This window comes from Pseudomonas sp. NMI542_15, from assembly GCF_021283425.1.
Taxonomy (GTDB): domain Bacteria; phylum Pseudomonadota; class Gammaproteobacteria; order Pseudomonadales; family Pseudomonadaceae; genus Aquipseudomonas; species Aquipseudomonas fortuita.
On record NZ_JAJSRO010000018.1, the window covers coordinates 1 to 57552 of the forward strand.

Here is a 57552-nt window from a genome sequence, read left to right on the forward strand (position 1 = left end):
CCGCCGTATGACCTGCCCAAGCACAAGACGCGGATGACCATCAAGAGCCAGACCCATAAGGGCGATGGTTTTAACGAACTGCGTTTCGAGGATGAACTGGGCAAGGAGGAAGTGTTCATCCATGCCCAGCGAGACCAGAACAACATCGTCAAGCACGACGAAACCACGCGGGTGGGCAACGACCGCACGGAACGCGTGGAACGGGACGAGACAATCTCTATTGGGCAGGACCGTCGCGAAGAAGTAGCCCGTGACGAGTCCGTCGGCATTGGCCAGAACCGGGTACATGAAATCGCCAACGACGACAGCCTGAGCATTGGTCGCACCCACACGATCACCACAGGCAAGGATCGAATCGAACAGGTAGGCAACCACCGCCAGGACATCACCAAGGCCAACCACACGGTAGAAATCGGCGGCCATCTGGAACAGGTCGTGGCCGGTCACCACAACCTGAAAACGGGTGAAGCTATCCGGCACACCACCAAGGTCTATGACATTCAGGTCAGCGAAAGCCTGACGATCAGGAGCCCGGCGGGCCTGCTTCGAATCGATGGCGCCGGTATCACGCTGGACGGCCTTGCGCTGTCCTTCAAAGGGCCGGTCAACCAGCAAGCTACGGGTAGCAATCGCATCACTTCAACTTCTGGTGTACCTGAGCCCGGCGAACCTATTTGCCTCAGCTGCCTGCTGAAAGCGATCGCCGACGGCCACAACATGATTCGCATGGAAGGAGCAAGCTGATGCCCAGCCCATTTGTCAGAGCGATGGTCGAGGTGCTGCGAGTATCCGACCGTTACCGCCTGAGCGCCATCGTGGAAATGGCCAATCTGGCTCCCGAGGTGCAGGAAAGACTGACCGGGTACTACGCCGACCGCTGCTGGCCACTGCTGCAGCAAGCCCAGTTCACCAACCTGCGCACAGCAGGCCCCTGGTTGTTTGGTTCGCGCCCGGGCTCGGATGTCTCGGCCCAGTATGATTTTCAATGGCAACTCGAGCAGGGTGCAGCGGGCGCAGTATGCGGCTGGATAGTCAGCGCCCTACCCCCCGACCGGCTTGCGCGGCATTTAAGCCGCGCCAACATCGTCACGGGTGCTGACGGCCATGCGTACCTCCTGCGCTTTCACACCGCTGCAGCCTTGCAAGTGCTGGATACGCACCGTGAACTGCCCGGTGTAAGCGAATGGCTGGCGCCCATCCACCACTGGTGGTCGCCCGTCGCGCACCCGAACAAGCGGGTGTGGCTGCAGATATCCGGTGGTGATCAGCCCCAATCCACGCACTTCCCGCCCATCACGCTGAACGAAGCGTGTTGGGCCGAATTGGCAGGTGACCCACTGAGCTATCAGCTTGCCGAGTTGCTCAAAGGCGAGCCGTCCTGCACTGCCCTGGCTGCCGCTTGCCACGGCACGCGGGTTGGCTTGATCCAGCACTACCTGGATCAGGCACGCGAGCAAGGCCTGGACCGTGAGGACGATCTGATCAGCTATGTGCTCATGTTGGCTCGCGGTGGGGAACAACTCAGTAACTCACCGGCCTGGCAGGAGGCGATTGCCGCCACCCGCGAGCAACAGACATCCCTGATGGACAATGTGCAGCGATGCCTGCGCACCAAGGACTGAGGCAAATAACCATGGACTCTCTGAGCGAAACCCTCGAGCTGTGCAGGCGTATCACCACCGGCTACCGCCCCGCCCTGCGCAACAGCCCGGTCGCCAACTGCACCCGCCGCTTCGAACTGTTACCCCTGCGCTACCCCGCCATCGGCGGCAACCCGGCACAACGTGCCCGCCTGCCGAAACTACCGGGCTATCTCAGCCCCTTTCAGGACGTCGGCGAGTTGACCCACTCCAGCTACGCCATCCGCCCCCTGCGCGAGGGCTTTCTCTACCTGCTGATCAAACGCCACAGCGCCCCTGCCTACGAGTGGCACAGCCAGTACCGCGTCGCGCCCAATGGCTCACTGCTGTACATCAGCGCCGACTCACCGTGGGAGCCCGCCCCCCTCACTGGCAATCTGGATGACATCATCCGCAGCTTCGGCTGGACCATCACCCTGTACGACCTCGACGACATCCAGGAGCTGCGCCCATTGTTCAGCCCCTCCCCGCTGACCCCGCGCATGCTCGACAATTACCGCCTGCTTGACGACGAATACCGCAGCAGCCTGCCTGCGATCGATATCGCCCGTTTCATCCAGCCCTCCGACGCCCCACCCCAGCCCCACGTGCTCAAGCATGACCAGCTGAATTGGGTGGCTGACTTCAAGGCACAGCACGATACAGACCTGCAGGCGCTGCTGGACCTGCAGCCGTTCAACAATGACCAGATCGTCTCGCCGCACGCCTCACGGCAAGCGCTGGCGCCGCTAATGAACCAGAGCAAACCCCGGGGCGCCGCCATCGTCATCGAAGACGCCCTCGGCATTACCCAGGAGCTCAACGCCTGGCGCAACGCCGCTGTCGAGGATGTGAAGACCAAGTGGCTGGAACGCACCGTGGAACCCGGCGTGGACAACGAGCGCAAGCTGCTGGTCGCGCAGTCGTTCCTGGAGATCGAAAAGCTCTACCCGCAGATGATGGCCGAGCAGATCGTCAAGCGCGAAGTCATGGCTGAAAACATACGCAACCAACCCTACGTGCACGCGGAGATCTACGCGTTTTCCGAACGGGCCAGGCAGCAGGCCGATGCCCATGATGAACGCATGAAGCCTCACCTGGCGCAGTTCGAGCGCGACGTCCGTGCCAAGGTCCAGGCCCGTCAGGAGGCTGGCGAGTTCAGCAAGAAGTTCGACCAGAAATACGGCCACCTGGTCGACCGTCAGGCCATGCACGATCAGCTCGAAGCCTTTGAGCAGGCCATGCAACAAGCCCAGCAAGCGGCAGAAGACCGCGCCAAGGACCATGCCCGCTGGGTAGTCAGCGAACGTTTGCTGCAAGCGCTGGACCGTTACGATAACGCCGACCTGATCAACGGCCTGGCCTTTGCCGAGCAGACCGGCCAGTGCGTGATCGGCATGGAGTTGAGTGAATGGGGCACCAAGGTGCTGGACCACTGGTGGCGCAGCGACGTGGCCGACCGGGGCAACCTGGCGATACGCGGCATCAGCTATAACCAGGACGACCTCCGAGAGGTGCTTGCGGCGCTGCTGGAAACAGCCAAGGCCGAACCACCCGCAGAATCCAACTTCACGCTGGCCGAAGGCCTTGCCAAACGCGCCCATGCCGCAGCGAATGCCTTTGCACGCATCAACACGCTGTATGAAGAACTGCAGAAGCGGAACAGCAGCGTCAGCATCGGCCTGTATGGATGGTACGTCGCGCTGGGGCGACAGGTACTGAGAACCGGGGCACCGAGCAGCCCAGACCGAGCGATGCACCATGGCCTGCGCCTGGCGTTGTTTGCTTCGGTACATGAAACGGCTGTCGAAATACGCGTGAGTGAAGCTGCACGAAGTGGGCAGCCAATCAATCCGCAACGCACCGGTGGCCAGATTGCACGGTACTTGGATCAAGCCTGGGCCGAAGGGCTAATGCAGGCTGATAACAAGCAAAGTGATTTCTATAAAGTTCGTGCTGCGGGCCTGATATGCCTCATCGAAGGCATGCTGATGGCCTTCAAAGCCCGCGAGCTGCCTGACAGTGATGCGCGGGTGAAGACCGAACTCTTGGCGGCCGCGATGACCACGGCTGCTGCGGGTTTTGAAATTGGGGCCAGCTATGTAGACCAAGTGGTCACCCGATACGGCGCTAACAGTGTGACTGGGAAAGGGGCGGCCGCAACATTGGGAAGGTTGAAGCTATGGGGGGCGGGATTGGCTGGTATCGGAGGTTCACTACTGGCGTGGTGGGATTTCACAGATTCGGTTGAGCACTTCAAAAGCAGCCAGAGTGGCGCTACCAAGCAGGCTCAAAAAAACTCGAGACTCTTGGCTGCTACGTATTTTGTAAGAGGAATGGCGACAATAACCCTTTCGCTAGCAGAGTTAGGAACAGCAGTCGCGATTGCAAAGCCTCTCTTCGAATACCTTTCTCATAATGCCAAAACCAAGCTGGCTAGGATGGTATCCACGTCCTTGAGAGAGCTTGCAAAAAAGCTCGGAACGCAAGCCGCTCGGCTATTACTTGCCCGCCTCATTCTTGGCGCTTTCTGGATCGGCCTGGTCCTGACAGTGATAATTTACATATTTGAAGACGACGCTTTGGAAAAGTGGTGCAAACGCAGCAGTTTCCGCCTTGCAAAGAACTTAAAACCGTTTGAAGAACAGGAAGAACTAAAGACCCTGCACACCGCATTCAGCGAGGTATTGTGATGTATCTGATCGAATGGGGTTTTTGGCAAATGGCTACTGAATCCGAAGCTGCGCGAAAAGCATATGAAGCAGAACTGACACCGAATGAGAAGCGTCAAGATTTGTATGAGGGCGAGCTGGATGAAGAAATGCACTTTCAGCCCGTTAGTGAAAACCCACGCGCAAGAGGCCCTGTATTCGCTTTTAACGACATCTTCTTAGACATTCGCTGTGGTGGCTCAGAAGAAAAGCGCGGCCTTATTACGCTCGCAACGCTCGGAGCCATCGCCCCGGCCGTTGCTGTGGGACTTTACATCACCACCGGGTTTATTTGGATGGACATCACAGACCCTGAGGGTCGCTCTGTAATCACTATTCTTACAACGCTTATAATGCTCTCAGTCACCTCGACCTTAGTGTATCTTTATTCAAAGTATGGAATTCACTTAACCCGACTAGAAATGCTGACTAGCCGTCACCTACTCATTCGCTTCAATCGAGCAACCCAACAAGTTCACCTACATCGACCGAAATACTGCGGCGGCATCGTCACTTTCCCCTGGAAAACAACCGGAAGCACAGCCATCGACCCAGAAGATGACTCACTCAGCTTGGGCATGCGACTAGGGCTAGTCTGGCACCCCAGCCGCACCGGCCTTCCCCACATGGAAATGGCCCTACTCGGCAAGCAAGGCCAAGGCGGCAGCGAACTGCGTGACGAGTGGGAATTCATCCGCCGCTACATGGAAGAAGGCCCACACGCCGTCCCCCGCCCCCGCCTGAGCACACAACTCCCCTCACCCATCCAGGCATTCAGCGCCCAGTTCGAGGGGCTCGGGCGTTTCTTCCGCAAAAGCAGCTGGTTGTTCAAAGTTATCCTGCTGTTCGTGTGGCCCGCTTTCGTCATCGTTGGCACCGGCCACTGGCTCAGCCTGCTGCTGTGCTGGCGACCGCGCTGGCCGAAAGTAATCCGCGAGGCCGGCATGCCCGGCAAGCCCGTACCACCCGTGACCACCCTGAGCGACTACCCACCCGCAATCCAGGAGCGCCTGCTCGCCAATGCCTACCGCTGGCAGCTCAAACCCGGCAAACGGCCTGAGAAAAAGCCACGTAAACCACGCAAGTCCAAAGCGGGAGAGAAACCGGCCAACCCCACAGAGTGATTGCGTCAGAACTCGAACGTGTACCCCACAATCACCCGGTTCTCATCCGCTGCATCGGCAAAATTCGAGCGCATGCTCGCATTGCGCCAACGCAGCGACACATTCCGGAGCGCCCCCGATTGCACCACGTAGGTGACGTCCGTGGTCCGCTCCCACTCCCGCCCTTCTCCGTCGCCAGCCGCCAGCGCCCTGCCCTTGACGCTGGCAATGCGCTGCGGGTCGACCTGGTCGCCCTTCACATAACGCACGTTGAACGTGAGCCCAGGGATGCCCACTGCAGCAAAGTTGTAGTCATAGCGCAGCATCCACGCCCGTTCGTTGGCCAGGGCAAAGGTGCTGACCTGCTGTTCGCTGAACAGGTAAGTATCGGTGCCACCCACGTAGGCGTATGCCGTATCGCCACGCACTTTCTGATACCCCCCGCTGAATGTATGGCCCTGCACGCTGTACCCGAAGTTGGTACTGAGGGTCTGGTTGTCGACTTCGCCCAGCAACGCCCGGCCCTGCTCCTGTGCATTGAACCAGCGCCACTCGGTGAACACATCCCCCGACCCGAGACGGGTCTTGAACTTGAACCCGGCAAAATCCCGCCGGAACAGGTCTTCGAGCGCGCTGGTGTGAACGCTCAGGGTCAGGTTGTCCAGCGGCTGGTAATCGACACCGGCGTAGCGCAGACGATCACTGGTGACCGTCGACGAATAGGCCCCTTGCTGCGCCATGGCGGTCAGGTCCTCGTAGTCGGTGGAGTCACGCAGTTTGGTGGCATCCACCTGCAGCAAGGTGAGCGTAAACCGGTTCAAGTCCTTGCTCACCAGTTGCGCACCGTTGAACCACTGGGGGAACAAGCGGCTGTTGTTGGACGCCAGTAACGGCAGTTGTGGGCTCAGGCCACCCACTTTCAACTCACTCTGCGCCAGCCTTGCCTTGAAGGTAGCCACAGCCTTTGTGTAGTCGTCCGCGGCGCGTTTGTCGCTACCCCGCGGCAACAGGCCGGAACCACTACGGTCGGGGGTAGAGTCCAGCTTGAGGCCCAGCATGCCGGCTGCGTCCAGACCAAAGCCGACCTGGCCGTCGGTGTAGCCAGACTGCAAGCGCAGCATGAACCCCTGGGCCCATTCACCGCGTCGCGATTGCGCGGCGCTGTCACCGTGAAAGTCGCGGTCGAAATAAAAATTACGCAGTTCCAGGCTACCGCTGGCGCCATCGATGAAGCCGGCCTGCGCGTTTTGACAGGCGCAGCAAAGCGCCCCGAGCATCAGCGATACTCGCCGGGAAGTAATGATCATGGGTGTGCCTTGTTCTTGTTGTTGTTCGAAGACTCAGCGCCAATCAGGTTCGGGGGTTGCGCACGTAGCGCATCACCACCAGGCAAGCGATCAGGATCAGCGGGGCGATGGACAACATGCCCATGGAGTTGCTACCGGTGAGATCATTGATCTTGCCCACCATCACCGGTGCGACGATGCCACTTAGCTGCCCGACCGAGTTGATTGCAGCAGTGCCGGTGGCAATTGCCAAGCCCGAGAAGGTCGATTGGGGGATGGTCCAGAAGATCGGGATGGCAATGAAGGTACCCGCGGTGGCCAGCACCAGCGCGGCCATCATCGCCAGCGACGAGTCGGCGTACAGGCACGCCAGCAAGTAGCCGATAGCTGCCGCCAGCAGGCAGTACACCAGGTAGCGCTTGCGCTCACCGGTACGGTCAGAGCGACGGGTCAGCAACACCATGCCCATGCAGGCCACCGCGTAAGGCAATGCCGACAGCACACCGACCCACAGCATGTCCTGCACACCTGACGACTTGATCAGGTGCGGCATCCAGAAGTTAAGGCCATAGGACGCAGTTTTGATCACGTAATAGATGAACGCCATGATCGCCACTTCGCGGGTCAGCAATACTCGCCAGATCGAGCCGAGGATGGGTTTTGCGGCACGTTTGTCCTGGGCCAGGTTCTCCGCCAGCAGGTCCTTCTCCTCGCGGCTCAGCCATTTCGCTGCCTCGATGTCACGGTCCAGCTTCCACAGCACCAGCAGGCCCAGCAGCACACACGGCAGCCCGGACATCAGGAACAACCAGTGCCATCCCGCGAGCCCCAGCACGCCGTCCATGGTCCCCAGCAAAAAGCCCGCCGCCGGGCCGCCCACCGCACCGGCCAGCGGCACCGCCAAAAACCACAGGCCATTCATCTTCGCCAGGTGCTTGCGGGGGAACCAGCATGCCAGGTAGAACAGGATCGCCGGGCCGAAACCGGCCTCCATCACGCCGATCAGAAAGCGCAGGAAATACAAAGTGTACTGGGTATAGGCAAACACCAGCGCCGCCGTTGCAAGGCCCCACGACACCATGATCCGGCAGATCCACGCCGGTGCCCCGTAGCGCTTGAGGCCAAGACTGCTGGGCACTTCGAACAGCACATAGCCGACGAAGAACATGCTAGCGGCCAGGCCATAGGCGGCATCGCTGAGGCCCAGCTCTTGCTGCATCTGGGCCTTGGCGAAACTGATGTTGATGCGGTCGAAGTACGAGAACAGGAAGCAGATGATGGCCAGCGGCATGATGCGCCAGGCCACACGGCGGTACAGCAGCAGTTCATTGATGTGACTGTCGTTGCGCTCGCGCGCCAGTTCGCCGGTCATGGCAACCATGGTGGATCTCCATTCTTGTAATTATTGGAGAGCAGCGACGCATCGAGGGGCGCCGCCAGCAGGTTTTTCAGCGGATGCGGATCAGTTTCTCCTTGAAGCTCTGGCCTTTTTCGACGTACTCGGCGGCGTTGCGCTGCATGCTGGCGATGGCCTCGGCCGACAGCTCGCGCACCACCTTGGCAGGTGCACCCAGGATCAGCGAGTTATCGGGGAATACCTTGCCCTCGGTGACAATGGCACCGGCACCGACCAGGCAGTTGTTGCCGATGACCGCGCCATTGAGCACCACCGCCTGGATGCCGATCAGGGCACCATCGCCAATGGTGCAGCCATGCAACATCGCCTGATGGCCGATGGTCACGCCCTGCCCCACCGTCAACGCAAAGCCGGGGTCGGCATGCAGCACCGCACCTTCCTGCACGTTGCTGCGCTGGCCGATACGGATCGGTTCGTTGTCGCCCCGCAGTACGGCCTGCGGCCATACGCTGACCCCTTGCTCGAGGGTTACGTCGCCGATCACGGTGGCGTCCTCGGCAACAAAAGTTTCCGGGTGCAGGTTGGGCGCCAGGGTGTCGTATTGGTAAATCGCCATCTCAAACCCTCCTCAAGCTGCGTCGTCGATTTTTAGCACGCCGGCCGCGCACAGCTCGGCAATGTGCTCATCGCTGTAACCCAGTTCGCGCATCACCTGGCGGGTGTGCTCGCCAATCCGCGCTATCGCCCGGCGTGGCTGCAGGCGCTGGCCGTCCAGCGACAGCGGTAGCAACGGCATCGGTGTGTGGCTGCCGTCTTCAAGTTGCAGCTCTGCCATACCGCCGCTCTGTTGCAGGTGCGGGTCGTCGAATAATTCTTCCGGGCGGCGGATGGGCGCAAAGGGTATGCCGTTGGCCTCCAGTTGCAGGGCCAATTGCCCGGCGTCGAGTGACGCGAACACCTCGGCCAGGTGCGCCAGCAGCCGTGGCCGTTGCAACACACGGTCGTTGTTACTGGCCAGTGTCGGGTCATCAAGCAAGGTGGTCTGCCCCAGCACCTGGCACAGCGCGTGCCATTGCCCTTCACCGGTGGCGGCAACGAACATCTGCTCGCCACCGGCGAAGGTGAACACGTCATAGATGGCCCAGGCACTGATGCGATTGGGCATCGGCGCTGCTGCCTCGCCGGTGACCACGTACTGCTGCATGTGCTGGGCTGCCAGCAGCACGCAGTTCTCGTAGAGGGCACTTTGCACCTCTCGGCCGCTGCCGGTGGTGTGGCGCTCGTTGAGGGCCGCCAGCACGCCAATGGCGCCGAACATGCCGCCCATGATGTCGTTCACCGAGCTGCCCGCGCGCAATGGGCGGCCCACTGGCCCTGTCATGTAGGCCAGGCCGGCCATCATCTGCACCACCTCGTCCAGCGCCAGGCGGTTGTCATAGGGCCCGCTGAGAAAGCCTTTGTGCGAGGCGTAGATCAGCCGTGGGTTGCGCTGGCGCAGCGCGGGGTAGTCCAGGCCCAGCGTGTGCATGCGACCGGGTTTGAAGTTTTCGATGAACACGTCGGCCGTATCGATCAGTTGCAGGACGGCCTCGCGGCCCTCGGGGGTTTCGACATTCACGGCGATGCATTGCTTGTTGCGGTTGAAGGTGCGAAAGAAACCCGCCCCCGCGCCCAGCAGACGGCGCGTGCCGTCGCCGCGCACGGGTTCGATCTTGATCACTTCGGCGCCAAGGTCACCGAGGATCATGCCGCAGGTCGGGCCCATGACCATATGCGAAATTTCGACGACGCGGATGCCGTCCAAGGGAAGTCTGGACATCGTGGTATTCCTCGTTCAGGCGGGTCAGGCGGGGTCGGTGGCGTCAGCAAAGTTCAGCGGTAGCCCGGCGCGGGCGATGCAGCCGTAAAGGGGCTCGCCCGGCAGCGCCTCGCTCAGCACATGGCGCGACTCGATCAGTGCAGGCAAATTGATCCCGGTGTCGTAGCCCATGCTCTGCAGCATGAACACCAGGTCTTCGGTGACGGTATTGCCGGAAGCACCAGGGGCGAACGGGCAGCCCCCCAAACCTGCCAGGGAGGCGTCAAGCTCGCGGATGCCCTGCTGCACCGCGACGAGGCTGTTGGCCAGGGCCAGGCCACGGGTGTCATGAAAATGCGCGGCCTTGAGGCGCTCACCGGCAATCGCCCGCACGGCCTGAAGCACCACCGCCACCTGGCCCGGGTTGGCGTAGCCAGTGGTGTCACCCAGCGAGACAAGGTCGCAACCGGCTTCGATCACATGGTGAGTCAGTGCACACAGGTCGGCCAGCGGGACATCGCCCTGACGCGTGCAGCCAAAGGCAACCGACATGCCGGCAATGATCTGCACATCATGCAGGGCCATTTCAGTACGCAGCTGGCACATGCGCCCCAGTTCTTCGACCATTTGCATGGGCGTGCGGCGCACGTTGGCCAGGCTGTGCGCCATGCTGACCGATACCGGCGCGACGATGCGATGGGCGCCAGACTCAAGTGCGTCCCTGGCGCCGCGCAGGTTCGGGGCCAACACCGTCACCTGCAGGTCGGGGTATGTGAGGGCGTGGGCCACCACTTCGCGGGCATCGGCCATTTGCGGCAGCAAGCGTGCCGGTACGAAGGAAGCGACCTCCATGTGGCGCACGCCGGCGGCGTACGCGGCGTCGACCCAGCGGCGTTTGGCGGCCGTTGGCATGGTCGTCTGCAGGCTCTGCAGGCCATCGCGCAGGCCGACTTCGTTGATTGTTATTGTTGTCATCTCGGTCTCTCTGGCTGAAGCGTTGCGCCAGACTAAGAGCTGGATGACGAGCAGAAAAGACGTGTTTCACGGGCTGATCCATCGTCAGCCACGATGGATCAGCCCGCCACCTGCCAGGGCGGTGCCCGCAGCAGCAGGTGGTCAAGCAGGCGCCGTGCCGACAGCGAGAGCGTGTGACGGGCGCGCATGCAAATGACGAATTCGCCAAGCGCCCAGTCGTCAGTCAGCGGAATGACCCGCAGGTCGAACAACGCAGCATAGCGGGCCACGGCTTCTTGCGGGAACACCGCCAGGCCAAGGCCGAACTGCACCAGCCGGTAGGCCGCGTCGAACGACGATACATACGAACGAAAGCACAACTCTTTGCCCGCCTGTGCGGCGCTTTTACGCATGAAGGCGTTCAAGGTAGCGAAGGCCGAAAGACCCAGGTGGTCGTAACTCAGGGTTTCCTCGAAGGCAATCTGGCTGCGGCCGGCCAACGGGTGGTCAGCAGCAACGATCACGGCCAGGTGATCCTGCCGGTACGGTACGAACTCCAGGTCACCCGCCGCCATGGATTTGCGGCAGATGCCGAGGTCTGCATTGCCCTCGGCCACGCCACGAACGACATCGGTGCTGAAGCGCTCTTCGATATCGGCCTGGATCAGTGGGTTTTGCAGCATGAACGCCGACAGTTCCTCGGGCAGGAACTCCATGATCGACGATACATTGGCCAGCACCCGCACATGGCCGCGCGCGCCGTCGGCGTACTCGCTCAGCTCGCTGTCCAGGCGCTCCATGGCGCGGGTCATTTCCCGCGCATGGCGCAGCAGCGCCAGCCCCGCCGGGGTAGGCTCAACGCCGCGCTTGCTGCGTTTGAGCAAGGTAGTGCCAAAGCGTACCTCGATGTCAGAAATACGTTTGCTGACGGCGGAGGGCGCCATGAATGCACGCTCGCCAGCGCGGGCGATGGTGCCTTCTTCGCAGACGACGATGAACAGGCTCAGGGAAAGGTGGTCGAGGGGTTGCATCGCTTGACTCGGCTGGGGAAAGGGACCGCCGGTGCAATGTAGCAAAAACCATATTTGCTGCGAAAACTGGGTTTGAATCACTTGCCCCAATCCCCAACCTTGGGGCAACGCAGCCCATTGCCAGCCGCCTCCAGAATACGTCACGAAAAGGCTCGCCCCCTTGCTCCACAAGGCCCGCACCGCAAAATTCAAGTATTGGCACAGCTCTTGCCGATCTCCTCCCAGACGCCCCAAGTCCATGGGCCCGTTTGCAGGAGGAATTGACTCATGCACCGACCGATACCCCACCCGCTGGCAGTGGCGATTTTCGCCGGCATGCTCCAGCTCCCGGCGCAGGCTGCCTTGAATGCTGTCGATCCAGGCGCATACGTTCCCGCCAACGGCGGCTTCCCCGCCTGGTATCAGGACAGCCACGGTCGTACCCTCGACCTGTGCCTGACCAAGGCGGTCAGCTCCAGGGTTGCCGGCGCGCCCGGCGCACCGTCGTACATGTGCACGCTGCTGCCCACACCCGGCGTGTTCGACGATACCCAACCCATCGCCTTCCCCACCAACTTCCCTGACGAAGCATTCTGGTTCACCGCCGACGCTGCCATCGTCGACGCCGCCCGTGGCATCGACCTCAGCTACGGCACGGCGATCGAAGCGGCATTTGCCGCCGAAGAACCGGTTGAGGGTGACCAGGTCAGCTTCGCCCGGGTGCGAATCCGGGTCGATGTACCCACCGCCGGCACCTACGTGGTCACCCACCCCTACGGCGTGGAAGTGTTCGATGTGCCTGCCGCCGGCCGCCGGGCGATCAACATGACCCGCGACATCGGCATCGCCGGCGCAGGCGACTTCACCGGCGCGCTGAAGGGCGACGTCGGGCCTTTCCTGCGCAGTGTCAACGGCCCCTACACCGAAGGAAATGAACGCTTCATCGGTGACCCGAACCTTGAGGAACGGGTAACCGGCAGCCCGTTCAACACCAACTTCGTGCGCATCGAAGGCCCTGGCGGCATCGACCTGCGCACTGAACTGTTCGCCATTTCGGGCAAGCTTTCAGAAGTGGCCCTGCCAACCCCACTGATGCCACAGCGCAGCACCTACTCCCGGCACACCGAAAACGGCGACTTGCGCGCCCAGCAAGACATCTTCGTGATGGCCCCGCCGCCGCCAGCCAGCGTCACCCTGACCAGCCAAACGCCCAACCTGAACCTCACCGAGGCCAACGGCACTGGCGCCTGGTACGCCCAGTCGGCCCTGAACCCGGCGGCCGGCACCCTCGTGACACTGACCGCCGACAACAGCGTGTCGATCCCCACCAGCAGCCTGACCACCACCAACATGCCGCTGACCGACCTGCTCACCATCACTCAGGCCCAGTACCGCCTGTCCACCGGCGAGCTGACCCTGGTGGCCAGCACCAGCGACGAAACCACCCCGCCCGTGCTCACCGCACAAACCGGCAACGGCACGTTGATCGGCAACCTGGGCGGCACCGGCGCCGTGAAGACGTTGAGCATGACCCTGTCGCCCATCCCACCGGCCAAGGTGCAAGTCACCAGTGCCAATGGGGGTAGCGACACCGAAGACGTGGTGCTGGTGCCATGAACAGACAAAGGCTCAGCCTTCAAGGAGGCCGCATGAACACTTGGTCGCGCCGTGCGCTGTTCGCCGCCGGTTTTTCCCTCACCGTTACCAGCGCCGCCTTTGCCGCGTTGTCTGATGTCGACCCGGGGCCCTACACCTTCGCCACTGGCGGCTACCCGATGTGGTACAAGGACAGCCTCAACCAGTCCCTGGAACTGTGCCAGTCACGCGCGACCAGTACCCGGGTGCCCGGCACACCGGCCGCACCGTCCTACATGTGCACCCTGCTACCAGAGCCCGGCATCTACGACGATGCATTGCCGCTGGTGTTCCCCGACAACTGGCCGCCAGAAATGTTCTGGTTCCTGGCCGAAGCCACCATCCCTGCCGTTGGTAACAGCGGCTACGAACTGGATGCCTACGTTGCCGGCCTGGAAGCAGCCTTTGCTGCCGAGAACCCGGTAGACGGCGACCAGCAGAGCTTCGCCCGTATCCGTATCCGTGTGTCTGTACCCCGTGCCGGTGTATACACCATCACACACCCCTACGGTGTCGAGACCGTGAACGTCACCACGCCCGGTCGTCGAGCGATCAACATCACCCGCGACATCGGCATTGGGGCACCGGGCAACTTCACAGGGGCGCTCAATGGCGCTCTCGGGCCATGGCTGCGCGGGGTGGGCGGGCCTTACACCGAAGTCAATCCGGACACCGGCGCCACCGAAACCTTCATCGGCGACCCTAACCGGCCGGAAGCCGTGGCCGGCAGCCCGTTCAACACCAACTTCATCCGCATCGACGGCCCCCCCGGTCGCATCGAGACCGCGCTGTTCACGGTCTCGGGCAAGGTGCTGGACCCACGCGCGCAAACCCCGGTCACCCTGGAGCGCGCCACCTACTCACGCAATGGCAGCGGTACCCGTGTGGAAGTGTTCGCCAAAGCGCCGAAAGAGGCCAGCCTGTGCATGCGCAATGGCCTGGCACTGGTCGGCACGCCGCCATCGCCCTGCCAGTTCACCCTGACGGCAGACAACAACGGCCTGTTCTTCCACCAACAGCTTGGCCAGACTGCACCGCCTGCGGTGGTAGTGGTCACGGCCAGCAACAGTGCCGGCGGCACCCAGCCGACCGCGTTGTCGAGCAAGCTGACCGACGTGGTCAAGGTCAGTACCGCGCGATATGACTGGGCCAACAAGCGCCTGCTGATCGAGGCCAGGTCCAGTGATGAGGTAGCGATCCCCGACATGCTCGCCCAGGGTTACGGCCGCCTGTCGAAATCGGGCACGCTGCAAAGCATCACGATCAACGACGTGGCGCAACCGCCAGCCACCGTGACAGTCAAATCTGCCCATGGTGGTGCTGACGTAGAACCGGTGCTCGTGGTCGGCAACGCCCCCGTCGAGGCGGCCAACCAGCCACCGCTGGCCCAGGCTGACATCGGAAGCACCAGTGTCGGTATCCCGCTTACCCTCAACCTGCTGCTGAACGACAGCGATCCGGACGGCAACGTGCCACTGACCATCAGTGACCTCACCCAACCCGGTACCGGCCTTGGCGGCGTCGTGCTCAACGGTACCACCTCGGTTACCTACACCCCGCCAGCCGGGGCTACGCAACCGCTGGTGGCCACCTTCAGCTACCGGGCGGTGGATTCCAAAGGCCTGAAGTCGGAACCGGCCACGGTCACGATCAACGTTGCGCCTAACCGGGCACCGACCGCCAACCCGGAAACCGTCGCCACCCTGGGCGTGCCATTGACCATCAACGTGCTGGCCAACGACACCGATCCAGAGGGCAACGTGCCGCTGGCCGTTGCTGCCGTCACCCAACCGGCTGCCGGCCGGGGCACGGTCAGCACCGACGGCACCACCGTGACCTACACCCCACCGGCCACGGTCACTGCAGCCTTCACCGCCACCTTCACCTACCAGGCACGTGACTCGCTGGGGGCGCTATCCACCCCGGGTACGGTCACCGTCAACGTGTCGCCACGGCCTGCCGCCGAAACCTTCGCAGTCACGGCAGCCACCGTCACGGCGCGCTCCAACAACCGGTACAACTGGGACATCAGCGGTACCTCATCGGTAACCACGGGCAACGTTGTCACCGTCCGGGTCACCACTACCACCGGCGTGCAAACGCTGGGTACCACCACGGTACCCGTGACCGGCCGCTGGCGACTGGCAGTGAGCAACAGCACCACGATCATCCCGACCGCCGCGCCGACGGCAACCATCACCACCAGCCCGGGTACCACCCGCACCGTCAACGTGGTTGTGCAGTAAAGGCGGGGAAACGCCATGAAGCGCCTGTATCCACTGCTGTTCAGCCTGGCCCTGGCGGGCCAGGCCAGCTGGGCCGATGACCTGATGGACAACGCCGACCTTGCACCCGGCAATGACCTCGGTGAACCGGTGATCATCCGCCTGCTACCGGTCGGCGCCGGTCAGGCTGCAGTGATCGAGCAGCAAGGGTCAGGCAACCGCGCCGCCCTCGACCAGAACGGTCAGGCCCTGCTGGGCCGCATCGTCCAGGCCGGCGGTGCGCAGGAAGCGTACATCTTGCAGGAAGGCAGTGACCTGATGGCAACCATCAGCCAACAGGGAAAGGGCAACAGTGCGTCGATCCGACAGAGCGGCAGCAGCAACAGCGCAGCCATCGAGCAGATCGGCAACGACAACAGCGCCAGCATCGTGCAGTCCGGTTCGGGCCTCAGCAGCTCCGTGAGCCAGACCGGCAATGGCCAACATGTGCAGATCACACAATACCGATAGACCTGGAGGCACCACCATGTACAAGCTCGCCCCTTTAAGTGCCGCTATCGTCCTGGCCCTCGCAGGTCAGGCCATGGCTGCTGACAGCACCTCATCGCAGACTCAGGACGGCAAGGACAACATCGCCGAGGTCAGCCAGACCCAGGCATCCTTCGCTTCGGCCACGCAGAACCAGACCGGTAAAGGTCACAACCACCTGGCGGTGCAAACCGAGAGCACCAGCGATATCCAGCAGAGCGCCACCGGCCAGTACAACGCCGGCTACGCCGAGCAACTGTTCGAGAACGGCAGCCAGATTACCCAAACTGCCGGGGGCAGCTACAACGATGCCTTCGCTAGCCAGTCGGTAGGGATGAACAACGAATCGCTGCAAACCCAGCAAGGCGTCGGTAACAAATCCACCGTGTGGCAGGACACCCAGGAAGGCAGCAAAGCCGCCAGCTGGCAATCCGGCCAGCGCAACGAGGCCTTCCTTGAGCAGACCTTCGGTGGCAGCAACAACCGCAGTACCGTCAACCAGACCGGCCAGGACAACTATGCAGCCGCCGAGCACCTGAACCATGTCGATGGCGACATCCAGGTCTACCAGGATGGCCACGACAACTGGGCCTACGGCGACCAGCGTGAGGGCACCGGTGGCACCATTGGCATTGGCCAGTACGGTGGCGGCAACTCGGTGGAAGTGTGGCAGGACACCCAGGTCGGTAGCCAGGCTTCCGTGGTCCAGACCGGGCAGACGAACGAGGGCTATATCGACCAGAGCTTCGGCACCGGCAACAAGGTCAGCCTGACGCAGCAAGGCAATGCCAACGCCAGTTGGTCGGACCAGTTCGAAACCAATAACGCGACCGCCACCATCACCCAGACCGGCAACAACAACCTGCATTTCACCTACCAGAATGGTGAAAACCTCAACCTGACCATCAACACCAAAGGCAATGGCAACAGCATCACCGCCAGCAACTGGAAAGGCGCCAAGATGGGTGGCCAGTTCGGCACCAACCAAAGTGCCACCATCAACCAGACCGGCAACGGCAACGGCGTCAACCTGACCCAAAAAGGCGCTGACCAGGTGGCCACGCTGACCCAGACGGGCAAAGGCAACCAGATGCAGACCAAGCAGGACGACGTCAACAATGAGCTGTATTTCGAGCAGAACGGCACCGACAACATCCTGATCGCCGACCAGCGCGGTACCGACAACTATGCCTACGGCAACAGCCAGGGCACCGGCAACACCATTACCCTGGACCAATCCGGCTACAGCAACCAGAGCTACACCAACCAGCTGTACGGCAGCGGCAACGAAGCCACCATCAAACAGACTGACAGCATCAACGTCGCCTACGTGACCCAGGGAGGCCAGGGCAACAAGGCGTTCGTCGACCAGAGTGGTATCGCCCAAACCGCCACCATCACTCAGCTGGGCAGTGCAAACCTGGCCACCGTGACCCAAAAGTAACCCGCTCCCCCTTGAACCGCGGTGCTCCTCTCCCTGGTGCCGCGGTTCCTTTTTCGCTCACACCCTCTGCCCGGTATATGCATTCCCTGCAGGATCAGCCTTGTGCTGCGAAAGGGCCTGCAGGACTGGCACATCGTTGGGAGGCATACCGGCCTCTTCGCCGCACAAGGATGCTCCTGCGGGGATTGCAATTGCAGGGATACAATATCCACTCCCTCGAACCTGTGCGGTGCCATGATCCAGTCCGACCTAGACCTGTTCGGCCCCCAGCCACAACGCCTGGCCAGCCATACCGTGCTTTTGCCCGGCTTCGCCCTGGCCGAAACCGAGCCGCTGCTCGATGCGCTGCGCCCGGTGCTGCGTGCAGCGCCCTTCCGGCACATGCACACGCCCGGTGGCCTACGCATGGCTGTAGGCCTGACCAACTGCGGCACGCTGGGTTGGGTGAGTGACGAACAGGGTTACCGCTATAGCCCCAACGATCCGCTCAGTGGCAAGCCGTGGCCTGCACTGCCCCCGGTTCTGCTCGCGCTCGCCGCCCGCGCTGCGGCGCTGGCCGGCTTCGAGGGCTTCGTGCCGGATGCCTGCCTGGTCAACCATTACCTGCCAGGCACACGCTTGAGCCTGCACCAGGACCGCGACGAACGGGACTTCGGGCAGCCGATCGTGTCTGTGTCGCTGGGCCTACCGGCAGTGTTCCTGTTCGGCGGCCTGCAGCGCGCCGACAAGCCCCGTCGCATCCCCCTGAGCCACGGCGATGTGTTGGTCTGGGGCGGCGAGGACCGCTTGCGCTTTCACGGCGTGCTGCCCATCAAACCCGGCGTGCATCCGCGCATGGGCGAGCGGCGGATCAACCTGACATTGCGCAAGGCGGGGCCCTGAACAGGCCCCGCTTCTACCACCCGGCGCAAAACAAGATGAATTCACATGAAACATGTTGAACATCCAGGCCAGGCAAGCTTCAAATATCAAGCCGCCTTCCTTGCCTGGAGCCTGCCATGTCGAACCCACTTAGCCCCTCAAACCGTTGCCACGGAGCCACTTACCGATGAAGATGCCTGGCCGTGCCCCCAACGCCTCGCTGCAGCTCGATTACGTACGCGACACCCTTTTCGGCCCAGTGGCGCAGAGCGTGGAATGCCAGTGCCAGCTGGCCGATCTCAACCTTCAAGGTCGAGCGGGGCTGCGTCTGCATATCTGCCCGCCGCTGCCTGACAAGGTCGACCGTGCCCACAGTGTGGCCTTCGTCTGGGATGGGCGCAGTTATCATGGGGTGGTTCGCGACAAAGGCAAGTGCGGCGATGGCGGCCTCAACCTGCTGCTCGAGCTACAGTAAGCCGATCAACGGCAGCTAAACCAGCTGAACCGGCCGACCGCGGCGTCTCTCCATAGCAAAAGGGCCTCTGCCCGCCGGAGAATGCCATGAACAGTCCATTGCTCAAGCTCTTCACCCACCCCGCCGACGCCTGGCTGGATATTCGTCGGGCCGAAGAAGACCACCCACAGCAATACCTGCCGCGGCTGCTGGCCTTGGCACTGATACCCGCCGTGTGCCTGTTCATTGGCACGACCACCTTCGGCTGGAGCCTGGCGGCCGAGGAGCGGGTACGCCTTGGCATGGGTAGCGCCGCGCAACTGGCGGGGCTGCTGTATGCCACCACCGTTGTGGGCGTGATGCTGATGGGGGTGATGATCCGCTGGATGTCACGAGGGTTCGACGCACATCCAAGCCTGAGCCAGTGCATCGGTTTTGCCGCCTACTGCGCCACGCCGTGGTTCTTCGCCGGGGTAGTCGGGCTGCTGCCGATTCGCTGGTTGGCCTTCGTCGCGCTAATGGCCGCTTCGGCCTATGCAAGCGTCTTGCTGTATGGCGGTTTGCAGACATTCCTGCGGCTTAAAAAGGAACAGGCAATGCTGTTCGCGACATGCGTGTGGGGCGTGGGGCTTCTGGTTTTGGTAACCCTGCTCGTGGCGATGGTTCTGTTCTGGTTCAACGGCCTGATGCCAGAATACGTGCGCCCGGCCAACCTGGGCTGACCGGGGCAAACCAGGTGCACTCAAGCATGCGACCTGAGTGGCGCCGGGTGGCTGTTGCGCAGCGCATGCAACTGCCCCACGAGGTGGACCAGGTCACGGCAACTGTTAAGGTTGTGCAACGGAACCCCACTGAGGGTCACGCTCTTTTCGAGACTCTGGCCCTGACCCAGGCGGATGGTCAGGTTGGCGCCGTCCGGGCAGCTGACTTCACAGCGGTCGGGCAGGCATGCCTGCTCGATCATCTGCCGCATCTCCAGCATCGAAACTCCAATCAACGACATGGTACGACCCTCTCTGTGCGATGGCCTGTTGTGAGTGAGTACGCCTTTATCGGGCGGGGCGCCAATTGATATTGCCCATGCCCTGGCAGGCGTCCATGCGCCGGGGCAATGATGATGCGGGGAATCCCTTAGCACCTTAGTGGAAGATTGCGCTCGCGGGCCGAGGGTTCGAATGCAAAGCCTGACTTAACGACGAGCGGTGCCGGTATCACCAGCCACGGTTCAATGGCCGGCCCCTTCCCGTTCATCCTGCATCTGCCCAAACCGCCCGGCATGGAAATCGTCGAACGACTCGGCAATCTCCGCCTGGCTGTTCATCACGAATGGACCGTAACCGACGATCGGCTCGTCAATCGGCTCGCCGCTGAGCACCAGCACACTGGCGCCCTCCAGAGCCTCCACGGTGACATCCTCCCCGTCCCGGTCCAGCAGTACCAGGCTGGACGGGCCAGCGTCGCGCTCGCCATTGATGCGCACGTTACCGCGTAACACCACCAGCGCCGCGTTGCGACCGACAGTAACCGGCAGCTGCAAGGCCGTGCCGGCATTGAGCCGCAGGTCCCACACATCCATCGCGGTAAAGGTCCGCGCCGGCCCTGGGTGCCCCTTGTAGTCGCCGGCAATCACCCGCAAGCTACCGGCGTCGCCCTCCAGCGCTACCACCGGGATGTCGCTGGCCAACAGCGTCTGGTAGCCGGCCGCTGCACGTTTGTCACGCGCGGGCAGGTTGACCCACAACTGGACCATTTCCAGGGTACCGCCACTGCGGGCAAAGCCCGGGGAATGGAACTCCTCATGGATGATGCCATTGGCGGCGGTCATCCACTGCACATCACCTGGCCCGATCAGGCCGCCAGCACCCGTGGAGTCACGGTGTTCGAGCTCGCCCTGATAGACGATGGTCACGGTCTCGAAGCCGCGGTGCGGGTGCTGGCCAACGCCGCGCCGCGCCGTGGTCGGGGTGAAGTCATGGGGGCCAGCGTAGTCCAGCAGCAGGAACGGGCTGATCCGGCTGGCCAGGTTGTCGTAAGTGAACAGGCTGCGCACGGGAAAACCATCACCTACCCAATGGGCGTGTGGGCTGCGGTGGATACCCAGAATGTTTTTCATGAGAAGGCTCCTCTCTTGGCTGGGATAACCTTATCAATGATACGAATCAGGCGGTAGACGGGTTATTCGGCATACATCGTTCCACCTATGGAACAGTCAGCCCGGCAAGAAAGCGAGTACCTGCTCGGCCGCCATGGCCGGGTCTTCCTGCATGAAACAGTGCCCACCGGCAACTTGCCGGGCGGTTACATGCCGGTTGAGCGTGGCCAGGCGGTTCACCGAATGTGGCACGAAGGGATACGTCTGTTCGCCATACAGAATCCGTGTCGGCGTGCTGATCGCTGCAAGGCGCGCCCACATGCGTTTGGGGAATGAACTGAAGATTTCCACTTCCCGGCTGGGCCGGCACTTGAGCACCACTGCATCGCCACAATCGCCGATGGCGTGTTCGACATAAGCCTGCAGCGCTGCATCGGTCCAGCCCTTGAAGATGCCCCGCCCTTGCAGCAAGGCTAGCGCTGCCTCGCGATCAGGCCAGTGGCTGCGGCGGCTGGCGGCCTTGCGTGCCAATGCATGACGCTGGTGCAGGCCAACCAGTGCTGCCGCGCCCATCACACCCAGCATGCGACGACTGAACAACACGGGGTCTAGCAACACCGCACGCTCGAACAGCTCAGGTTCAGCGGCCAGGATCAGGCCCGTAAGCACGCCGCCAAAGCTGTGCCCCACGGCAAACCGCGGCACATCGCCGTACTCGCCACGCCCGGCCTGAAAGGCTTCCACTGCCAGCTCGGCAGTACGGTTCCACCCCCGAAACACCCCACCATGGTCACTGTCGCCATGCCCCTGAACGTCGCAAAGCCACAGGTCGAAATGTTCGCCCAGACGCATCAGCAACGGTTGGTAGGCCAGGCAACAGAAGCCATTGCCGTGCAAAAAATGCAGCAACGGCTTGCCACTGACAGGTGTTCGCCAGCCACGCAGGGTGAAACCTTCGGCGCATTCGTGGGACCAGGGTATCAACTGCATCGGCTTGCTTCACTCGCGGGGCTAAGAAAACGCCGATTCTACAAACAGCAGCGGGTAGAGTGAAATCACCAGCAACAAGGCCATCAGGACATTGAACAGCATCAGCCAGCGCGGGTTCTGCAATACGTTGCGCAGGGCGCTGCCGAACATTACCCACACACCGACGCTAGGCAGGTTGACCAAGGCAAACAAGGCGGCGATGACGATCACGTTGGTCACATAGCCTTGCGCCGGTGTGTAGGTGGTAATCGCACCCACCGCCATGACCCAGGCCTTGGGGTTGACCCACTGGAACGCCGCTGCGCCCCAGAACCCCAGCGGCTTGCGGGCGCTCGAGGAGGCCGTGCCGACTGGCCCGGAAGTGGCTATTTTCCAGGCCAGATACAGCAGGTAGGCGGCGCCGGTATAGCGCAGCGCCGTGTACAGCGGCGGCCAGGCCTTGAACACTTCACCCAGGCCCAAGCCCACGGCCAGCACCATGACCATGAAACCGATGCTGATACCCAGGGCATGAGGGACCGAACGACGCACGCCGAAGTTCACCCCCGAGGCCAGTAACATGGTGTTGTTGGGGCCGGGAGTGATGGACGATACAAAGGCAAACAGCACGAAAGCGATCAACAGGTCGGCAGAGGCAAGCATGGCGGGCATTCCACTTTCGTTATAGGTGCTGTCACACTAACGGAGTCGCCCTCTCTAGCGACCGATACAGTTATATTAAATTATTCAGATACACATCACTGTACCGCTAACCCGGATCAAGGAAGCCGTCACCATGAGCCTCACCATTCGCCCAGCCGTTCGCACCGATGCCGAGCAGATCCTGGCCTTCATTACCGAGCTGGCCGAGTATGAACGTGCCCGCCACGAGGTGGTCGCCACCCTGGCCGACATCGAGCACAGCCTGTTCGACGAGGGCAGCACAGTGCGTAGTCTGATGTGCGAACGCGATGGCCGGGCAGTCGGTTTTGCCGTGTACTTCTACAGCTACTCGACCTGGCTCGGGCGCAACGGTATTTATCTGGAAGACCTGTATGTCACGCCTGAACAGCGTGGCGACGGTGCTGGCCGGCAACTGCTGCGACATATTGCCCGCGAGGCGGTGGCGAACAATTGCGGGCGCCTGGAATGGAGCGTGCTGGACTGGAACGAGCCGGCGATCGGCTTCTATCAGAAGCTGGGGGCCGAGGCGCAGGATGAGTGGGTCCGCTACCGGCTGGATGGCGAGAAGCTGGCGGCATTCGCCCGCGGGTGACACGCTTGCTGATGCGGCCCTATCGCCGGCAAGCCAGCTCCCACAGGTACTGTATAACCCTTTAGGGCACTGCTAATCCTGTGGGAGCTGGCTTGCCGGCGATAGGGCCCGGGCAGGTAAAGTTACTGCCGCCGCCACACTGCCCCGGCAATGTCGACCCGCTGGGGCAGTACCTTGTTGTCGAAGAACAACTGTGCCGTACGCTGCTGCGCCGCCACGATCTCATCACTCACCGGCAGCACGGGTGACGCCGGCCGGTGGCTGAAACTGCGCTGCACCACCGCTTCTGGCAAACCCATGAACTGTGCCAGCACGTGGATGCTCCCAGCCTCGTCGCTGCGGGTAAGTGCCTCGGCCCGGCTGATTTCGTCCAGCAATTGCCCGACAAAGGCGCCATTGGCTTCGACATAGGTGCGTGAACCCAGCATGAACGGCCCAATCAGCCCCAACCCTTGGCCGTCGGCCAGCAGACGCGCCTTACCCTCCAGGTCGATGGCGGAGTAGAACGGGTCCCAGATTGCCCAGGCATCCACGCTGCCCCGCTCGAATGCCGCCCGGGCATCGGCAGGCGCCAGCCACACTGGCTGAACATCACCAATGCTCAGCCCGGCCTTGGCCAAGGCACGCAATAGCAGGTTGTGGGCGCTGGAACCCTTCTGCAGGGCAATACGCTTGCCCTTGAGCTCCCCTACTGCCCTGATCGGGCTGTCTTTCGGCACCAGGATCACTTCAGCCTGCGGCTTGGGCGGCTCGGCCCCCAGGTACAACAGGTCGGCGCCGGCGGCCTGGGCGAAGATCGGCGGAATATCACCGGTAGAGCCAATATCAAGGCTGCCGATGTTCAATGCTTCAAGCATCTGCGGGCCCGCGGGAAACTCGATCCATTGCACGCGGGTGCTGGCAAAGCGTTGCTCCAGCAGCCGATGCTGCTTTGCCAGCACCAGGCTGATCGAGCCCTTCTGATAGCCAATACGCAAGGTGGCCGGGTCTGCGGCCTGGGCCGCGCCGGCCAAGGCCAGCATCAGCAGCATGGCAAAGCGTAGTAAGCGCATGGGTCATTCCTTCCAGTCGGTCGAGGGTTTTTCCCACAAGTTGATCCCGCCTTCCACAGCGTACTGGTCGATGGCGGCCAGTTCTTCGGCCGTGAAGGCCAGGTTGTCGAGCGCGGCCACGTTCTCGGTGATCTGCTCGGGCCGGCTGGCACCAATCAGCGCAGAGCTCACCCTTGGGTCGCGCAGTGTCCAGGCAAGTGCCAGTTGGGCCAGGCTCTGGCCACGCTGGCGGGCAATGTCGTTCAGGGCGCGTGCGCGGGCGATGTTGGCTTGCGACAAGTGCTGGGGCAACAGCGAGCCACCACCCGCACGGTTCACCCGGGCGTCGGTCGGGATGCCATTGAGGTATTTGTCGCTGAGCAGGCCCTGGGCCAGGGCAGTGAATACAATCACCCCGGCACCCAAGGCATCGGTGGTGTCGAGCAGGTCCCGTTCGATCCAGCGGTTGAACAGGTTGTACGACGGCTGGTGGATCAGCAGCGGTACCTTCAGGGCTTGCAGCAACGCCGCAATTTCAGCGGTCTTTCCGGCCGAGTAGGACGAAATGCCGATGTACAGCGCCTTGCCCTGGCGCACGATATCGGCCAGTGCGATGGCCGTTTCTTCCAGCGGGGTATCGGCGTCGAAGCGGTGCGAATAGAAGATGTCAACGTAATCCAGGCCCAGGCGCGCCAGGCTCTGGTCCAGGCTGGCGATCAGGTATTTGCGCGAGCTGCCGCCCTGCCCATACGGTCCCGGCCACATGTCCCAGCCGGCCTTGCTGGAAATGATCAGCTCGTCACGGTAGCTGCGCAGGTCCTCGCGCAGCAGCCGGCCGAAGTTGGTCTCGGCACTGCCATAGGGCGGGCCGTAGTTGTTGGCCAGGTCGAAATGGTTGATACCGGCATCGAACGCCGTGTGCAGCAAGGCGCGCTGGGTGGTGATGGGCGTGGCATCGCCAAAGTTGTGCCACAGGCCCAGGGACAGGGCCGGCAGCACCAGGCCGCTGCGACCGACACGACGGTAAGGCATGCGCGCATAGCGCTCGGGGTTGGCGGTGTAGCTCATGGTTGGCCTCGTTCGGCAAAGTAAGGGTTGGCTGGGCGCTGCAGGCCCAGGTGCTCGCGCAGGGTGTGGCCCTGGTACTGACGGCGGAACAGGCCGCGCCGCTGCAACTCGGGCACCACCTGCACAGCGAAGTCTTCCAGGCCCAGGGGCAGGTGCGGCACCAGCACGTTGAAGCCATCGGCGCCGCCGCCTTCGAACCAGGCTTGCAGCTCATCGGCGATCTGCGTCGGGGTGCCGACCAGGCTGTAGTGCCCTCGCCCACCGGCGATGCGCCGGCCCAGCTGGGCCAGGGTCAGCTGTTCGTTACCGGCCAGTTCGGTCAGCAGTTGCTGGCGGCTGCGCTGGCCATCCTCGGTAGGCGGCAACGCTGGCAGCGGGCTGTCCAGCGGGTAGCCGGAGAGGTCGAAGTTACCGAGCATGCGCCCGAGCAGGCCAACGCCGACCCGCGGGTCGACCAGCGCCTGGAACTGTTCGTACTTGTCCTCGGCCTGCGCCTGGCTTTGCCCCACCACCACGAACACGCCGGGCATGATCTTCAGCGATTGCTCATCCCGCCCATGACGCGCCAGCCGGCCCTTGAGGTCGGCGTAAAAAGCTTGTGCCCGGGCCAGGCTCGGCTGGGCGGTGAACACCACCTCGGCGCTTTGTGCAGCCAGCTCGCGGCCGGTTTCGGACGAGCCAGCCTGCACCAGCACAGGTCGCCCCTGTGGGGAGCGGGCGACATTGAGTGGGCCTTTGACGCGAAAGTGCTCGCCCACATGGTCAAGGGTACGCACCGCCTGCGGGTGGTGGAACAGGCCACTGGCCTTGTCGCGCACGAACGCATCATCGGCCCAGCTGTCCCAAAGCCCTTGCACCACCTGCTGGAATTCGCGGGCGCGGGCGTAACGCTCGGCATGTGGGATGTGCGTCTGGCGGCCAAAGTTGCCGGCCTCGGCGGCAGCGTCGGAGGTGACCAGGTTCCAGCCGGCACGGCCTGCGGACAGGTGATCCAGCGAGGCGAACTTGCGTGCCACATGGTACGGCTCGTTGTAACTGGTGGTGGCTGTGGCGATCAGGCCGATGCGTTCGGTGACTGCACTCAGCGCCGACAACAGGGTCAGTGGTTCGAAGTACACCGAGCGGGCACTGTGGCTGGCCAGCGGGTCGCTGGGCGCGGCGACGCTGTCGGCGACGAACAAGGCATCGAAGCACGCGGCTTCGGCGATTTGTGCGGTGCGCTTGTAGGTGGCGAAATCCAGCGGGTCGGCCGGTACGTCCGGGTGGCGCCAGGCGGCCACGTGGTGACCGGTAGCCATGAGGAAGGCGCCCAGATTCATTTGGCGGGGCATGTTGTTCTCCTTGAAATCTCGATTGGGGCCGCTTTGCGGCCCATCGCCGGCAAGCCGGCTCCCACAGGGAGCACGCAATTCATTCAGGCTGCGCTGTACCTGTGGGCGCTGGCTTGCCGGCGATGAGGCCGGTACAGGCCACAGGCCGCCACTCAGAAATCCTTGCGCAGTTGCACACCGAAGTAGCGCCCGTCATCCCGCGGTACTGAGCGGTAGATGTAGTCGCCGCCACTGGCCAGCATCTGCGCATACGATTTGTCGCCCAGGTTCTTGCCCAACAGGGCTACGCGCCAGCCGTCGTTGTAATCGGCCAGGGCAATGCTGGCGTTCCAGATGCCATAGGCGCCCTGCACGGTGTCCGGGTTCTGGTCGAGGCTGAACTGCACGGCGTCCTGCCAGCTGTAATCGCTGCTCAGCTCCACATCCAGGCCGTTGTCCAGCGGGATCACGTAATCGGCGCGCAGGTAGGTCTTCCAGTCGGGCGTGAACGGCAGGCGACCGCCATCGATGTTGCAGTTGGCCGCCGCACCCGCCGGGCAATTGAAGTGATCGACACGGGCCTTGGTGTAGGCCACGGCTGTCGACAGCTTCAGCCGCGAGGTGGCCTGGAAGCTGGCATCCAGCTCCACACCCTGGGTCTTGACCTTGCCGGCGTTGACCAGGCGGGTTACCACCTGGTTGGCCACGGTGTCGAAGAAGTTGGCCTGGTAGTTGTCGTAGTCGGTATGGAATACGGCCAGGTTGGCGGTCAGGCGATTATCCAGCGCCGTGCTTTTCAAGCCGATTTCGTACGCATCCGACGTTTCGGGCTTGAGTGCCTCGGTGTCGCGCGGCTGCATGTTGAAGAACACGTTATAGGCCGGCCCTTTGTAGCCGCGCGAGTACGTGACATAACCGGTCAGGTTGTCATTGAAATCATATTGCAGGCCGGTCCTTCCGCTCCAGCCGTCCTCGTCAACCGAGCCGGAGCTTGCGGTCGAAGGCTGGATACCGGTCACTGCGCTGGCCGAGGTGGAGACGCGGCGATGATCGTACTCAAGGTCGTCGTGGGTCCAGCGCAGGCCGAAAATGGCACGCAGGTCATCGGTGAAGTTGAAGGTGTTTTCACCGAACAGCGCGACACTGTCGTTGGTGGTGGAATAGTCGGCGCGGCCACGGTTGGCCACGCCGCCATTGACCGACAGGCGCTGGTAGGTCTCGTTGGACGTGCCATGCATGTAGAAGGCGCCCAGCACATATTCGTTGAACTGCCCTTTGGGCGAGGTCAGGCGAAACTCCTGGCTGTACTGGTCATAGTCCACCGTGCCCTTGTCATGGGACGCCGTGACCGGCAGCAAGGCACGCCGGTCGCCGTCCTGGTACTGGGTGTTGTCCCAGCCCCGCCAGGCGCTGATCGACGTCAGGGTGTAGTCGCCCAGCTGCCAGTCCAGTTGCGCCGAAAGCCCCTGGTTCTCGTCCTCGACGTGGGTCTTGAAGTCGCTGTTGATGTCGCGGTTGTGGGCACTTGGCGTCACCGGGCGCAACTGGCTGGCAAATGCGGCACTGGCGCTGGTGATGACGCCGCTGGGCAAGGTGTCCTCGCCCTTCATGTAGTCGGCGATCAGGGTCAGGCGCACGTCTTCGTTGGGCTCGAACTCCAGCTTGCCGCGGGCGCCTTTGCGTGCATAGCCATTGACGTCGTGGCCATTGGCAACGTTCTCGACATTGCCATCGTAGTCGCCCCACAAGGTGCTCAACGAACCCTTGAACTGCTCGCTCAGACGCCCGCCAATCCCAAAACGCAGGCGGTTCTCGTCGCCAGCGCCAAAGTGCGAATAGTCCACATAGCCCTGGGTCTGTTCGGGGACGGCCTTACTGACCACGTTGAGTACACCCGCCGAGGCGTTCTTGCCAAACAGGGTGCCCTGTGGCCCGCGCAATACCTCGATGCGTTCGAGGTCGAGCAGGTCGAGGGTCGACTGCCCCGGGCGGCCGAACACCACGCCATCGACCACCGTCGCCACGGTGGGCTCGACGCCGGGCGAGGTAGAAATGGTGCCCACGCCACGGATGAACAGCGAGGTGTCCTTGTTCGAGGCGCCGGCGCGGTAATTGAGGGTAGGCACCTGCTGGACGATGCTGGCAACGTTGTTGCGGTTGTCGCGCTCCAGCTGTTCGCCATCGATAACCGACACCGCCACCGGCACTTCCTGCAGCGTGGCTTCGCGGCGCGTGGCGGTGACGGTGACCGCGCCTAATGCAGCGGCCTGCGCAACCCCCGCTTCGGCCGGTTCGGCTGCTTGGGCACCTTGGCCAAAAGCGGCCAGCAAGATGGCTGCGGCCAATGGCCGACGTTGCGTAGCGGGGAACGGTGTACGGCTTTTGTGCATGGTGCTCACTGCCTCGGGAAACCAGACCAGGCCCCATCTGACGGGGCCGACACGAAGTTGCTGTGGTTGTCTGGTCTCGCTCGTGCGAGTGGCAGGCGATTGCCAACAGCTGCGCTTGTTAGCGCTAACATGGGCAAGTATCAGAGGGCGTTGCTTAGCACGTCAAATACTTAAAAGTCAGATTGATATGCAATAAAGCTATTTGCCAACCCACTTCCCGTTAGCGCTACCATCGCGCCATTTCCCCAGGAGGCAGCCCGGTGAGCCAGGCCAAGGATCCCCCCCGCAAGCGCCGTGGCGCAGGCCGTGTCACCCTCGCCGAGGTGGCACGGGCCGCTGAGGTTTCGGCTATCAGCGTGTCGCGCTACTTCAACCAGCCAGACCAGGTTTCGCCGCCTTTACGCGAGCGTATCGAAGCCGCCGTGCAGGCGCTGGGCTATGTGCCCAACCTGGTCGCTGGTGGGCTGGCCTCGGCCCGTGGGCGCATTGTCGGCATGGTGATCCCGAATATCTCCGGGCCGATCTTCGCCCAGACTATCCAGGCGTTCAGCGACACCCTCAGCAGCCACGGCTACCAGTTATTGCTGGCCTCCAGTTATTTCAGCGAAGCGCAAGAAGAAAGCGCAGTACGGGCCTTTCTCGGCTGGTCGCCGGCAGCGTTGGTGGTGACCAGCCATTTCCACAGCCCGGCCACGGAAAAGATGCTGGCCGACGCAGACGTGCCCGTCGTGGAAATCTGGGACTACCGCCCTGAGCGGGCGCCCTTGCAAGTGGGTTTCCTTCATCACCAGGTAGGCGTGCAGGCCTGCCGCTACCTGCTGGACAAGGGCCACCGGCGCATTGCCTTCGTGCAAAACAGTGCGGCCGGCGACCTGAGTGCGCTGGAGCGGCGCGATGGCTATATTGCGGCATTGCATGAAGCCGGGCTGGAGCCTTGGGTGTTCGTGCCCGCAACCGACTGCGCACCGTTCGAGGCGGGCAAGCAGGCAATGGAAGCATTGATTCGTCGCCAGCCACGGCCCGAAGCGATCATCTTCGCCAATGACAACCTGGCTGCCGGCGCCCTCCTGGCGGGCCAGCGCGCCGGTTTGCGCCTGCCCGAAGACATGGCCATCGTCGGCTTTGGCGACTACCCCTTTGCCGACATGCTGTTGCCCAGCCTGACCACCCTGCGCCCGCCCTCGCGGGCAATTGGCGAACTGGCGGCGTTGCGGGTGCTGCAGCACCTGGGGGTGGTAGCGTGTGAGGGTGAGGTGCAACGGCTTAACCTGTTGGCGTGTGAGTTGATTGCCCGCGAGAGCGCGTGAGATGCACAGGCGCTGTGACAACCCGGCCATTGAGGATTATTCTCCTACGGTATGTCCCACCGCCCCAATATGTGAGCGCCGAATATGAAAATCGATGACATGGACGCCTTCGTGGCGGTCATCCGTTGCCAGTCGACCAACCTCGCCGCCGAGGCCCTGCAACTGACCCAGCCGGCCATCACCCGCCGGGTGCAAAACTTCGAGGAAGACCTGGGCGCCACCCTGCTCGACCGCAACACCAAGCCGCTGAAGCCGACCCCCATGGGCCTGCGGGTGTACGAGCAGTGCAAGGCGATCTTGCGTGAGATCGACTCGCTGCGTGAACTGGTGGCCAACGACGGTGCCCCGTCCGGGACCCTGCGCCTGGGCGTGCCGCAAACCCTTGGCGATGTGGTGCTGCTCGATGCCTTGGCACAAATTCGTGAAACCTATCCCGACCTGCGCACCCAGGTCACCAGTGGCTGGGGCAGCAGCCTGATCGCACGCATGGAAAACGGCGAGCTGGATGGCGCCGCGGCACTGTTCCCGCCCGGCAAGATCTTCCCCGAGGGCATCGCCAGCCAGTCGATCGCACGCATGCCGCTGCGCGTGGTGGCGGCCAAGGGCACTGTCGGCAAGCGCAGCCTCAAACTCAAGGACTGCTACACCCGTGGGTGGGTACTCAACCCCGATGGTTGCGGCTTTCGCGCCGGGCTGCAGCGCGCCCTGAGCGAGCAGGGGCTGAGACTGTCGATCAACCTGGAGACCTTCGGCACCGAGCTGCAGCTCGGGCTGGTGGCCAATGGGCAAGGGCTTGGGCTGGTGCCCGAGCCCTTGTTGCAGAACAGCCGCCACCGCGATGCACTGGACGTGGTCAATGTGACGGATTTCAAGCCGCAGGTGGATTTGTGGTTGTTCCACCCGCGCTACCTGGGCAACCTGCAGGAGCCGGTTGAGCAGTTTGGCCGGGTGGCAGGGCAGCAACTCTGCGGGTGAGCCGAAAGCGCAAGCGCTTGCGGGAGCGGCCTTGCGTCGCGATTGGGCTGCGCAGCAGCCCTTGGCAACTCAATCGCAATAAAATAACCAACACGCATAACTTGATCCAAAAGTAATTCTTACAACTAATAATTAGCATAGAACCAAAAAGACTTTTACAGCGCTCATCCATACGAATACGGTCTTAGAAACCAACGTGTTCCAGGGATGAATACCCATGAGTCACCCCCCTTCTGCCAGCGCGCTTGCCGAACTCACCCAGGCCCTGGCCGCCAACGCCGAACGCTACGACCGCAGCGGCCAGTTCCCCGCCGATAACTTCGACCTGCTGCAGCGTCACGGCCTGCTGGGTTTCACCGTGCCGCGCCATTTGGGCGGCGGTGGCGCCGACCTGGCCAGTGCGCGCCAGGTAGTCGCCGCTGTCGGCAAAGGTTGCCCGTCCACCGCACTGATCCTCGTAATGCAGTATCTGCAGCACTTTCGCCTGCAGGACGAAGACCGCTGGCCCGAGCACCTGCGCCTGCAAGTGGCCCGCGACGCGGTGGCCGACGGCGCGCTGATCAACGCGTTTCGCGTCGAACCCGAACTGGGCACGCCCGCCCGCGGCGGCCTGCCGGCCACCGTCGCCCGGCGCACCGCCGAGGGCTGGCGGTTGTCCGGGCGCAAGATCTACTCCACCGGCAGCCACGGCCTGACCTGGTACCTGGTATGGGCCCGCAGCGACGACCAGGACCCACTGGTGGGCGGTTTCCTGGTGCGCAAGGACACCCCGGGCATCCGCATCGTCGAAGACTGGGACCACCTGGGCATGCGCGCCACCTGCAGCCATGAAGTGCAGTTCGACGAGGTGCTGATCCCGCTCGATCATGCCGTCAGCGTCAGCCCGGCCAGCGCACCGCGCGCCGAGCTCGACAGCACCGGCCTGCTGTGGATGGCAGTGTTGCTGCCTGCGCTGTACGACGGGGTGGCCCAGGCCGCACGCGACTGGCTGGTGCAGTTCCTGAACCAGCGGGCGCCATCCAACCTCGGCGCACCGCTGGCCAGCCTGCCGCGTTTCCAGGACGTGGTCGGGCGTATCGACACCTTGCTGTTCGCCAACCAGAGCCTGTTGAACGCGGCCGTGACCGGGCAGGTCGATCCGCGCCACGCCGGGCAGCTCAAGCACCTGGTCAGCCGCAACGCCATCCAGGCCGTGGAACTGGCCATCGAGGCTGCCGGCAACCCTGGCCTGTCGCGGCGCAACCCGCTGGAGCGGCACTACCGTGATGTGCTGTGCAGCCGCATCCACACCCCTCAGGATGACGTGGTACTCGGCCATGTTGGCCGCGCCGCCTTGGCAGAGGTGGCAGCATGAGCCATTCGATCATCGCCAGCCAGCTGGACGCACCGGCCAACCAGTACCTGCGCGAACGGTTGCCCGACCATGAGGTGATCGATATCGCCCCGGGCCAGTTGCATCTGGACGTTCCTGCCGACGTGTTCATCGTGCGCCCGATCAATGTACGCGGCAACCGCGTGGACAACCCTCCAGCGGGCTGGCCATGGTCGTTGCGCTGGGTGCAGGTGGTGTCCTCGGGCATCGACTTCTACCCTGGCTGGGTGTTTCAGGGCCCGCCGGTCACCAGTGGCCGCGGCGCCAATGCCGAGCAGGTGGCCGAATTCGCCCTGGGCCTGGTGTTTGCTGCGGCCAAGCAGTTGCCAGGCCTGTGGGTCAAGGACGCCGACTGGCGCCTGACCCCGCTGGCCCCCGTGCGTGGTCGCACCTTGGGCATCTTCGGCTTCGGCAGCATCGGCCAGAGCCTGGCACGCAAGGCGGTGGCGCTGGGCATGTCAGTACTGGCGCTGAACCGCCCAGGCCAGCCCATTGCCCAGGTGCCGGGCGTGCAGCGCGTCGACAACCTGCAGCAACTTTTTGCCAGCAGCGATCACCTGGTCATCGCCGCCCCGCTCACCCCCGCCACCCACGGCCTGATCGACCGTCAGGTGCTGGCCCAGGCCAAGCCCGGGCTGCACCTGATCAACATCGCCCGTGGCGGGCTGCTGGACCAGCAGGCCCTGCTCGAAGCCCTGGAAAGCGGCCTGATCGGCCGCGCCAGCCTTGATGTCACCGATCCGGAACCACTGCCGGCGGGCCACCCGCTGTACCAGCATCCTCGGGTGTTTCTGTCACCGCACACCTCGGCGATTTCCGAGGACGGTTACCCGGCCCTGCTCGATGCGTTTCTCGACAACTTCGCCCGTTACCGCGAACAGGCACCGCTGCACAACCTGGTCGACACCCAGCGCGGCTACTGAACCCACACTTATTGGAGAACACCATGACTGCACTGTCTGTCGTCATCGCCCAGGAAAACACCGTACGCCAACGGGTCAGCGCCGAAGAGTGGGAGGTGCGGGTCAAACTGGCCGCCGCCTACCGCCTGGCCGCGCTGTTCCGCTGGACAGACCACATCTACACCCACTTTTCGGCACGCGTGCCAGGGCCCGACGAGCATTTTCTGATCAATGCCTTTGGCCTGCTGTTCGACGAGATCACCGCGTCCAACCTGGTGAAAGTCGACGTGGACGGCACCATCATCGACGACCCGCTGGGCCTGGGCATCAACCAGGCGGGCTATGTGATTCACAGCGCGATCCACCGCGCCCGGCAGGACCTCAAGGCCGTGCTGCACACCCACACCCGCGATGGCGCGGCGGTGTCAGCGCAGCGCGACGGCCTGCTGCCGATCTCGCAGCACGCCCTGGCGTACTACAGCCGGGTGGCTTACCACGACTACGAAGGCGTCGCCCTGGACCTGGACGAGCAGCAGCGGCTGGTGGCCAACCTGGGCGACAGCAACATCCTCATCCTGCGCAACCATGGCCTGCTGACCGGGGGTGTCAGCGTAGAGCATGCCTTCCGTGAACTGCACGGGCTGGAGCGGGCCTGCAACATCCAGGTAGCGGCGCAGGCCGGAGGCAATGACCAGTTGCTGCATGCTGCGCCGACGGCGATTGCCAAGGTGCATGAGCAGTCCAAGCGGTTTTCCGACGGGTTGGGTGAAGGGATCCAGCGGCACTGGGATGCGCTGATCCGGCAGCTGGACCGGGAGGGGCTGGATTACCAGGACTGACAGGTTTTCTGTGGCCTCCAGCCCCCACAAGAACCCCACTGGATTGAGGCCTGTGGTGATCCTGTGGGAGCTGGCTTGCCGGCGATAGGGCCCGAACAAACACCTCATACCCCATTTAAGGATCACCCAATGCCCCCATTACACCTGGCCAGAAGCCTGCTGGCCTGCGCCACCCTGGCCTTCACGCTCGCCGCCTGCTCCCCCTCCGGCGAAGATGCCACCAGCAAAACCCTGAACATCGCCTTCTGGGGCGACAACACCACGCTGGTCAGCGTCGACCCGTTCCAGGTCTACTGGCTGGAGCACCGCGTACTGCTGCGCAACGTCGCCGAATCGCTCACTGACCAGGACCCGGCCACAGGCCGCATCATCCCTTGGCTGGCCAGCAGCTGGGAGGTCAGCGACGACGCGCTGCAGTACACCTTCCACCTGCGCCAGGACGTCTCCTTCAGCAACGGCGAGCGCTTCGACGCCCAAGCCGTGAAAACGGCCTTCGACAGCAACAAGGCCTTCGCTGCACAACTGCCCGCCACATTCGGCGCCACCTACCTGGCCGGCTTCGACCATGCCGAAGTGGTCGACCCGTTCACCGTCCGCCTGGTGCTTTCACGGCCCAACGCCGGCTTCCTGCAGGCCACATCCACCACCAACCTGGCCATTCTCGCCCCGGCCTCCTACGCGCTCAGTGCCCAGGAGCGTTCATTGGGCAAAATCATCGGCACCGGCCCGTTCATCCTCGAACACTACACCCCGGAAGTCGGCGCACGCCTGGTCAAGCGAGCGGACTATGCCTGGGCCTCGGCCAACGTCAAAAACCCTGGCGCCGCCCACCTGGACCGCGTGGAGATCAGCTATATCCCCGAAGAAAGCGTGCGCAACGGCCTGTTCCTGCAGGGCAAGGCTGACATCCTCTGGCCACGTAACCCGTTCTCCGAGGTTGACCTGAAGCTGTTCCAGGCAAAGGGTGCGGCCATCCAGAGCCGCTCGTTGCCAGGCCCGGCGCTCAACCTTTACCCCAACACCCGCAACGGCCGCCTGCTGGGTGACCGCCAGGTGCGCCTGGCCTTGCAGAAGGCCATCGACCGCACCAGCTATGCGCACACCGTCTACAACGCCGAATTCCCGGTGGTGACCGGCGTGTACGACGTGACCACGCCGTACTTCAAACCACAGACCAGCAAACTGGCCTACGACCCGCAGGGCGCCGAGCGCCTGCTGGATGCCGCCGGCTGGCGCAAGGGCGATGACGGCTACCGGCACAAGGACGGCAAACGCCTGACCCTGCGCTACAACCTCACCCCTGCCGAAAGCGCCGGTGATGTGCTGGTGCAGGACCAACTGCGCAAGGTTGGCATCGACCTCAAGCTGAACGTGCTGACCCGTGCCGAATGGGTGGCCGGCAACGCTTCGGGCAACTACGACCTCACCTCCACCTACATGACCCGCGCCGATCCGATCATCCTGCAGACCATCCTCGACCCGCGCGCCGCCAGCAGTGCCACCTTGGCCACCAATACTTACGAGCCACACGCACTGGCCCAGGCACAAACCTTGTTCGACAACGGCATTACCGCCACCCACGACGAACAACGCGCACAGGCCTATGGCCAGCTGCAAGACCTGCTGGTTGACGAAGCCTCGGCGTTCCCGCTGTACGAACGCGTGTGGCAAGCCGCCACCGCACCTCGGGTCAAGGACTTCCGCTGGACCGCCGAAGGTTTTGCCTTCCTCAGTGACATCCAGGTCGCGCAGCCATGAACCGCTACCTGATCGGCCGCATCGGCCAGGCGCTGCTGGTGCTGTGGGGCGCCTACACCATCACCTACTTCATTCTCTATCTGCTGCCTGGTGACACCCTGGCGATCATGCTCAGCGCCTCGGGTATGGAAGCCGATGGCCTGTCGCCCGAGGACCTGGCGAAGGCACGCGCCTACTACGGCCTGGACAAGGGCATTTTCGAGCAGTATTTCGACCTGCTATGGCGGGCACTGCACGGTGACCTGGGCCAGTCGTTGTCACTGAACCGCCCAGTGACCGCGCTGCTGGCCGAGCGCCTGCCGCAAACCCTGGCCCTCGCTGGCTTTGCCATCGCGCTGTCGTTGCTGGGCGGCATCGGCCTGGCCTACCTCACCGCCTACCTGCAATGGCAACCGCTGAAGGTGGCGCTGTCACGCTTGCCGTCACTGGGTTTTTCGGTACCGGTGTTCTGGATGGGGCTGCTATTGATCCAGGTTTTCGCCTTTGGCCTGGGCTGGTTCCCGGCCACCGGCAGCCAGGGGTTTGCCAGCCTGGTACTGCCGGCGGTGACGCTGGCCATCCCCAGTGCTGCGGTGTACGCGCAAGTGTTGCAACGCGGTTTCCAGGGTGTGTGGCAGGAGCCCTACATCGCCACCGCATTCGCCAAAGGCCTGAGCCGTGCGCAGGTGCAGGCACGACACGGCCTGCGCAATGCTGCCCTGCCAATTCTGACCCTGGTCGGTTTGCAGGTGGGCAACACGGTGTCCGGGGCCGTACTGGTCGAAACCATCTTTTCGCGCAACGGCGTTGGCCGTTTGGCCCAGGAAGCTGTGCTGCGCCAGGACATTCCGGTGGTGCTGGCGATTGTGGCGGTATCGGCGGCAGCCTTCGTGCTGGTGAACCTGATCGTCGACCTGCTCTACCCGTACCTTGACCCCCGAATCGCCCATGCCACGAAGGTGACCTGACCATGACCGCCGATACTCACCTCCTGTGTGCTGCCCCACCGTCAGCCACCTGGAAGCGCCGCACACGCCTGCAACGCTTGGGCCAGGCGCTCGCCCCTTTGCTGGCGCGACCAGGCTTCAGCCTGGCGCTGCTGGTGGTGCTGTTCGCCCTGCTGGCGGCACTGGCGCCGCACTGGCTGACCAGTTTCGACCCTTACGCCACGTCGCCGGTCGACAAGCTACGGGCCCCTGACGCCGTCCACTGGTTCGGCACCGACGAGCTGGGCCGTGACCTGTATACCCGCGTGGTGTATGGCGCCAGCCTGTCGGTGCAGGCGGCATTGCTGGCAGTTGGCATTGCCCTGGCAGGCGGCTTGAGCCTGGGCGTACTCGCCGGGTTTGCCGGCGGGCGTCTGGATGCCGCCCTCATGCGCCTGGTCGATGTACTGTTGGCCCTGCCCGGCCTGCTGCTGGCCCTGGCCATCGTTACCGCTATCGGTTTTGGCACGGTGCCGGTGGCGATCGCCGTCGGCGTCGGCATCATCCCCGGCTTTGCCCGCACCACCCGCGGCGAAGTGCTGCGGGTCAAGACCCTGCCCTATGTCGAGGCCGCACGCCTGGGTGGCGCCAGCTGGCGCCGCACCTTGCTGCGGCATGTGCTGCCCAATGCCTGGGGGCCTGTGGCCGTGCTGGCCACCTTGGACTTCGGCGCCGCCATCCTGGCCACTGCCGGCCTGAGCTTCCTCGGTTTTGGTGCAGCACCGCCAGCGGCGGAATGGGGCACCTTGATTGCCAACGGCCGGCACTTCCTGATCACCGCACCCTGGGTGTCGCTGCTGCCCGGCCTGTTCGTAGTCGCCGTGGTGTTCAGCCTCAACCACCTTGCCCGCAGCTTCGAGGAACACCCACAATGAACAACCAGCCTTTGCTTGTGGTACGCGACCTCAGCATCCGTTATCACGCCTCTGGCCAGACCACGCAAGCCGTCAAGCACCTTGCCTTCAGCCTGGGCCAGGGCGAAACGGTGGCCATTGTCGGCGAGTCAGGTTCGGGTAAGTCGACCTTGGCAAACGCCCTGCTCGGCCTGCTACCAGGCACGGCGCGCATCGACAGCGGCCAGCTGTGGGTTGACGGGCTGGATGTGGTGCGCGCCAGCGAGCGGCAGAAGCGCCAGCTGCGTGGGCGTACGGTGGGCCTGGTACCGCAAGACCCGATGGTCAGCCTGAACCCCACCCTGCGCATCGGGCAGCAGATTGGTGAGGCACTGGTGCTGGCCCAAGGCGTCCGCTCGCGCAGCGTGGATGCCGATGTGCTGGCACTCCTCGCCCAGGTTGGCCTGGACAACCCGGCCCTGCGCGCCCGCCAGTACCCGCACGAGCTGTCTGGCGGCATGCGCCAGCGGGTGCTGATTGCCATCGCCCTGGCCGGCAACCCACGCCTGATCATCGCCGATGAACCCACCAGCGCGCTGGACGTGACCGTGCAACGCAAAATCCTCGATCATTTGCAGCGGCTGGTGGCCGAGCGTGGCATCTCATTGCTGATCATCACCCACGACCTGGGCATGGCCACCGACCGCGCAAACCGCCTGCTGGTGATGAAACAGGGCGAGCTGGTGGAACACGGCTCACCTGCGCAGATCCTGAAGGCACCGCAGCACCCGTACACCCGCGCCCTGCTCAATGCCGCGCCGGCATTCAGTGCCCGTCGCCAGCCCCGGCAACCGCCGCCGGGCGCAAAGCCGATCCTTAGCCTGCAGGGGGTTGGCAAAACGTTCGCGTTGCCCAAGGTAAAAGGCCAGAACAACGGCTTTGTCGCGTTGCAGGGCCTGGACTTGCAGGTTCACCCGGGGCAAACGCTGGCCATCGTCGGTGAATCCGGTTCGGGCAAGAGCACCACCCTGCGCATCGCCCTTGGCCTGGAGGCGCCCAGCCAGGGCCGTGTGCTGTTCGACCAACAGGACGTCACCGGCCACGGCTGGCGCCAGTTCCGCCCCTTGCGCCGACGCATGCAGCTGGTCCAGCAAAACCCCTTCGCCGCCCTCGACCCGCGTTTCACGGTGTTCGACAGCATCGTCGAGCCGCTGGTGGCGTTTGGCCTGCTCAAAGGTGCGGCACTGGAGCAGCGCGCACGCGAACTGATCGAACGCGTGCACCTGCCTCTGCATTACCTTGACCGCCTGCCCCGCGAACTGTCCGGCGGCCAGCGGCAGCGGGTGGCCATCGCCCGGGCGCTGGCACTACAGCCAGAACTGTTGCTGCTCGACGAGCCAGTAAGTGCGCTGGATGTATCGGTACAGGCACAGATTCTGGCACTGCTGGATGAGCTGCAACGGGAGCTGGGCATGGCTTATGTGCTGGCATCGCATGACCTGGCGGTGGTAGCGAGCATGGCTGACCAAGTGCTGGTGCTGCGCCAGGGGCAGGTGGTGGAGCGCGGGACGGTGGCGCAGGTGTTCGACAGGCCGACGAGTGATTACACGCGAGAGTTGATTGCTGCCGTGCCTGGGCGGTTGGTCACTGTTGCAGCTTGAGTTTGAAGGCCTCGGGGGCTGCTTTGCAGCCCATTCGCGGCACAAGGCCGCTCCTGCAAGGGACCGCGTTTCATCAAGGCAACGCGGTCCCTTGCAGGAGCGGCCTTGTGCCGCGAATGGGGCGCAAAGCGCCCCCAGCAATCTCAGGTCAGCCTCAAACTCAAAATGCATATCAAGCATCATTAAGCACTGCTGTTATTTTTGTTTTTCATAATTAGCATAGAACAACAAAGCCTTTCACAACCCCGCCCCACACCCGCTAAGGTCACTCCAGACCGACCCCTTTCCTGGCGGAGGCCGTCCACCACGACCACCCCAGGAGCCTTGCACGCATGCCACCTCTCTCACCCGCACCCCTGCTTCATCTTCGCCCACGGGCCAGGTGACGCATGACTGTCCCCATTCCATTTGCAACACAACCCACAGGTACTCCGATGAGCAAACGACAAATCCGCCTGGGCGCCATGATCCATGGCGTCGGCCACGGCTGGGGCGAATGGCGCCACCCACAGGCGCTGGCCGATGCCAGCGTCAATTTCGGCTTCTACAAACAGCAGGCAAAGCTGGCCGAGGCGGCAAAGTTCGACTTCGCCTTCATCGCCGACAGCCTGCACATTCACGCCCGCTCCAGCCCGCACTACCTCAACCGTTTCGAGCCGCTGACCATCCTTTCGGCACTGGCGGCGGTGACCGAGCACATCGGCCTGGTGGCCACGGTCACGGTCAGCTACACCGAGCCGTTCCAGGTAGCTCGCCAATTCGCTTCGCTGGACCTGATCAGCGGCGGGCGCGCAGGCTGGAACGTGGTGACCTCCTGGCTTTCCGGCACCGCTGACAACTTCGGCAAGGCTGAACACCCGCCGCATGCCGTGCGTTACCGGATTGCACGTGAGCATGTGGATGTGGTCAAGGGGCTGTGGGACTCATGGGAAGACGACGCCTTTACCCGCAACAAGCACAGCGGCCAGTTCTTCGACCCGGCCAAGTTGCACACCCTTGGCCACCAAGGTGAGTTCTTCAAGGTCAAAGGCCCGTTGAACATCCAGCGCTCGCCCCAGGGCCAGCCGCTGATCTTCCAGGCAGGCGTATCGGAAGACGGCCGCAACTTCGCGGCGCAGAACGCCGACGCCATCTTTGTCAGCCCGGAATCGTTCGACGACGCCCACGCCTATTACCAGGACCTCAAACAGCGAGCCGCACGCCATGGCCGCGCCCCGGACGCACTGTTCATCCTGCCCGGCATCCGCCCCATCGTCGGCCGCAATGTCGAGGAGGTCGAGCAGCGCTACCAGCAGGCCGTCGACCTGGTGAGCATCGAAGATGCCCTGGTTGCCCTGGGCCGCCCCTTCAACGACTACGACTTCAGCCAACATGATCTGGATGCGCCCTTCCCCGATCTCGGCACCCTGGGCAACGACAGCCACAAAGGCACCTCGGACCAGCTCAAGCAGCTGGCCCGGGATGAAAGCCTGAGCCTGCGCGAACTGGCACTGCGCTTTTCGCGCCCGCGCAGGGACTTCGTCGGCACCCCGGAGCAGGTTGCCGATGCCTTGCAGCACTGGTTTGAAAACGGGGCTGCCGACGGCTTCATCATCAACTCATTGCTACCTGACGGCCTGCAGTACTTCACCGAACACGTGGTGCCGCTGCTGCAAGCCCGTGGCCTGGTTCGCCGTGAGTACAGCGATACAACCCTGCGCAGCCATTTTGGCCTCGACGTGCCAGAAAACCGCAACACCCTGCGCCGCAACCAGGCAGCGCTTGCCTGAGCCCCCCAGACAAGGAGTTTTGTTTCATGAGCCTCGAGTTCATCGGCCTCATCGGCCCGCAGGAAAGCAGCGAATCCCAGGCACCCCGTGGCCCGCTGGTTGATCTGGCGTTCATCAAGGCCTTCTCCCAGGCCCAGGAATATGGCGGCTTCGACAAGGCATTGCTGGCGGTCAACACCAGTGCGCCGGACTCTATGATCCTGGCCAGCTACGTGGCAGCACTGACCGAGCGCATCGGCCTGCTGGTCGCCCACCGCCCGGGCTTCCAGGCGCCAACCTTCGCTGCCCGCCAGTTCGCCACCCTCGACCAGCTGAGCCGTGGCCGAGCCTCGATCAATGTCATCACCGGGGGCGACAGCGGCGACCTGCAGCGCGATGGCGACTTCCTCGACAAGGATGCCCGATATGCCCGCACGGATGAATACCTGCAGGTACTGCGCGACACCTGGACCCGCCAGGAGCCTTTCGACCACCAGGGCATCCACTACCGCGTTGAAGACAACCTGACCTTGGTCAAACCGGTGCAGCATTTGCCCATCTACTTCTCCGGTGCGTCAGACGCCGCGGTCGAAGTGGCCGCCAAGCACGCCGACGTCTACATGATGTGGGGCGAACCGCTGGAGCAGGTGCGCGAGCGCATCGCCAAGGTGCGCAAGGCCGCCGCGCGCTACGGGCGCGAGAAGCACATCCGCTTCAGCTTGTCGTTGCGCCCGATCCTGGGGGGCACCGAGGCCGAAGCCTGGGCCCGCGCCGAGCGTATTCTGGCCGATGCCCAGGAACGCATCGGTATCCGCCAGGGCAACCGCCGCGAGAAAAACTTCGGCAAGAGCAACGCCGGCTCCGAACGCCTGGTGCAGCTGGCCAGCCAGCGCAAGGTGCATGACACCCGGCTGTGGACCGAGATTGCTGCGTTGGGCGGCGGTGCAGGTAACTCCACCTCGCTGGTAGGCACTGCAGACCAGGTGGCCGAGGCCGCACTGGCCTACTACGAGCTGGGGGTTACTACCTTCCTGTTCCGTGGGTTCGACCAACTGCGCGATGCGGTGGAATACGGGCAGGACCTCATTCCCCGTATTCGGGCGTTGGTAGAACAGCATGAGGCTGGACGCAGCACCCGCACAGCCTAGATCCCGACTCGCAGCACCGGCCTCTTCGCGGCGGTTCGACGCCTCGACGAGCCCGCTCCCACAGGAAAATCACTGACCTCAAGGCCTGTGCAATTCCTGTGGGAGCGGGCATGCCCGCGAAGAGGCCGGTGCAGGCAAACACTTTCCCAAACACCCTACGCCAGCCCTGTCAGAGCCTGGCGCCTAGTCGCCTGCGTGCTCCACCGTATTCCGAGGACATGATGTCTAGAACACCGCTTTTCGCCCTGCCCCTGGCCTGCCTGCTCACCCCGTTCGCCGACGCTGCTGCAACCACCGAAGACCAACGCCTGGACACTGTCACGGTGATCTCCACTGGCATGCGTGGCAACCAGCGCACCGTCGCCGACAGCCCGGCCCCCATCGACGTGATCAGCAACGAACAGTTGCTGCGCACCGGCCGCGCCGAGCTGTCCGAGGCCATTTCCAAACTGCTGCCCTCGTTCAACTTCGGCACCAACATCGCCGGTTTCCAGTCTGGCGTGCGGCCGCTGAGCAACCGCGGCCTGGGCCCGGCCTACACCTTGGTACTGGTCAATGGCAAACGCCGCCACAACAGCGCCGTGCCGGCCAGCGGCTCGACGGACAACAGCGGTGCCAACGCCGTGGATATCGACATGATCCCGGTCAGCGCGGTGTCGCACATCGAAGTCCTCAAAGACAGCGCGGCGGCTCAGTACGGCTCGGATGCGGTAGCCGGGGTGATCAACATCATCCTCAAAAGCGCCAGCAGTGGCGGCCATTACGAAAGCAGCTATGGCCAGCTGTACAGCGGCCAGGGCGAAACCATCAAGCTGGCTGGCGACCAGGGTTTCGGCCTGGGTGACGGCGGTTTCCTGCACCTGTCGGGGGAGGCACGCAAGCGCGGCACCGCCAACTGGATCGACAAAGCCGACCCTGGTTACCGGGCCTATTTCGAGGACGACCGCCAGGCCGCCTGGGACCACCGCGCTGTGAAGAACGGCGACCCCGACCTGCGCGCCTTCAACCTCGGTTACAACGCCGAACTGCCCATCAGCGACGACCTGAAACTGTATTCGTTCGCCACCTATGCCGAGCGCAAGCTCGAAGCCTTCAACAACTATCGACTGCCCAACAGCAACGCCTCGATCCCCGAGTTGTTCCCCGGCGGGTACTTCCCGCTCAACAACATCAAAGACACCGACTACCAGTGGCTGCTCGGCACCCGGGGTGCCGCCGGCGCCTGGGACTGGGACCTGTCCACCACGTACGGGCGCAACAAGAACCAGCAGTCCAGCGACCTCACCATCAACCCTACCTACGGCCCGGCCTCGCCAACCTCGTTCGATGACCTGGCGACTTTGCAGTTCGACCAGTGGGTAAACAACCTGGACATCACCCGCGCTTTTGATCGCGTGTTTGGCCTGGCCGTACCAACCCGCGTCTCGGCGGGCCTGGAACACCGTTGGGAGCGGTTCCAGACCTTCGCCGGCGACCCCGTCGCCTACGGCGTCGGGCCCTACACTTACCCGGCCACCCTGGCCGACGGGCGCCCCAACCCGCTCTACGCGCTGGCCAACGGCCAGACCGCCGTGGGCGCCCAGGCTGCGCTGACCATCCGCCCGGAAGACGAGGCCGATGTGAAGCGCAACAACTATGCCGCCTACATCGACCTCGGCCTGGACCTGACCCCGCGCTGGTACCTGGGCACCGCCGCGCGCGTCGAGCACTACGACGACAACTCGGGCAACACCGCCAGCTTCAAGCTCAATTCACGCTATGAACTGAGCGAAACCGTGGCAATCCGCGGCACTTTGGGCAGCGGTTTCCGTGCCCCGTCGCTGACCCAGAGCGGCTATACGGTCAGCGACAACCGCACCGCGCTGGACGCTGACGGCAATGTGGTGCCGGCCTTGCGCCGCACCGTGGCGCCTGGCAGTGCCGCGGCGCTGGCATTCGGCGGCGACAAGCTCGACCCGGAGAAATCGCGCAACGCCGGCCTGGGCCTGACCTGGCAACCGGCGCGCCGTACCAGTGTCACCCTGGACACCTACCTGATCGACATCGACGACCGCATCCTGTTGACCGAAAACCTCTACGACCGGCAGAACGGTGCCGGTGCTATTGGCGATATGCTCCAAGCACTGGGCCTGGCACGCACCACCTGGATCAACTACTACACCAATGCCTTCGACACCCGTACCCGCGGCCTCGACCTGGTAGGTGACCACACCAGCGAATTCGGTGCCTGGCGCGATGTGCGCTGGACCTTGGGCTTCAACTGGAACAAGACCACTGTGCGCGGCAGCCGGGGCACGCCCGCAGCGCTGGCGGCAGCCGGTATCGAGGTGGTCGGCCATGGCCGCGAAGGTGACCTGGTGGCGGCCTCCCCGAAAACCAAATGGGTACTGGGCAGTCAGTGGTTGCTGGGTAGCTTCACCGGCACCTTGCAGACCACCCGCTACGGCAAGGTCGAAACCTGGCAGCAGAATCAGGCCCAGGACCGCACCTTCGGCGCCAAGTGGATTACCGACCTGGACCTGTCGTACCTGCTGTTCGACAGCTTGACCGTCAGCCTGGGCGGCACCAACATCTTCAATGTACGGCCCGACAAGAACGGCGTGTACAACGCCAACGGCAACCAGGCGGCCTACGGCAACCCGCCGTTTCATCCAGGTGGCGGGTACTGGTACACCAAGCTGGCGTATGACTTCTGAAAACATCCTTTGGGTTTAGCGCGGACCTCAGTGGGAGCGGGCAAGCCCGCGAATCAGGCAGATGCGGTGGATGGCACCGGCTTTGCCGGTGTTCGCGGGCGAGCCCGCGCCCACAATGATTGGGCAAACTTTCACCCTGAGCACGGCAGTCACTCGCACACATGGCAATTGACGCAAACCCCGCCCCATGCTCTCCTTATGCCTCACGTTCAGGTGCCCCCCAGGGGGTGAAACGGGAAACCGGTGCGTCGCAGGCCCTCCATCAGGGCCGGACAAGTCCGGTGCTGCCCCCGCAACGGTAAGCGAGTGAAGCGTCTGTGCCACTGTGCCTTGTAGTCCGGCATGGGAAGGTGACGCTTTTCAGGAGCCCTGCTCCTCCTCGCAAGCCCGGAGACCGGCCTGGCGTTCATGAACACCCCGCGGTGGGCGGGCGCTGTTGCATTCCCCTGGGCGGCCACGCATCAGGGATGCCGCGCTTGCCCGTTGCCCACAAAAAGCAGAGGAACGCGTCATGCCCGTCACCAGCGCCAAGCCACACAGCCTTGCCACCCCCGTCACCCTCAGCCAGCGCATCGTCATTGCCGTTGGCGCAAGCCTGCTGGGCCTGTGCCTGGTGTACTTCGCCGGTTTCTCGCACATCGAGGCCGTGCACAACGCCGCTCACGACACCCGCCACAGCGCCGCCTTCCCCTGCCACTGAGTACGCCTGATGATCACGCGCATTGCCCGTACCGCGGGCTTCAGCGGGCTGCTTGCGGCCCTGCTGCTGACCCTGCTGCAAAGCTTCTGGGTCGCCCCGCTGATTCTTGAGGCGGAAACCTACGAATCCTCGGCCCCGGCCGCACACCACGAACATGGCGGCGAAGTGGCCGCCCATGAGCACAGCGCCGACGCCTGGTCGCCGGAAGACGGCTGGCAGCGGGTGCTGTCCACCACCGGTGGCAACCTGGTGGTTGCGGTCGGCTTCGCCCTGATCCTCGCCGCCCTCTACAGCCTGCGCGAACCGCAGCGTGCCGGCACCGGTGTGCTGTGGGGCCTGGCCGGTTTCGCCGTGTTCTGTCTGGCGCCAACGTTGGGGCTGCCACCGGAACTGCCCGGCACCGCTGCCGCCGACCTGGGGCAACGCCAGGCCTGGTGGATTGGCACGGCCAGCGCCACCGCCCTTGGCCTGGCCTTGCTGGTGTTCGCCCGGCACTGGCTGTTGAAGGCGCTGGGCGCCGTGTTGTTGATAATCCCCCATGTGATCGGCGCGCCACAGCCCGACGTGCATGAAAGCCTGGCCCCCGCAGCACTGGAGACTCAGTTCAAGATGGCCTCCTGGCTGACCAACGCTGCATTCTGGGTGGCCTTGGGCCTGCTCAGTGCATGGCTGTTCCGCCGTTCCAGCCAGGCCTGATGCCGGCCTTCTATGCCGGCTTCGGCTGCCGCCGAGGTTGCCCGGTGGATACATTGCAAACCCTGCTGCACCAAGCCTTGGCTAGCCAGGGCCTGGTGCTCGCCGACCTGCGCGGCATTGCCAGCATCAGCCTCAAGGCCGACGAACCCGGCTTGCAGCAACTGGCCGAACGCCTTGGCTTGCCCTTGGTGCTGTACCATAGCGCACAACTGCAAGCCTTTGAGCCGCTGCTCAGCCACCGCTCTGCCACAGCCCATGCCCACAGCGGCTGCTGGGGCGTGGCCGAGAGCGCGGCACTGGCGTTGGCCAGCCAGCGGCCCGGCTGCACCGCCGGGTTACTGCTGACCCGCCAGGTACTGGGCCCGGCGACCCTCGCCCTGGCCTGCTGAACATTTCGCTCCTCTTTCCTGCAAGGACTTTCCATGACGGTGTACTTCATCGGTGCCGGCCCCGGCGACCCTGAACTGATCACGGTCAAAGGCCAACGGCTGATTCGCCAGTGCCCCGTGATCATCTATGCCGGCTCACTGGTACCTGCTGCCGTGCTCGAAGGCCACAAGGCCCAGATCGTGATCAACAGTGCCGAGCTGCACCTGGAACAGATCATCGCCGCCATGCGCAGCGCGCACGAACAAGGCCAGGACGTGGCCCGTGTACACAGCGGCGACCCCAGCCTGTACGGCGCCATCGGTGAACAGATCCGCCACCTGCAGGCGCTGGGCATCGATTACCAGATCATCCCCGGGGTCACCGCCACGGCGGCCAGCGCGGCGCTACTTGGCTGCGAACTGACCCTGCCACAGGTGGCGCAGACGGTGATACTCACTCGCTATGGCGACAGTTCACCCATGCCACCTGGGGAGCAACTGGGCGACCTGGCGCGCCACGGCAGCACCTTGGCGATTCACCTCGGGGTCAAACACCTCTCGCGGATCGTCGAAGAACTGCTGCCGCACTACGGTGCGCACTGCCCGGTGGCGGTGGTACATCGTGCCACCTGGCCGGATCAGGACTGGGTGCGCGGCACCCTTGGCGATATCGTCGAACGCGTCGCAGCCAAAGATTTTCGCCGCACGGCGCTGATCCTGGTAGGCCATGTGCTAGGGGATACCCCCTTCGCCGAATCGGCCTTGTACCGTGCCGGGCATGCCCACCTGTACCGCCCTGGGGACTGAGCATTGCCAGTATTGCCGCCCGCGTAGCAGACTCCGGGTTCCCGCCTGCGAACAGGAGTCACGCCCATGCTGGAATTACGCCCCAACTGCGAGTGCTGCGATACTGACCTGCCGGGCGACAGCCCCGATGCGCTGATCTGCTCCTTCGAATGCACCTTCTGCCGTGCCTGCGCCGACACACGCCTGCAAGGCCGCTGCCCGAACTGCGCCGGCCAGCTAGTGCCCCGGCCGACGCGTGTCGGTCAGGCGCTGGCCAATAACCCCGCCGCCACCCAGCGTGTGAACAAAGCGCACGCCACCTGCGCCTGACGCCCTTCCAAACAGACATCGCCGCTTTCTCGGGGTGATGTCTTTCACGCTTCTTGTAGGATTTTTCCACAACAAGCACGCGGATTATCAACACTTCTATACTCGGCATTACCAAACTTCGGGATTGGTCGTATCTTGCAGCGCTTCCGATTAACCCACTTGCAGACGTATTCCGGAGTGATCCAGGAAGCGGACCACATCCCGACAGGAGTTTTCCACATGACAACCGTGCTGATCGTCGACGACCACCCCATTGTCCGACTGTCCTTGCGCCTACTGCTCGAGCGTGAACGCTTTCATGTTGTCGGTGAGGTGGGTAACGGCAGCGAAGTGGCTCAGGTAGCCCGCGATCTGCGCCCCGATGTAGTCGTGCTCGATATTGGCCTGCCCGGTCTGGATGGCATGGAAGTGATCAAACGCCTGCAAAGCCTTGAGCCGGTGCCCAAGATCATGGTGCTGACGGGCCAAGCCACTGACCTGTACGTACGGCGTTGCCTGGATGCCGGCATCGGCGCCTTCGTCACCAAGGAAGAAGACCACGAAGCACTGCTGTTCGCCCTCAAGGCGCTGGTCAAAGGCTATTCGACCTTCCCGCAAATGTCGGTCAACAGCAACTCGCTGGAAAGCGAACCGGTGCGCCTTGCCAGCCTGTCGAACCGTGAAATGGAGGTGCTGCGGCGCCTGGCGCGCGGTGAAAACAACAAGAATATCGGTACCCGCATGAATCTGAGTGCCAAGACCATCAGCACCTACCGAGGCCGGATCATGGAAAAGCTCAAAACCGAATCTCTGGTCGAGATGGTCGACCTGGCCAAACGCAACAGCGTCTACTGAGCGTTCGGCCGCCATGAAGCGCCTGCTGGCGTGCATGCTCCTGGCCATCGGCCTGGCCGCCCCCACCGCGCTGCTGGCCCGCAGCGAAGCTCGGCAACTGCTGGCGCGCTCTGTCAGCGCAGCAGCCCCACTGCAACTGTCCAGCGAAGACCGGGCCTGGCTGCAGCGACGTCAATACCTGGTGCTAGGCAGTTCGCGGCCCGACTATCCACCGTTCGAATTGAACGCCAGCCAACAGGACTACGAAGGGATCAGTGCAGACTACGCAGGTATCATTGCCGAACTGCTGGGCATACACGTCGAGGTGCGCCGATTCGATAGCCGCCACGAAGCCATCGCCGCGTTGCGGGAGGGCAGTATTGACCTTCTGGGCAGCTCCAATGCCTTCGAGGCGGCAGATGCCGAGCTTGAACTGAGCACGCCGTATGCAGACGACCTGCCGGTCATCGTCACACGCGAGGGGAGCAGCCTGAAGAACCAACCCGACCTCGCCGGCTTGCGCCTGGCCATGGTCGATCACTACCTGCCGGCCAGCACCGTACGCGGTCTGTATCCAAAAGCGCAGTTAAGCTTGTACCGCTCGACCCTTGCCGGGTTGGCAGCCGTCGATCTGGGCGAGGCCGATGCGTACCTGGGCGATGCCATCAGCACCGACTTCACGATTGGCAAGAACTATCAAGGCACGCTGAGAATCGACCACTTCTGTCAGGTTCCGGCTGGCGCATTTGCATTTGCCTTGGCCAGCGACAACCCTCGCTTGCATCGGCTGGTCGACATGGCGCTGGCCCGCATAAGCGAAAGCGAGCGCCTTAACATCCTGCGCCGCTGGAGCAGTGGCAACACCAGCCTGCTGTTGCAGCGCCACCTCACTGACTTGAGCAGCGAAGAAAAAGCCTGGATCGCAGCCCACCCCTACATCGATGTATTGGTCAACACTTCGCTGGCGCCATTGACGTTCAACGACGCCGAACACCGCCCAACCGGCATCACCCTTGACCTGCTGAAACAGATTTCATTGCGTACCGGGCTACAGTTCCGCCCGGTCGAAAGCGATTCGGCGCAGGCGATGGTCGAGCGCCTGGTCCGCGGCGATGCACACATGATCGGCGCCCTGGGCTACGGCGCGGAGCGCTCGAAACAGCTGCGCTATACCCGCCCCTACCTGGTCAGCCCACGCGTACTGGTTACGCGCAGCGACAGCACTTACCCCGCACAAACCAAAACGCTGGATGGCCAGCGCATCGCTTTGGTACGCGGCTCGCCGCAGAGGGCACTGCTGCAACAGCGCTATCCGCAAGCCAGGCTGGTCGAAGTGGACAACCCGCTCGGCCTCATGGAGGCCCTGGCCGGCGGGGCTGCCGATGTGGCCCTTGCCAGCCACATCAATGCCGCCTACTACATCAGCCATGTTTTCAAGGGCCGCTTGCGCATCGCCAGCGTACTGGATGAAGACCCGGCCATTGCGGCCTTCGCCGTGGCTGCGGACCAGCCGCAGCTCCAGGCCATTCTCGACAAGGCGCTGCTGAGCATTCCACCCGAAGAGCTCGACCAGCTGGCCAATCGCTGGCGCACCAGCACCCTGGTCAGCGACAGCGCTTGGCGCGATTACCGCACACTGGCCTTGCAGGTACTGGTGTTGTCGGCCCTGCTGCTGGCAGGCGTGGTGTTCTGGAACAGCTACCTGCGCAAACTGATCAATCAGCGCACCGAGGCCCAACACGCGCTGCAAGCTCAGCTGGCCCTGAGCCGAGGCCTGCTCGAACAGCTGCGTCAGGCAAAGGACGACGCCGAACAGGCCAGTCAAACCAAAAGTACCTTCCTGGCCACCATGAGCCATGAAATCCGCACCCCGATGAATGCCGTGATCGGCCTGCTGGAGTTGGCCCTGGAAGACAGCCGCGAGGGCCGTTGCGACGCCCAGACCCTGCAGACTGCCCATGACTCGGCCATCGGCCTGCTTGAACTGATTGGCGATATTCTGGACATTTCCCGCATCGAGTCCGGGCACATCACCCTGCAACCGGTGCCCACAAACCTGGTCGAACTGGTACGCGCTACCGTGCGGGTTTTCGAGGGCAACGCCAGGGCCAAGGGCTTGCTTCTGCACGCTGAGCTGCCTGCCGGGCCGGTCTGGGTGCTGGCAGACCCGCTGCGACTCAAACAGATCCTGTCCAACCTGATCAGCAACGCCATCAAATTCACCGACCGCGGCGAGGTGCAGGCCAGCTTGCTGACGCCCCCAGCCGATGGGCAAAGCCGCCTGCCAGTTGAACTGTCTGTGCGCGACACCGGCATCGGCATCAGCCCGCTTGATCAGGCCCGGCTGTTCCACGCCTTCGTTCAGGCTGACGGCCCGCGAACCCACCAAGGGGCGGGCCTGGGATTGGTCATCAGCCGCACCTTTGCCGAACTGATGGGTGGCAGCTTGAGCCTGCAAAGCGTCGAAGGCGTTGGCACCAAGGTACAGGTCAGCCTGCAATTGCCAACCTGCCCAGCACCAGAGCCCGCACAGCAACTGGACCCGGTAGCGGAACGCAGCACTGGCCCGTTGGAAATCCTGGTTGTCGACGACTACCCGGCCAACCTTCTATTGCTGGAGCGGCAACTGCACACCTTGGGCCATCACGTGACCTTGGCAGACAACGGCCAGATTGCCCTGGAGCGCTGGCAGGCAGCGCGTTTCGACCTGGTGATCACCGATTGCAGCATGCCGGTCATGGACGGCCACGAACTCACCCGTCGCATTCGCAGCCTTGAAGCCGAACGCGACCTGCCGGCGTGCCAGATCCTCGGCGTGACTGCCAATGCCCAGGCCGAAGAGCGTGACCGTTGCCTGGCCAGCGGCATGGACGAGTGCCTGTTCAAGCCGATCGGCCTGCACACACTCAAGGCCCATCTCCCCCAGGCCCGCGGCGCCCAAGAAACGCCACTGCACAGTAGCGGCTTCAACCTGGCTGAGTTGCGCCACCTCACCCAGGACGACAAGCAACTGACGCGTCATCTGCTGGAACAGCTGTCAATCAGCGTTGGCGAGGACCTGGCCGCCTTGCGGGCGCTGGCGCCCGGGGCCGCCGATGAGGACGTGCGTACCCTGGCTCACCGAATCAAGGGTGGCGCGAAGATGATCAGGGTGCGCGGCGTGGTGAAGGATTGCGAAGCCATCGAGAACGCTCATGCGCGGGGCCTGCCAACGGCTGTCGAACGTGAACGGCTGCAAATCAGCCTGCAGGCCCTGCTGAACGAACTGAAGGATGCGCTCAATGCAATTGCAACGTCGAGCTGATCTGGCTGATCGCATCCACCACGTGCCGTGAGCCCTGCTGGATTTCCATGATCACCGTACCGGCCTCATTGGCCAGCGCAACCCCATGACCGGTGCGGGTCAAACTCGATTGCATGCTGGCCACCGCCAGCAGTGACAGGTCGTGGTTCTGCCGTACAACGTCGACGATTTCCAGGGTTGCCTTGCTGGTCCGCGCCGCCAGGTTGCGCACCTCGTCGGCTACCACGGCAAAACCTCGCCCGTGCTCACCGGCGCGGGCCGCCTCGATGGCCGCATTCAGGGCCAACAGGTTGGTCTGGTCGGCAATTCCACGTATGGTCAGCACGATCTGACCGATTACATCCGATTGCTTGCTGACCGCGTCGATGCTGCGGGCAGCGTCGTTCAGCTCATGGGAAATCTGCTCGATTACCTGCACCGTCTGCTGTACCACCTCGGTGCCCTTGCGCGCGCAGGCATCGGTCTGCATGGAACTGGCATGGGCGGCATCGGCGGCGGTTTGCTGCGTGCTGACCTGGCGGGTGATGTCACTGGCGAACTTCACCACTTTGTACAAGCGGCCCTTGCTGTCGAATATCGGGTTGTAAGAGGCCTCCAGATAGACCATCTGGCCCTGCTTGTTGATGCGCTCGAAGCGGTGCGAATGGTACTCGCCGCGGTTGAGCGATGCCCAGAACTCGCGGTACTCAGCCGACTCGCGCTCCTGCGGCAGGCAAAACAGCCCGTGATGGCGGCCGACTACCTCGTCCAGGCGATAGCCCATGGTATCGAGGAAGTTCTGGTTGGCCTTGATCACGCGGCCTTGCGGGGTGAACTCGATCACCGCCATGGAGCGGCTGATGGCCTTGAGCAGGCTCTCGCTCTCGTGCTCCAGCACCACCCGCTGGCTGATGTCCGCTGCCACCTTGATCACACTGGTGACTTGGCGGTGCTCATCCAGCACCGGCATGTAACTGGCCTCCAACCAGACCTCACGACCGGCCTTGTCGAGGCGTTCGAATGTACCGCTGATGGCCTTGCCTTGGCCCAATTCGCGCCACAATTGTTGGTATTCGGCACTTTGCGCGTAGCCCGGCTCGCAAAACACCCGGTGATGCTTGCCACGCAGTTCGTCGGCGCTATAGCCCATGGCCTGGCAGAAACGCTCGTTGGCATCGAGGATGGTGCCATCCGGGGCGAACTCGATCATCGCCATCGAACGGCTGATCGCCGCCAATTTGGCTTGCGTGCCGCTCAAGGCCTGGTGAGTGCGCTGGATCTCAACCAAATCGGATTTGCGATGGAAATCGAACATGACGCCGGGCTCCTTTATGCGCGGTGTCCTGAGCATAGATCGCCGTTGGCGCCGTGCAAGCACAGTGCTATCACTTTAGGATTACTACATTAACAGGACAGAACGCCTGCACAGCTACGGGCTCCCGCTACGAACTCTCGCGCACCATCAGCTCAAAGCCCAGATCCTGCTGCGTATCCGCCACCCGCTTGCCATCGAGCAACGCCAGCAGCGCCTGCGCCGCGCCACGCCCAACGGCTGCCCGGGGCGTGCGAATCGAGGTCAGGCGCGGCACCATGTGGGCCGACGCCGGCAAGTCGTTGAACCCCACCATCGCCACCTGGCGGGGCACTTCCACCCCTTGGCGCAATGCCTGCAGCACCGCCCCCTGCGCCAGGTCGTCGTTGCAGAAGAAGATACCGTCGACATCTGGCGCCTGCTGCAGCAACTGGCTGAACAGCACACTGCCCAGGGCAATGGATGAAGGCTGCGGCGCCAGTACCTCCAGCTCGGCCGCCTGCAAACCGGCCTCAGCCAACGCCTGGCGGAAACCTTCGGCCCGCTGCATCACCCGTGGGTCGAGCTGCGCGGCAATGAACGCCAGGCGTTTGCGCCCGCGCTCGATCAAGTGCCGGGCCGCGGCGCGCCCGGCCTGCTGCTGCGAAAAACCGACCGACAATGCCCCTGGCTCGCCATTGAGTTCCATCATGTGCACACACGGCACACCGCTGGCGGTCAACATCTGCCGCGCCGCGTCGCTGCGCTCGAAACCGGTCAACAGCATGCCGCAGGGCTGGTAGGCCAGGTAATTACGGATCAGGTTTTCTTCTTCGGCAAGGTCGTAGTGATAGTTGCCGATCAGCACCTCGAGCCCACGGGGGCGCATGACCTCGTGAATGGCTTCCAGGGTGTCGATGAAAAGCTGGTTGGACAGCGACGGGATCAACACCACCACCGACTGGCTGCGAGCCGAGGCCAAGGCGCGGGCTGCCGGGTTGGCCACATAGCCCAGGCTCGCCGCTGCAGCGACGACCTTCTCGACCAGCTCTGGCGCAACCGTGCTGACCCCGCGCAAGGCGCGCGAAGCGGTGATGGGGGAAACCCCGGAAAGCCTGGCAACTTCTGCCAGGGTTGGACGACCTGTAGTACGGGAGCCGGTGCGGGTCATGGATGTTGTAATTTTACTACTTGCAAGGAGAGGGAACGGCCACTAAGGTAGCGCTGTCTCAGGACGCAGGCAATGTAATCTTTGGCGGCAGCCACCGCGCGCTCGCTACCAGGCGTCCATACTGCGTAAGGACAAGACCAATAACACCGGGGAGGTGGCTGTTCGTCGGCGACGAGACAGCGCTATCTCACCCCGCAGGAGGTACTGATGAATTCTCCCCTGTCCGCCATCGTGGTGATGGGCGTGGCCGGTTGCGGCAAAAGCTGCATCGGCGCTGCCATTGCTGCCAGAAGCGGCGGCCGCCTGATTGAAGGCGACGCTTTTCACCCTGCCGAAAACATCCGCAAGATGAGCGCTGGCATCCCGCTGGACGACAGCGACCGTGCCGGCTGGCTGGTGCGCCTAGGCCAGGAGTTGCAGGCCACCACCCAGGCCGGGGAACGCCCGATACTGACCTGCTCGGCGCTCAAGCGCCGCTACCGCGATACCCTGCGCGATGCCATGCCAGGGCTGGTGTTCGTATTTCTCGAACTGTCGCCCGCCGAGGCCGAAAAACGCGTGCTGGCGCGCCCTGGGCACTTCATGCCGGCCAGCCTCATCGACAGCCAGTTTACTGCCCTCGAATCGCCACATGGCGAGCCGCTCACACTGGCACTGGACGCCACCCAGCCCATCGATGCGCTCGCCGAAGCGGTAGACCGCTGGCTAAAGCGCGCCGGTGAGCAGGGCCTGGCGCAAACCGCCTGACCCCGCGGTTTTCCCGGCTCACCAAAGACAGCGCTACCTCGACCCGCAGGTGCGGGAATAGTTCCAAGACGCTACGCCAAAAACAACGATAAGATCGAGGCCTTCAAACCATGTTCGGACTGGCTACTGACACCTTTCTGCTGCTCGACGCGCTGGTTACCATCGTCGGGCTGATCCTGCTGATCACCCACTTCAAAGTGCACCCCTTCGTTGCCCTCACCCTCGCGGCCGGCTTCCTTGGCCTGACCTCCGGCATGCCGGTGGCCAAGGTCATGAAGTCGTTCCAGGATGGTTTTGGCGGTGTGCTTGGCTTCGTCGGCATCGTGCTCGCCTTGGGCACCATGCTGGGCAAGCTGATGGCCGACTCTGGGGGGGCCGACCAGATCGCGCAAACCCTGATCCGCGCCTTCGGCAAGAAGAACGTGCATTGGGCGATGATGTTCGCCGCCTTCCTGGTGGGCATACCGCTGTTCTTTGAAATCGGCTTTGTGCTGCTGATTCCGCTGGTGTTCATCGTTGCCCGGCGCTCCGGGGTGTCGCTGGTGAAAATCGGCATCCCGCTGCTGGCCGGCCTCTCGGTGGTGCACGGCCTGGTGCCGCCACACCCGGGCCCATTGCTGGCGATTGGCATTTTCCACGCCGATATCGGCAAGACCATCTTCTACGGCCTGATCGTCGCACTGCCCACCGCGATCATCGCCGGTCCGCTGTTCGGCAACTTCATCTCCCGCTACATCCCGGGCAACCCGTCCCAGGAACTGATGGACCAAATTGCCAAGGAGTCCGACCAGGGCAACCTGCCAAGCTTCAGCATCACCCTGATCACGGTGCTGCTGCCGGTCGCGCTGATGCTGCTGAAGACCTTCGCCGACGTGGTGTTGCCGGCCGAGCATATCGTGCGCCAGTGGATGGACCTGATCGGCCACCCCATCACTGCCCTGCTCGCGGCCCTGCTGCTGGCCTTTTACACGTTTGGTTCTGCCCGCGGCTTCAACCGCCAGCAGATCATGAAAATGCTCGACCAGAGCCTGGCCCCCACGGCGGCCATCGTGCTGATCGTGGGTGCAGGCGGCGGCTTCAAGCAGATGCTGGTGGACACCGGTGTCGGCAACGTGATCGGGCAAATGGCCGTGCAGGCGGAGATTTCGCCCATCATGCTGGCCTGGCTGGTGGCAGCGGTAATCCGCATCGCTACTGGCTCCGCCACGGTCGCCACCATTACCGGTGCGGGCATCGTGGCACCGGTAATCGACCTGGTACCGGGCGTGAACCGTGAGTTGCTGGTGCTGGCCACCGGTGCGGGCTCGTTGATCCTGTCACATGTGAACGACGCCGGCTTCTGGCTGGTGAAGCAGTATTTCAACATGACTGTAGCGGAAACCTTCAAGACCTGGAGCATGATGGAAACCATCCTCTCGGTGGTTGGCATCATCTTCATCATGTTGTTGGCGCAGGTGGTGTAACCGTTTATCGGGGTAATGGCACCTTGATGCTCAGGGTAGGGCCGAAGGAAATATCAGACCTACCCTAAGCCAAGGAGCCTGTCATGCCCCGCTCAAGCATTCTGCTGATTGCCCTGCTCGCCTCGCCACTGGCCTTCGCCGTCGGCACCGGCCCGACCTACCCTGACGATCCGCACAACCCGGCACCCCGGCCGGGCGTGGATAGCACCCTCAACCCGATCGAAAAGCCCATGCCGCGGGATACTGACACGCGCATTCAAGGTAACGACCCCGAAAGCCCGCCGGCCAAGCAAAATGACAACCGCGACCTGCCGGGGATGGATGGCAGCGGTTCGGAGGGTACCGGTCCTCAGGGAAATAGTGGCACCCGTACAGGTACCCCCTGAGTACGCTACTCAATGGGCCACCGCTCGACATTGCAGGTTATGTATTCCCTGTGGGAGCGGGTTCACCCGCCCGGTTGAGTAAGATTGACTGTTTGTTACCACTGGCGTTTATCAGGACGTGTCAGCCCCAGCTTCTCGATCCGGTAACGCAGCATGTCCCGCGACAACCCGAGCATCCGCGCTGACTTGGTCA

General features: G+C 63.4%; 51 protein-coding genes, 2 pseudogenes and 1 riboswitch (1 of these 54 only partly in view). Of the genes and pseudogenes, 35 read left to right on the forward strand and 18 right to left on the reverse strand.

All coding sequences use genetic code 11. From position 1 onward, the window contains the following. The 4 genes from LU684_RS22045 to LU684_RS22060 form a co-directional block, all read left to right on the forward strand. On the forward strand, nucleotides 1-744 hold a 744-nt coding region (locus LU684_RS22045; protein WP_434482096.1), incomplete at its 5' end, for a bacteriophage T4 gp5 trimerisation domain-containing protein. Continuing rightward, nucleotides 744-1622, forward strand: a complete 879-nt coding sequence (locus tag LU684_RS22050; protein WP_232895027.1) for a DUF4123 domain-containing protein — start codon at nucleotides 744-746, stop codon at nucleotides 1620-1622. The genes LU684_RS22045 and LU684_RS22050, both read left to right, overlap by 1 nt. Before the next feature lie 11 nt (nucleotides 1623-1633). Further along, a complete protein-coding gene (locus LU684_RS22055) occupies nucleotides 1634-4312 on the forward strand; it encodes a T6SS effector BTH_I2691 family protein (protein ID WP_232895028.1) in 2679 nt (892 codons plus the stop codon). Next, entirely contained in the window at nucleotides 4312-5454 is a 1143-nt protein-coding gene (locus tag LU684_RS22060) for a DUF6708 domain-containing protein (RefSeq protein ID WP_096426044.1), read from the forward strand. Before LU684_RS22055 ends, LU684_RS22060 begins: the two co-directional genes overlap by 1 nt. Before the next feature lie 5 nt (nucleotides 5455-5459). Here LU684_RS22060 and LU684_RS22065 read toward each other — a convergent pair whose 3' ends face one another. The 6 genes from LU684_RS22065 to LU684_RS22090 form a co-directional block, all read right to left on the reverse strand. Further along, nucleotides 5460-6740 (reverse strand): OprD family porin, encoded by a 1281-nt coding sequence (locus LU684_RS22065; protein ID WP_095117106.1) that lies wholly within the window; start codon nucleotides 6738-6740, stop codon nucleotides 5460-5462. A gap of 43 nt (nucleotides 6741-6783) precedes the next feature. After that, on the reverse strand, nucleotides 6784-8100 hold the full coding sequence (locus LU684_RS22070; protein WP_016486761.1) for an MFS transporter: 1317 nt from the start codon (nucleotides 8098-8100) through the stop codon (nucleotides 6784-6786). 67 nt (nucleotides 8101-8167) lie between these two features. After that, complete coding sequence (locus LU684_RS22075) at nucleotides 8168-8692, reverse strand: gamma carbonic anhydrase family protein (protein ID WP_016486760.1); 525 nt, start codon at nucleotides 8690-8692, stop codon at nucleotides 8168-8170. 12 nt (nucleotides 8693-8704) lie between these two features. Next, the gene (locus LU684_RS22080) at nucleotides 8705-9895 is read right to left on the reverse strand and encodes a CaiB/BaiF CoA transferase family protein (RefSeq protein ID WP_096426042.1); all 1191 of its coding nucleotides are present in this window, start codon (nucleotides 9893-9895) and stop codon (nucleotides 8705-8707) included. A 24-nt stretch (nucleotides 9896-9919) separates the two neighbouring features. Further along, entirely contained in the window at nucleotides 9920-10849 is a 930-nt protein-coding gene (locus LU684_RS22085; protein ID WP_016486758.1) for a hydroxymethylglutaryl-CoA lyase, read from the reverse strand. A gap of 98 nt (nucleotides 10850-10947) precedes the next feature. Further along, on the reverse strand, nucleotides 10948-11859 hold the full coding sequence (locus LU684_RS22090) for a LysR family transcriptional regulator (RefSeq protein ID WP_016486757.1): 912 nt from the start codon (nucleotides 11857-11859) through the stop codon (nucleotides 10948-10950). A 267-nt stretch (nucleotides 11860-12126) separates the two neighbouring features. Between LU684_RS22090 and LU684_RS22095 the strand changes: the two genes are divergently transcribed. The 7 genes from LU684_RS22095 (at nucleotide 12127) to LU684_RS22125 (ending at nucleotide 19707) form a co-directional block, all read left to right on the forward strand. After that, nucleotides 12127-13455, forward strand: coding sequence for a hypothetical protein (locus LU684_RS22095; RefSeq protein ID WP_232895030.1), 1329 nt, complete (start codon nucleotides 12127-12129; stop codon nucleotides 13453-13455). 32 nt (nucleotides 13456-13487) lie between these two features. Further along, nucleotides 13488-15719 carry an Ig-like domain-containing protein gene (locus LU684_RS22100; RefSeq protein ID WP_023047903.1) on the forward strand — a complete coding sequence of 744 codons (2232 nt, stop codon included), beginning with the start codon at nucleotides 13488-13490 and terminating at the stop codon, nucleotides 15717-15719. A 15-nt stretch (nucleotides 15720-15734) separates the two neighbouring features. Further along, on the forward strand, nucleotides 15735-16208 hold the full coding sequence (locus LU684_RS22105) for a curlin (RefSeq protein ID WP_016486754.1): 474 nt from the start codon (nucleotides 15735-15737) through the stop codon (nucleotides 16206-16208). A 16-nt stretch (nucleotides 16209-16224) separates the two neighbouring features. Next, nucleotides 16225-17670, forward strand: coding sequence for a curlin (locus tag LU684_RS22110; protein WP_023047904.1), 1446 nt, complete (start codon nucleotides 16225-16227; stop codon nucleotides 17668-17670). Nucleotides 17671-17904: 234 nt separating this feature from the next. Continuing rightward, complete coding sequence (gene alkB / locus LU684_RS22115) at nucleotides 17905-18552, forward strand: DNA oxidative demethylase AlkB (RefSeq protein ID WP_016486752.1); 648 nt, start codon at nucleotides 17905-17907, stop codon at nucleotides 18550-18552. Nucleotides 18553-18718: 166 nt separating this feature from the next. Further along, nucleotides 18719-19006: a hypothetical protein gene (locus LU684_RS22120; RefSeq protein ID WP_016486751.1), complete on the forward strand. Its 288-nt coding sequence runs from the start codon at nucleotides 18719-18721 to the stop codon at nucleotides 19004-19006. A gap of 86 nt (nucleotides 19007-19092) precedes the next feature. After that, complete coding sequence (locus LU684_RS22125; protein WP_016486750.1) at nucleotides 19093-19707, forward strand: Yip1 family protein; 615 nt, start codon at nucleotides 19093-19095, stop codon at nucleotides 19705-19707. 20 nt (nucleotides 19708-19727) lie between these two features. On the opposite strand, the gene LU684_RS22130 is transcribed toward LU684_RS22125, so the two are convergent. The 4 genes from LU684_RS22130 to LU684_RS22145 all read right to left on the reverse strand — a co-directional run bounded on the left by LU684_RS22130 (nucleotide 19728) and on the right by LU684_RS22145 (nucleotide 22718). Then, nucleotides 19728-19988: a DUF1652 domain-containing protein gene (locus LU684_RS22130; protein WP_023047905.1), complete on the reverse strand. Its 261-nt coding sequence runs from the start codon at nucleotides 19986-19988 to the stop codon at nucleotides 19728-19730. Nucleotides 19989-20210: 222 nt separating this feature from the next. After that, nucleotides 20211-21098, reverse strand: coding sequence for a pirin family protein (locus LU684_RS22135; RefSeq protein WP_210668866.1), 888 nt, complete (start codon nucleotides 21096-21098; stop codon nucleotides 20211-20213). 96 nt (nucleotides 21099-21194) lie between these two features. Then, nucleotides 21195-22067: an alpha/beta fold hydrolase gene (locus LU684_RS22140; RefSeq protein WP_060516395.1), complete on the reverse strand. Its 873-nt coding sequence runs from the start codon at nucleotides 22065-22067 to the stop codon at nucleotides 21195-21197. 21 nt (nucleotides 22068-22088) lie between these two features. After that, a complete protein-coding gene (locus LU684_RS22145) occupies nucleotides 22089-22718 on the reverse strand; it encodes a LysE family translocator (RefSeq protein ID WP_016486746.1) in 630 nt (209 codons plus the stop codon). Between the two features lie 124 nt (nucleotides 22719-22842). Here LU684_RS22145 and LU684_RS22150 point away from each other — a divergent pair, with 124 nt between their 5' ends. Beyond that, entirely contained in the window at nucleotides 22843-23322 is a 480-nt protein-coding gene (locus LU684_RS22150) for a GNAT family N-acetyltransferase (RefSeq protein ID WP_016486745.1), read from the forward strand. A 122-nt stretch (nucleotides 23323-23444) separates the two neighbouring features. Here the strand turns inward: LU684_RS22150 and LU684_RS22155 are convergent, their stop codons facing one another. The 4 genes from LU684_RS22155 to LU684_RS22170 form a co-directional block, all read right to left on the reverse strand. Further along, nucleotides 23445-24374, reverse strand: a complete 930-nt coding sequence (locus LU684_RS22155) for an aliphatic sulfonate ABC transporter substrate-binding protein (protein ID WP_232895032.1) — start codon at nucleotides 24372-24374, stop codon at nucleotides 23445-23447. A 3-nt stretch (nucleotides 24375-24377) separates the two neighbouring features. Then, entirely contained in the window at nucleotides 24378-25421 is a 1044-nt protein-coding gene (mgrA, locus tag LU684_RS22160) for an L-glyceraldehyde 3-phosphate reductase (protein WP_016486743.1), read from the reverse strand. After that, entirely contained in the window at nucleotides 25418-26752 is a 1335-nt protein-coding gene (locus LU684_RS22165; protein WP_023047909.1) for an LLM class flavin-dependent oxidoreductase, read from the reverse strand. Before LU684_RS22165 ends, mgrA begins: the two co-directional genes overlap by 4 nt. Before the next feature lie 152 nt (nucleotides 26753-26904). Then, on the reverse strand, nucleotides 26905-29121 hold the full coding sequence (locus tag LU684_RS22170; RefSeq protein WP_016486741.1) for a TonB-dependent receptor: 2217 nt from the start codon (nucleotides 29119-29121) through the stop codon (nucleotides 26905-26907). A 260-nt stretch (nucleotides 29122-29381) separates the two neighbouring features. Between LU684_RS22170 and LU684_RS22175 the strand changes: the two genes are divergently transcribed. The 20 genes and pseudogenes from LU684_RS22175 (at nucleotide 29382) to LU684_RS22265 (ending at nucleotide 52322) form a co-directional block, all read left to right on the forward strand. After that, a complete protein-coding gene (locus tag LU684_RS22175) occupies nucleotides 29382-30428 on the forward strand; it encodes a LacI family DNA-binding transcriptional regulator (protein ID WP_232895034.1) in 1047 nt (348 codons plus the stop codon). Nucleotides 30429-30512: 84 nt separating this feature from the next. Beyond that, nucleotides 30513-31403, forward strand: a complete 891-nt coding sequence (locus LU684_RS22180; RefSeq protein WP_016486739.1) for a LysR family transcriptional regulator — start codon at nucleotides 30513-30515, stop codon at nucleotides 31401-31403. A gap of 217 nt (nucleotides 31404-31620) precedes the next feature. Then, entirely contained in the window at nucleotides 31621-32757 is a 1137-nt protein-coding gene (locus tag LU684_RS22185) for an acyl-CoA dehydrogenase family protein (protein WP_070086608.1), read from the forward strand. Next, a complete protein-coding gene (locus LU684_RS22190) occupies nucleotides 32754-33698 on the forward strand; it encodes a D-isomer specific 2-hydroxyacid dehydrogenase family protein (RefSeq protein WP_016486737.1) in 945 nt (314 codons plus the stop codon). The genes LU684_RS22185 and LU684_RS22190 overlap by 4 nt, the downstream gene beginning before the upstream one ends. Nucleotides 33699-33721: 23 nt before the next feature. Beyond that, nucleotides 33722-34516, forward strand: coding sequence for a class II aldolase/adducin family protein (locus LU684_RS22195; RefSeq protein WP_016486736.1), 795 nt, complete (start codon nucleotides 33722-33724; stop codon nucleotides 34514-34516). Between the two features lie 129 nt (nucleotides 34517-34645). Beyond that, a complete protein-coding gene (locus tag LU684_RS22200; RefSeq protein ID WP_016486735.1) occupies nucleotides 34646-36274 on the forward strand; it encodes an ABC transporter substrate-binding protein in 1629 nt (542 codons plus the stop codon). Continuing rightward, nucleotides 36271-37221: an ABC transporter permease gene (locus LU684_RS22205; protein ID WP_016486734.1), complete on the forward strand. Its 951-nt coding sequence runs from the start codon at nucleotides 36271-36273 to the stop codon at nucleotides 37219-37221. Before LU684_RS22200 ends, LU684_RS22205 begins: the two co-directional genes overlap by 4 nt. Before the next feature lie 2 nt (nucleotides 37222-37223). Continuing rightward, complete coding sequence (locus LU684_RS22210; protein WP_016486733.1) at nucleotides 37224-38114, forward strand: ABC transporter permease; 891 nt, start codon at nucleotides 37224-37226, stop codon at nucleotides 38112-38114. Continuing rightward, nucleotides 38111-38968 (forward strand): annotated as a pseudogene (locus tag LU684_RS30780) (ABC transporter ATP-binding protein); the annotation flags it as partial. The gene LU684_RS22210 and the pseudogene LU684_RS30780, both read left to right, overlap by 4 nt. A 12-nt stretch (nucleotides 38969-38980) precedes the next feature. Continuing rightward, nucleotides 38981-39733 (forward strand): ABC transporter ATP-binding protein, encoded by a 753-nt coding sequence (locus tag LU684_RS30785; protein ID WP_442964208.1) that lies wholly within the window; start codon nucleotides 38981-38983, stop codon nucleotides 39731-39733. 434 nt (nucleotides 39734-40167) lie between these two features. Next, nucleotides 40168-41502, forward strand: a complete 1335-nt coding sequence (locus LU684_RS22220) for an LLM class flavin-dependent oxidoreductase (RefSeq protein ID WP_060516412.1) — start codon at nucleotides 40168-40170, stop codon at nucleotides 41500-41502. A gap of 26 nt (nucleotides 41503-41528) precedes the next feature. Beyond that, nucleotides 41529-42629, forward strand: a complete 1101-nt coding sequence (locus LU684_RS22225; RefSeq protein WP_232895038.1) for an LLM class flavin-dependent oxidoreductase — start codon at nucleotides 41529-41531, stop codon at nucleotides 42627-42629. Between the two features lie 221 nt (nucleotides 42630-42850). After that, nucleotides 42851-45325 (forward strand): TonB-dependent receptor plug domain-containing protein, encoded by a 2475-nt coding sequence (locus LU684_RS22230; RefSeq protein WP_232895039.1) that lies wholly within the window; start codon nucleotides 42851-42853, stop codon nucleotides 45323-45325. Between the two features lie 194 nt (nucleotides 45326-45519). Continuing rightward, nucleotides 45520-45742: riboswitch (cobalamin riboswitch) on the forward strand. 94 nt (nucleotides 45743-45836) lie between these two features. Continuing rightward, nucleotides 45837-46025: a CbtB domain-containing protein gene (locus LU684_RS22235; RefSeq protein ID WP_016486728.1), complete on the forward strand. Its 189-nt coding sequence runs from the start codon at nucleotides 45837-45839 to the stop codon at nucleotides 46023-46025. Nucleotides 46026-46034: 9 nt separating this feature from the next. Next, on the forward strand, nucleotides 46035-46721 hold the full coding sequence (locus tag LU684_RS22240) for a CbtA family protein (protein WP_016486727.1): 687 nt from the start codon (nucleotides 46035-46037) through the stop codon (nucleotides 46719-46721). Continuing rightward, entirely contained in the window at nucleotides 46721-47110 is a 390-nt protein-coding gene (locus LU684_RS22245; RefSeq protein ID WP_024717644.1) for a cobalamin biosynthesis protein, read from the forward strand. Before LU684_RS22240 ends, LU684_RS22245 begins: the two co-directional genes overlap by 1 nt. Nucleotides 47111-47143: 33 nt before the next feature. Continuing rightward, nucleotides 47144-47896, forward strand: coding sequence for a precorrin-4 C(11)-methyltransferase (cobM, locus tag LU684_RS22250; protein WP_016486725.1), 753 nt, complete (start codon nucleotides 47144-47146; stop codon nucleotides 47894-47896). Nucleotides 47897-47962: 66 nt separating this feature from the next. Beyond that, entirely contained in the window at nucleotides 47963-48205 is a 243-nt protein-coding gene (locus LU684_RS22255) for a DUF1272 domain-containing protein (protein ID WP_016486724.1), read from the forward strand. Nucleotides 48206-48424: 219 nt separating this feature from the next. Next, a complete protein-coding gene (locus LU684_RS22260; RefSeq protein WP_016486723.1) occupies nucleotides 48425-49039 on the forward strand; it encodes a response regulator transcription factor in 615 nt (204 codons plus the stop codon). Nucleotides 49040-49052: 13 nt separating this feature from the next. Beyond that, entirely contained in the window at nucleotides 49053-52322 is a 3270-nt protein-coding gene (locus LU684_RS22265; RefSeq protein ID WP_016486722.1) for a transporter substrate-binding domain-containing protein, read from the forward strand. Here the strand turns inward: LU684_RS22265 and LU684_RS30790 are convergent. The 3 genes and pseudogenes from LU684_RS30790 to LU684_RS22275 all read right to left on the reverse strand — a co-directional run bounded on the left by LU684_RS30790 (nucleotide 52297) and on the right by LU684_RS22275 (nucleotide 54763). Continuing rightward, a complete protein-coding gene (locus LU684_RS30790) occupies nucleotides 52297-52791 on the reverse strand; it encodes a methyl-accepting chemotaxis protein (protein ID WP_371262262.1) in 495 nt (164 codons plus the stop codon). The two genes, LU684_RS22265 and LU684_RS30790, sit on opposite strands and share 26 nt — an antisense overlap. Nucleotides 52792-52833: 42 nt before the next feature. Next, nucleotides 52834-53652, reverse strand: a pseudogene (locus LU684_RS30795) (PAS domain-containing protein); the annotation flags it as partial. A gap of 91 nt (nucleotides 53653-53743) precedes the next feature. Next, complete coding sequence (locus LU684_RS22275; RefSeq protein ID WP_016486720.1) at nucleotides 53744-54763, reverse strand: LacI family DNA-binding transcriptional regulator; 1020 nt, start codon at nucleotides 54761-54763, stop codon at nucleotides 53744-53746. A gap of 207 nt (nucleotides 54764-54970) precedes the next feature. Here LU684_RS22275 and LU684_RS22280 point away from each other — a divergent pair, with 207 nt between their 5' ends. From LU684_RS22280 to LU684_RS22290, 3 genes are all read left to right on the forward strand, one after another. After that, nucleotides 54971-55510, forward strand: coding sequence for a gluconokinase (locus LU684_RS22280; protein ID WP_232895040.1), 540 nt, complete (start codon nucleotides 54971-54973; stop codon nucleotides 55508-55510). Between the two features lie 110 nt (nucleotides 55511-55620). Further along, nucleotides 55621-56973, forward strand: a complete 1353-nt coding sequence (locus LU684_RS22285; RefSeq protein ID WP_016486718.1) for a GntP family permease — start codon at nucleotides 55621-55623, stop codon at nucleotides 56971-56973. An 83-nt stretch (nucleotides 56974-57056) separates the two neighbouring features. Continuing rightward, nucleotides 57057-57359, forward strand: a complete 303-nt coding sequence (locus tag LU684_RS22290) for a hypothetical protein (RefSeq protein ID WP_016486717.1) — start codon at nucleotides 57057-57059, stop codon at nucleotides 57357-57359. Nucleotides 57360-57454: 95 nt separating this feature from the next. Here LU684_RS22290 and LU684_RS22295 read toward each other — a convergent pair whose 3' ends face one another. Continuing rightward, a protein-coding gene (locus LU684_RS22295) for a sigma-54-dependent transcriptional regulator (RefSeq protein WP_023049198.1) crosses the window boundary here: on the reverse strand, nucleotides 57455-57552 show its 3' end. 1330 nt of this gene lie beyond the right edge of the window; only the last 98 of its 1428 coding nucleotides appear in the window; the start codon falls outside the window, past its right edge; the stop codon is at nucleotides 57455-57457.

Excerpts from the sequence above, each read along its gene's own strand:
- LU684_RS22170 (WP_016486741.1), bottom strand. The coding sequence starts at position 29,121 with ATGCACAAAAGCCGTACACCGTTCCCCGCTACGCAACGTCGGCCATTG.
- LU684_RS22265 (WP_016486722.1), top strand. The coding sequence starts at position 49,053 with ATGAAGCGCCTGCTGGCGTGCATGCTCCTGGCCATCGGCCTGGCCGCC.
- LU684_RS22220 (WP_060516412.1), top strand. The coding sequence starts at position 40,168 with ATGAGCAAACGACAAATCCGCCTGGGCGCCATGATCCATGGCGTCGGC.
- LU684_RS22190 (WP_016486737.1), top strand. The coding sequence starts at position 32,754 with ATGAGCCATTCGATCATCGCCAGCCAGCTGGACGCACCGGCCAACCAG.
- LU684_RS22135 (WP_210668866.1), bottom strand. The coding sequence starts at position 21,098 with ATGAAAAACATTCTGGGTATCCACCGCAGCCCACACGCCCATTGGGTA.
- LU684_RS22100 (WP_023047903.1), top strand. The coding sequence starts at position 13,488 with ATGAACACTTGGTCGCGCCGTGCGCTGTTCGCCGCCGGTTTTTCCCTC.
- LU684_RS22085 (WP_016486758.1), bottom strand. The coding sequence starts at position 10,849 with ATGACAACAATAACAATCAACGAAGTCGGCCTGCGCGATGGCCTGCAG.
- alkB (WP_016486752.1), top strand. The coding sequence starts at position 17,905 with ATGATCCAGTCCGACCTAGACCTGTTCGGCCCCCAGCCACAACGCCTG.
- mgrA (WP_016486743.1), bottom strand. The coding sequence starts at position 25,421 with ATGAGCTACACCGCCAACCCCGAGCGCTATGCGCGCATGCCTTACCGT.
- LU684_RS22060 (WP_096426044.1), top strand. The coding sequence starts at position 4,312 with ATGTATCTGATCGAATGGGGTTTTTGGCAAATGGCTACTGAATCCGAA.
- LU684_RS22075 (WP_016486760.1), bottom strand. The coding sequence starts at position 8,692 with ATGGCGATTTACCAATACGACACCCTGGCGCCCAACCTGCACCCGGAA.
- LU684_RS22235 (WP_016486728.1), top strand. The coding sequence starts at position 45,837 with ATGCCCGTCACCAGCGCCAAGCCACACAGCCTTGCCACCCCCGTCACC.
- LU684_RS22290 (WP_016486717.1), top strand. The coding sequence starts at position 57,057 with ATGCCCCGCTCAAGCATTCTGCTGATTGCCCTGCTCGCCTCGCCACTG.
- LU684_RS22195 (WP_016486736.1), top strand. The coding sequence starts at position 33,722 with ATGACTGCACTGTCTGTCGTCATCGCCCAGGAAAACACCGTACGCCAA.
- LU684_RS22125 (WP_016486750.1), top strand. The coding sequence starts at position 19,093 with ATGAACAGTCCATTGCTCAAGCTCTTCACCCACCCCGCCGACGCCTGG.
- LU684_RS22245 (WP_024717644.1), top strand. The coding sequence starts at position 46,721 with ATGCCGGCCTTCTATGCCGGCTTCGGCTGCCGCCGAGGTTGCCCGGTG.
- LU684_RS22120 (WP_016486751.1), top strand. The coding sequence starts at position 18,719 with ATGAAGATGCCTGGCCGTGCCCCCAACGCCTCGCTGCAGCTCGATTAC.
- LU684_RS22150 (WP_016486745.1), top strand. The coding sequence starts at position 22,843 with ATGAGCCTCACCATTCGCCCAGCCGTTCGCACCGATGCCGAGCAGATC.
- LU684_RS22185 (WP_070086608.1), top strand. The coding sequence starts at position 31,621 with ATGAGTCACCCCCCTTCTGCCAGCGCGCTTGCCGAACTCACCCAGGCC.
- LU684_RS22070 (WP_016486761.1), bottom strand. The coding sequence starts at position 8,100 with ATGGTTGCCATGACCGGCGAACTGGCGCGCGAGCGCAACGACAGTCAC.
- LU684_RS22140 (WP_060516395.1), bottom strand. The coding sequence starts at position 22,067 with ATGCAGTTGATACCCTGGTCCCACGAATGCGCCGAAGGTTTCACCCTG.
- LU684_RS30790 (WP_371262262.1), bottom strand. The coding sequence starts at position 52,791 with ATGCAGACCGATGCCTGCGCGCGCAAGGGCACCGAGGTGGTACAGCAG.
- LU684_RS22225 (WP_232895038.1), top strand. The coding sequence starts at position 41,529 with ATGAGCCTCGAGTTCATCGGCCTCATCGGCCCGCAGGAAAGCAGCGAA.
- LU684_RS22050 (WP_232895027.1), top strand. The coding sequence starts at position 744 with ATGCCCAGCCCATTTGTCAGAGCGATGGTCGAGGTGCTGCGAGTATCC.
- LU684_RS22180 (WP_016486739.1), top strand. The coding sequence starts at position 30,513 with ATGAAAATCGATGACATGGACGCCTTCGTGGCGGTCATCCGTTGCCAG.
- LU684_RS22205 (WP_016486734.1), top strand. The coding sequence starts at position 36,271 with ATGAACCGCTACCTGATCGGCCGCATCGGCCAGGCGCTGCTGGTGCTG.
- LU684_RS22155 (WP_232895032.1), bottom strand. The coding sequence starts at position 24,374 with ATGCGCTTACTACGCTTTGCCATGCTGCTGATGCTGGCCTTGGCCGGC.
- LU684_RS22285 (WP_016486718.1), top strand. The coding sequence starts at position 55,621 with ATGTTCGGACTGGCTACTGACACCTTTCTGCTGCTCGACGCGCTGGTT.
- LU684_RS22260 (WP_016486723.1), top strand. The coding sequence starts at position 48,425 with ATGACAACCGTGCTGATCGTCGACGACCACCCCATTGTCCGACTGTCC.
- LU684_RS22280 (WP_232895040.1), top strand. The coding sequence starts at position 54,971 with ATGAATTCTCCCCTGTCCGCCATCGTGGTGATGGGCGTGGCCGGTTGC.
- LU684_RS22210 (WP_016486733.1), top strand. The coding sequence starts at position 37,224 with ATGACCGCCGATACTCACCTCCTGTGTGCTGCCCCACCGTCAGCCACC.
- LU684_RS22200 (WP_016486735.1), top strand. The coding sequence starts at position 34,646 with ATGCCCCCATTACACCTGGCCAGAAGCCTGCTGGCCTGCGCCACCCTG.
- LU684_RS22065 (WP_095117106.1), bottom strand. The coding sequence starts at position 6,740 with ATGATCATTACTTCCCGGCGAGTATCGCTGATGCTCGGGGCGCTTTGC.
- cobM (WP_016486725.1), top strand. The coding sequence starts at position 47,144 with ATGACGGTGTACTTCATCGGTGCCGGCCCCGGCGACCCTGAACTGATC.
- LU684_RS22055 (WP_232895028.1), top strand. The coding sequence starts at position 1,634 with ATGGACTCTCTGAGCGAAACCCTCGAGCTGTGCAGGCGTATCACCACC.
- LU684_RS22090 (WP_016486757.1), bottom strand. The coding sequence starts at position 11,859 with ATGCAACCCCTCGACCACCTTTCCCTGAGCCTGTTCATCGTCGTCTGC.
- LU684_RS22110 (WP_023047904.1), top strand. The coding sequence starts at position 16,225 with ATGTACAAGCTCGCCCCTTTAAGTGCCGCTATCGTCCTGGCCCTCGCA.
- LU684_RS22230 (WP_232895039.1), top strand. The coding sequence starts at position 42,851 with ATGTCTAGAACACCGCTTTTCGCCCTGCCCCTGGCCTGCCTGCTCACC.
- LU684_RS22145 (WP_016486746.1), bottom strand. The coding sequence starts at position 22,718 with ATGCCCGCCATGCTTGCCTCTGCCGACCTGTTGATCGCTTTCGTGCTG.
- LU684_RS22130 (WP_023047905.1), bottom strand. The coding sequence starts at position 19,988 with ATGTCGTTGATTGGAGTTTCGATGCTGGAGATGCGGCAGATGATCGAG.
- LU684_RS22165 (WP_023047909.1), bottom strand. The coding sequence starts at position 26,752 with ATGCCCCGCCAAATGAATCTGGGCGCCTTCCTCATGGCTACCGGTCAC.
- LU684_RS22095 (WP_232895030.1), top strand. The coding sequence starts at position 12,127 with ATGCACCGACCGATACCCCACCCGCTGGCAGTGGCGATTTTCGCCGGC.
- LU684_RS22255 (WP_016486724.1), top strand. The coding sequence starts at position 47,963 with ATGCTGGAATTACGCCCCAACTGCGAGTGCTGCGATACTGACCTGCCG.
- LU684_RS22105 (WP_016486754.1), top strand. The coding sequence starts at position 15,735 with ATGAAGCGCCTGTATCCACTGCTGTTCAGCCTGGCCCTGGCGGGCCAG.
- LU684_RS22275 (WP_016486720.1), bottom strand. The coding sequence starts at position 54,763 with ATGACCCGCACCGGCTCCCGTACTACAGGTCGTCCAACCCTGGCAGAA.
- LU684_RS22080 (WP_096426042.1), bottom strand. The coding sequence starts at position 9,895 with ATGTCCAGACTTCCCTTGGACGGCATCCGCGTCGTCGAAATTTCGCAT.
- LU684_RS22240 (WP_016486727.1), top strand. The coding sequence starts at position 46,035 with ATGATCACGCGCATTGCCCGTACCGCGGGCTTCAGCGGGCTGCTTGCG.